At 45.4% G+C, this 50,185-nt stretch carries 64 protein-coding genes, 2 tRNA genes and 1 other RNA gene; 20 read left to right on the top strand and 47 right to left on the bottom strand.

The window, feature by feature from the left end:
• Window positions 1-56 precede the first annotated feature (56 nt).
• A tRNA-Asp gene (locus ACRC53_RS00335) sits at window positions 57-133 on the top strand.
• Between the two features lie 7 nt (window positions 134-140).
• Window positions 141-216 (top strand) — tRNA-Trp (locus ACRC53_RS00330).
• A gap of 547 nt (window positions 217-763) precedes the next feature.
• Here the strand turns inward: ACRC53_RS00330 and ACRC53_RS00325 are convergent.
• Both ACRC53_RS00325 and ACRC53_RS00320 read right to left on the bottom strand, forming a co-directional pair.
• A complete protein-coding gene (locus ACRC53_RS00325) occupies window positions 764-1,054 on the bottom strand; it encodes an RnfH family protein (RefSeq protein WP_438641597.1) in 291 nt (96 codons plus the stop codon).
• Window positions 1,047-1,481 carry a type II toxin-antitoxin system RatA family toxin gene (locus tag ACRC53_RS00320; protein WP_438621723.1) on the bottom strand — a complete coding sequence of 145 codons (435 nt, stop codon included), beginning with the start codon at window positions 1,479-1,481 and terminating at the stop codon, window positions 1,047-1,049. Before ACRC53_RS00320 ends, ACRC53_RS00325 begins: the two co-directional genes overlap by 8 nt.
• Window positions 1,482-1,627: 146 nt before the next feature.
• Between ACRC53_RS00320 and smpB the strand changes: the two genes are divergently transcribed.
• The 3 genes from smpB to ACRC53_RS00305 all read left to right on the top strand — a co-directional run bounded on the left by smpB (window position 1,628) and on the right by ACRC53_RS00305 (window position 3,165).
• Window positions 1,628-2,113 (top strand): SsrA-binding protein SmpB, encoded by a 486-nt coding sequence (gene smpB / locus ACRC53_RS00315; RefSeq protein ID WP_438621722.1) that lies wholly within the window; start codon window positions 1,628-1,630, stop codon window positions 2,111-2,113.
• 81 nt (window positions 2,114-2,194) lie between these two features.
• Window positions 2,195-2,558, top strand: a transfer-messenger RNA (tmRNA) gene (ssrA, locus tag ACRC53_RS00310).
• 124 nt (window positions 2,559-2,682) lie between these two features.
• Window positions 2,683-3,165 (top strand): hypothetical protein, encoded by a 483-nt coding sequence (locus tag ACRC53_RS00305; protein ID WP_438641596.1) that lies wholly within the window; start codon window positions 2,683-2,685, stop codon window positions 3,163-3,165.
• Window positions 3,166-3,186: 21 nt separating this feature from the next.
• Here the strand turns inward: ACRC53_RS00305 and ACRC53_RS00300 are convergent, their stop codons facing one another.
• The 12 genes from ACRC53_RS00300 to ACRC53_RS00245 form a co-directional block, all read right to left on the bottom strand.
• Window positions 3,187-3,405 (bottom strand): ogr/Delta-like zinc finger family protein, encoded by a 219-nt coding sequence (locus ACRC53_RS00300; protein WP_438641595.1) that lies wholly within the window; start codon window positions 3,403-3,405, stop codon window positions 3,187-3,189.
• Between the two features lie 66 nt (window positions 3,406-3,471).
• Window positions 3,472-4,557 carry a phage late control D family protein gene (locus tag ACRC53_RS00295; RefSeq protein ID WP_438641594.1) on the bottom strand — a complete coding sequence of 362 codons (1,086 nt, stop codon included), beginning with the start codon at window positions 4,555-4,557 and terminating at the stop codon, window positions 3,472-3,474.
• The gene (locus tag ACRC53_RS00290; protein ID WP_438641593.1) at window positions 4,554-4,997 is read right to left on the bottom strand and encodes a phage tail protein; all 444 of its coding nucleotides are present in this window, start codon (window positions 4,995-4,997) and stop codon (window positions 4,554-4,556) included. Before ACRC53_RS00290 ends, ACRC53_RS00295 begins: the two co-directional genes overlap by 4 nt.
• A 2-nt stretch (window positions 4,998-4,999) precedes the next feature.
• Window positions 5,000-7,678, bottom strand: coding sequence for a phage tail tape measure protein (locus ACRC53_RS00285; protein WP_438641592.1), 2,679 nt, complete (start codon window positions 7,676-7,678; stop codon window positions 5,000-5,002).
• Window positions 7,671-7,805 carry a GpE family phage tail protein gene (locus tag ACRC53_RS00280; RefSeq protein WP_438621716.1) on the bottom strand — a complete coding sequence of 45 codons (135 nt, stop codon included), beginning with the start codon at window positions 7,803-7,805 and terminating at the stop codon, window positions 7,671-7,673. Before ACRC53_RS00280 ends, ACRC53_RS00285 begins: the two co-directional genes overlap by 8 nt.
• Window positions 7,805-8,155 (bottom strand): phage tail assembly protein, encoded by a 351-nt coding sequence (locus ACRC53_RS00275; RefSeq protein ID WP_438641591.1) that lies wholly within the window; start codon window positions 8,153-8,155, stop codon window positions 7,805-7,807. The genes ACRC53_RS00280 and ACRC53_RS00275 overlap by 1 nt, the downstream gene beginning before the upstream one ends.
• 57 nt (window positions 8,156-8,212) lie before the next feature.
• Entirely contained in the window at window positions 8,213-8,728 is a 516-nt protein-coding gene (locus tag ACRC53_RS00270) for a phage major tail tube protein (protein ID WP_438641590.1), read from the bottom strand.
• Window positions 8,729-8,740: 12 nt separating this feature from the next.
• Window positions 8,741-9,913, bottom strand: coding sequence for a phage tail sheath protein (locus ACRC53_RS00265; RefSeq protein ID WP_438641589.1), 1,173 nt, complete (start codon window positions 9,911-9,913; stop codon window positions 8,741-8,743).
• 171 nt (window positions 9,914-10,084) lie between these two features.
• Complete coding sequence (locus ACRC53_RS00260) at window positions 10,085-10,600, bottom strand: hypothetical protein (protein ID WP_438641588.1); 516 nt, start codon at window positions 10,598-10,600, stop codon at window positions 10,085-10,087.
• Window positions 10,581-10,943, bottom strand: coding sequence for an Aca2/YdiL-like domain-containing protein (locus tag ACRC53_RS00255; protein ID WP_438641587.1), 363 nt, complete (start codon window positions 10,941-10,943; stop codon window positions 10,581-10,583). The genes ACRC53_RS00260 and ACRC53_RS00255 overlap by 20 nt, the downstream gene beginning before the upstream one ends.
• 44 nt (window positions 10,944-10,987) lie before the next feature.
• Window positions 10,988-11,281, bottom strand: coding sequence for an AcrF10 family anti-CRISPR protein (locus tag ACRC53_RS00250; RefSeq protein WP_438641586.1), 294 nt, complete (start codon window positions 11,279-11,281; stop codon window positions 10,988-10,990).
• Window positions 11,282-11,370: 89 nt separating this feature from the next.
• Complete coding sequence (locus tag ACRC53_RS00245; RefSeq protein ID WP_438641585.1) at window positions 11,371-11,724, bottom strand: hypothetical protein; 354 nt, start codon at window positions 11,722-11,724, stop codon at window positions 11,371-11,373.
• 162 nt (window positions 11,725-11,886) lie between these two features.
• Here ACRC53_RS00245 and ACRC53_RS00240 point away from each other — a divergent pair, with 162 nt between their 5' ends.
• Together ACRC53_RS00240 and ACRC53_RS00235 are read left to right on the top strand one after the other, a co-directional pair.
• Complete coding sequence (locus tag ACRC53_RS00240; RefSeq protein WP_438641584.1) at window positions 11,887-12,432, top strand: phage tail protein; 546 nt, start codon at window positions 11,887-11,889, stop codon at window positions 12,430-12,432.
• Window positions 12,432-13,028: a tail fiber assembly protein gene (locus tag ACRC53_RS00235; RefSeq protein WP_438641583.1), complete on the top strand. Its 597-nt coding sequence runs from the start codon at window positions 12,432-12,434 to the stop codon at window positions 13,026-13,028. Before ACRC53_RS00240 ends, ACRC53_RS00235 begins: the two co-directional genes overlap by 1 nt.
• On the opposite strand, the gene ACRC53_RS00230 is transcribed toward ACRC53_RS00235, so the two are convergent.
• The 17 genes from ACRC53_RS00230 to ACRC53_RS00150 form a co-directional block, all read right to left on the bottom strand.
• Window positions 13,000-13,410 (bottom strand): tail fiber assembly protein, encoded by a 411-nt coding sequence (locus ACRC53_RS00230; protein WP_438641582.1) that lies wholly within the window; start codon window positions 13,408-13,410, stop codon window positions 13,000-13,002. The genes ACRC53_RS00235 and ACRC53_RS00230 overlap by 29 nt on opposite strands.
• Window position 13,411: 1 nt before the next feature.
• A complete protein-coding gene (locus ACRC53_RS00225; RefSeq protein ID WP_438641581.1) occupies window positions 13,412-14,668 on the bottom strand; it encodes a phage tail protein in 1,257 nt (418 codons plus the stop codon).
• Complete coding sequence (locus ACRC53_RS00220) at window positions 14,658-15,275, bottom strand: phage tail protein I (protein ID WP_438641580.1); 618 nt, start codon at window positions 15,273-15,275, stop codon at window positions 14,658-14,660. The genes ACRC53_RS00225 and ACRC53_RS00220 overlap by 11 nt, the downstream gene beginning before the upstream one ends.
• A complete protein-coding gene (locus tag ACRC53_RS00215; protein WP_438641579.1) occupies window positions 15,268-16,176 on the bottom strand; it encodes a baseplate assembly protein in 909 nt (302 codons plus the stop codon). The genes ACRC53_RS00220 and ACRC53_RS00215 overlap by 8 nt, the downstream gene beginning before the upstream one ends.
• 2 nt (window positions 16,177-16,178) lie before the next feature.
• Window positions 16,179-16,520: a GPW/gp25 family protein gene (locus ACRC53_RS00210; RefSeq protein WP_438630357.1), complete on the bottom strand. Its 342-nt coding sequence runs from the start codon at window positions 16,518-16,520 to the stop codon at window positions 16,179-16,181.
• Complete coding sequence (locus tag ACRC53_RS00205; protein WP_438630359.1) at window positions 16,517-17,110, bottom strand: phage baseplate assembly protein V; 594 nt, start codon at window positions 17,108-17,110, stop codon at window positions 16,517-16,519. The genes ACRC53_RS00210 and ACRC53_RS00205 overlap by 4 nt, the downstream gene beginning before the upstream one ends.
• Before the next feature lie 74 nt (window positions 17,111-17,184).
• On the bottom strand, window positions 17,185-17,631 hold the full coding sequence (locus tag ACRC53_RS00200; protein ID WP_438623877.1) for a phage virion morphogenesis protein: 447 nt from the start codon (window positions 17,629-17,631) through the stop codon (window positions 17,185-17,187).
• Complete coding sequence (locus tag ACRC53_RS00195) at window positions 17,631-18,059, bottom strand: phage tail protein (RefSeq protein WP_438623878.1); 429 nt, start codon at window positions 18,057-18,059, stop codon at window positions 17,631-17,633. The genes ACRC53_RS00200 and ACRC53_RS00195 overlap by 1 nt, the downstream gene beginning before the upstream one ends.
• Complete coding sequence (gene lysC / locus ACRC53_RS00190; protein WP_438641599.1) at window positions 18,022-18,267, bottom strand: Rz1-like lysis system protein LysC; 246 nt, start codon at window positions 18,265-18,267, stop codon at window positions 18,022-18,024. The genes ACRC53_RS00195 and lysC overlap by 38 nt, the downstream gene beginning before the upstream one ends.
• Window positions 18,149-18,583: an Rz-like lysis system protein LysB gene (gene lysB / locus ACRC53_RS00185; RefSeq protein WP_438641578.1), complete on the bottom strand. Its 435-nt coding sequence runs from the start codon at window positions 18,581-18,583 to the stop codon at window positions 18,149-18,151. The genes lysC and lysB overlap by 119 nt, the downstream gene beginning before the upstream one ends.
• Complete coding sequence (locus tag ACRC53_RS00180; RefSeq protein WP_438641577.1) at window positions 18,583-19,095, bottom strand: lysozyme; 513 nt, start codon at window positions 19,093-19,095, stop codon at window positions 18,583-18,585. The genes lysB and ACRC53_RS00180 overlap by 1 nt, the downstream gene beginning before the upstream one ends.
• Window positions 19,076-19,291: an HP1 family phage holin gene (locus ACRC53_RS00175; protein ID WP_438623881.1), complete on the bottom strand. Its 216-nt coding sequence runs from the start codon at window positions 19,289-19,291 to the stop codon at window positions 19,076-19,078. Before ACRC53_RS00175 ends, ACRC53_RS00180 begins: the two co-directional genes overlap by 20 nt.
• 7 nt (window positions 19,292-19,298) lie before the next feature.
• Window positions 19,299-19,502: a tail protein X gene (locus ACRC53_RS00170; RefSeq protein ID WP_438623882.1), complete on the bottom strand. Its 204-nt coding sequence runs from the start codon at window positions 19,500-19,502 to the stop codon at window positions 19,299-19,301.
• Window positions 19,502-19,966 carry a head completion/stabilization protein gene (locus ACRC53_RS00165; RefSeq protein ID WP_438641576.1) on the bottom strand — a complete coding sequence of 155 codons (465 nt, stop codon included), beginning with the start codon at window positions 19,964-19,966 and terminating at the stop codon, window positions 19,502-19,504. Before ACRC53_RS00165 ends, ACRC53_RS00170 begins: the two co-directional genes overlap by 1 nt.
• Window positions 19,967-20,058: 92 nt before the next feature.
• Window positions 20,059-20,718 (bottom strand): phage terminase small subunit, encoded by a 660-nt coding sequence (gpM, locus tag ACRC53_RS00160; protein WP_438641575.1) that lies wholly within the window; start codon window positions 20,716-20,718, stop codon window positions 20,059-20,061.
• Window positions 20,719-20,720: 2 nt separating this feature from the next.
• A complete protein-coding gene (locus tag ACRC53_RS00155; RefSeq protein ID WP_438623885.1) occupies window positions 20,721-21,773 on the bottom strand; it encodes a phage major capsid protein, P2 family in 1,053 nt (350 codons plus the stop codon).
• Window positions 21,774-21,785: 12 nt separating this feature from the next.
• Window positions 21,786-22,625 carry a GPO family capsid scaffolding protein gene (locus ACRC53_RS00150; protein WP_438641574.1) on the bottom strand — a complete coding sequence of 280 codons (840 nt, stop codon included), beginning with the start codon at window positions 22,623-22,625 and terminating at the stop codon, window positions 21,786-21,788.
• Between the two features lie 136 nt (window positions 22,626-22,761).
• On the opposite strand from ACRC53_RS00150, the gene ACRC53_RS00145 reads away from it, so the two are divergent.
• Window positions 22,762-24,528: a terminase ATPase subunit family protein gene (locus ACRC53_RS00145; protein ID WP_438641573.1), complete on the top strand. Its 1,767-nt coding sequence runs from the start codon at window positions 22,762-22,764 to the stop codon at window positions 24,526-24,528.
• 3 nt (window positions 24,529-24,531) lie between these two features.
• The gene (locus ACRC53_RS00140) at window positions 24,532-25,575 is read left to right on the top strand and encodes a phage portal protein (protein ID WP_438641572.1); all 1,044 of its coding nucleotides are present in this window, start codon (window positions 24,532-24,534) and stop codon (window positions 25,573-25,575) included.
• 29 nt (window positions 25,576-25,604) lie between these two features.
• On the opposite strand, the gene ACRC53_RS00135 is transcribed toward ACRC53_RS00140, so the two are convergent.
• The 13 genes from ACRC53_RS00135 to ACRC53_RS00075 form a co-directional block, all read right to left on the bottom strand.
• Window positions 25,605-26,261, bottom strand: coding sequence for a hypothetical protein (locus tag ACRC53_RS00135; RefSeq protein ID WP_438641571.1), 657 nt, complete (start codon window positions 26,259-26,261; stop codon window positions 25,605-25,607).
• A complete protein-coding gene (locus tag ACRC53_RS00130) occupies window positions 26,261-26,680 on the bottom strand; it encodes a hypothetical protein (protein WP_438641570.1) in 420 nt (139 codons plus the stop codon). The genes ACRC53_RS00135 and ACRC53_RS00130 overlap by 1 nt, the downstream gene beginning before the upstream one ends.
• A gap of 27 nt (window positions 26,681-26,707) precedes the next feature.
• Window positions 26,708-27,814, bottom strand: coding sequence for a hypothetical protein (locus tag ACRC53_RS00125; RefSeq protein ID WP_438641569.1), 1,107 nt, complete (start codon window positions 27,812-27,814; stop codon window positions 26,708-26,710).
• A gap of 413 nt (window positions 27,815-28,227) precedes the next feature.
• Entirely contained in the window at window positions 28,228-28,464 is a 237-nt protein-coding gene (locus ACRC53_RS00120; RefSeq protein ID WP_438641568.1) for a hypothetical protein, read from the bottom strand.
• A gap of 120 nt (window positions 28,465-28,584) precedes the next feature.
• Window positions 28,585-30,954, bottom strand: a complete 2,370-nt coding sequence (locus ACRC53_RS00115) for a replication endonuclease (protein ID WP_438641567.1) — start codon at window positions 30,952-30,954, stop codon at window positions 28,585-28,587.
• Window positions 30,954-31,088, bottom strand: a complete 135-nt coding sequence (locus tag ACRC53_RS00110) for a hypothetical protein (RefSeq protein ID WP_438641566.1) — start codon at window positions 31,086-31,088, stop codon at window positions 30,954-30,956. Before ACRC53_RS00110 ends, ACRC53_RS00115 begins: the two co-directional genes overlap by 1 nt.
• A gap of 524 nt (window positions 31,089-31,612) precedes the next feature.
• Window positions 31,613-31,933, bottom strand: a complete 321-nt coding sequence (locus ACRC53_RS00105; RefSeq protein ID WP_438641565.1) for a hypothetical protein — start codon at window positions 31,931-31,933, stop codon at window positions 31,613-31,615.
• Entirely contained in the window at window positions 31,920-32,183 is a 264-nt protein-coding gene (locus ACRC53_RS00100; protein WP_438641564.1) for a hypothetical protein, read from the bottom strand. Before ACRC53_RS00100 ends, ACRC53_RS00105 begins: the two co-directional genes overlap by 14 nt.
• Window positions 32,180-32,443, bottom strand: coding sequence for a hypothetical protein (locus tag ACRC53_RS00095; RefSeq protein WP_438623894.1), 264 nt, complete (start codon window positions 32,441-32,443; stop codon window positions 32,180-32,182). The genes ACRC53_RS00100 and ACRC53_RS00095 overlap by 4 nt, the downstream gene beginning before the upstream one ends.
• A gap of 70 nt (window positions 32,444-32,513) precedes the next feature.
• Complete coding sequence (locus tag ACRC53_RS00090; RefSeq protein ID WP_438623895.1) at window positions 32,514-32,855, bottom strand: DUF5347 family protein; 342 nt, start codon at window positions 32,853-32,855, stop codon at window positions 32,514-32,516.
• A 10-nt stretch (window positions 32,856-32,865) separates the two neighbouring features.
• Window positions 32,866-33,366: a phage regulatory CII family protein gene (locus tag ACRC53_RS00085; RefSeq protein ID WP_438641563.1), complete on the bottom strand. Its 501-nt coding sequence runs from the start codon at window positions 33,364-33,366 to the stop codon at window positions 32,866-32,868.
• 32 nt (window positions 33,367-33,398) lie between these two features.
• Window positions 33,399-33,641, bottom strand: coding sequence for a helix-turn-helix domain-containing protein (locus tag ACRC53_RS00080; protein WP_438641562.1), 243 nt, complete (start codon window positions 33,639-33,641; stop codon window positions 33,399-33,401).
• Between the two features lie 36 nt (window positions 33,642-33,677).
• Entirely contained in the window at window positions 33,678-33,914 is a 237-nt protein-coding gene (locus ACRC53_RS00075) for a regulator (protein ID WP_438623898.1), read from the bottom strand.
• A gap of 111 nt (window positions 33,915-34,025) precedes the next feature.
• On the opposite strand from ACRC53_RS00075, the gene ACRC53_RS00070 reads away from it, so the two are divergent.
• The 4 genes from ACRC53_RS00070 (at window position 34,026) to ACRC53_RS00055 (ending at window position 37,212) form a co-directional block, all read left to right on the top strand.
• Window positions 34,026-34,622 carry a phage repressor protein CI gene (locus ACRC53_RS00070; RefSeq protein ID WP_438641598.1) on the top strand — a complete coding sequence of 199 codons (597 nt, stop codon included), beginning with the start codon at window positions 34,026-34,028 and terminating at the stop codon, window positions 34,620-34,622.
• 13 nt (window positions 34,623-34,635) lie between these two features.
• Window positions 34,636-35,187: a hypothetical protein gene (locus tag ACRC53_RS00065; RefSeq protein ID WP_438641561.1), complete on the top strand. Its 552-nt coding sequence runs from the start codon at window positions 34,636-34,638 to the stop codon at window positions 35,185-35,187.
• Window positions 35,188-35,253: 66 nt separating this feature from the next.
• Window positions 35,254-36,153, top strand: coding sequence for a BRCT domain-containing protein (locus ACRC53_RS00060; RefSeq protein WP_438641560.1), 900 nt, complete (start codon window positions 35,254-35,256; stop codon window positions 36,151-36,153).
• A gap of 30 nt (window positions 36,154-36,183) precedes the next feature.
• A complete protein-coding gene (locus ACRC53_RS00055) occupies window positions 36,184-37,212 on the top strand; it encodes a site-specific integrase (RefSeq protein WP_438641559.1) in 1,029 nt (342 codons plus the stop codon).
• A gap of 543 nt (window positions 37,213-37,755) precedes the next feature.
• Here the strand turns inward: ACRC53_RS00055 and bamE are convergent.
• From bamE to nadK, 3 genes are all read right to left on the bottom strand, one after another.
• The gene (gene bamE / locus ACRC53_RS00050; RefSeq protein ID WP_438641558.1) at window positions 37,756-38,112 is read right to left on the bottom strand and encodes an outer membrane protein assembly factor BamE; all 357 of its coding nucleotides are present in this window, start codon (window positions 38,110-38,112) and stop codon (window positions 37,756-37,758) included.
• Window positions 38,113-38,203: 91 nt separating this feature from the next.
• Window positions 38,204-39,865, bottom strand: coding sequence for a DNA repair protein RecN (recN, locus tag ACRC53_RS00045; RefSeq protein ID WP_438641557.1), 1,662 nt, complete (start codon window positions 39,863-39,865; stop codon window positions 38,204-38,206).
• A 100-nt stretch (window positions 39,866-39,965) separates the two neighbouring features.
• Window positions 39,966-40,847, bottom strand: a complete 882-nt coding sequence (nadK, locus tag ACRC53_RS00040; RefSeq protein ID WP_438641556.1) for an NAD(+) kinase — start codon at window positions 40,845-40,847, stop codon at window positions 39,966-39,968.
• Between the two features lie 126 nt (window positions 40,848-40,973).
• On the opposite strand from nadK, the gene grpE reads away from it, so the two are divergent.
• From grpE to glyA, 7 genes are all read left to right on the top strand, one after another.
• Complete coding sequence (grpE, locus tag ACRC53_RS00035; protein ID WP_438641555.1) at window positions 40,974-41,558, top strand: nucleotide exchange factor GrpE; 585 nt, start codon at window positions 40,974-40,976, stop codon at window positions 41,556-41,558.
• 1,002 nt (window positions 41,559-42,560) lie between these two features.
• Entirely contained in the window at window positions 42,561-43,979 is a 1,419-nt protein-coding gene (locus ACRC53_RS00030) for a sensor histidine kinase (RefSeq protein WP_438641554.1), read from the top strand.
• Window positions 43,972-44,790, top strand: a complete 819-nt coding sequence (locus ACRC53_RS00025) for a hypothetical protein (RefSeq protein ID WP_438641553.1) — start codon at window positions 43,972-43,974, stop codon at window positions 44,788-44,790. The genes ACRC53_RS00030 and ACRC53_RS00025 overlap by 8 nt, the downstream gene beginning before the upstream one ends.
• The gene (gene glrR / locus ACRC53_RS00020) at window positions 44,750-46,093 is read left to right on the top strand and encodes a two-component system response regulator GlrR (protein WP_438641552.1); all 1,344 of its coding nucleotides are present in this window, start codon (window positions 44,750-44,752) and stop codon (window positions 46,091-46,093) included. Before ACRC53_RS00025 ends, glrR begins: the two co-directional genes overlap by 41 nt.
• A gap of 141 nt (window positions 46,094-46,234) precedes the next feature.
• Entirely contained in the window at window positions 46,235-47,872 is a 1,638-nt protein-coding gene (locus ACRC53_RS00015; protein WP_438641551.1) for an NAD+ synthase, read from the top strand.
• A 9-nt stretch (window positions 47,873-47,881) separates the two neighbouring features.
• On the top strand, window positions 47,882-48,220 hold the full coding sequence (gene glnB, locus ACRC53_RS00010) for a nitrogen regulatory protein P-II (protein WP_438623911.1): 339 nt from the start codon (window positions 47,882-47,884) through the stop codon (window positions 48,218-48,220).
• A gap of 233 nt (window positions 48,221-48,453) precedes the next feature.
• Entirely contained in the window at window positions 48,454-49,707 is a 1,254-nt protein-coding gene (gene glyA / locus ACRC53_RS00005; protein ID WP_438641550.1) for a serine hydroxymethyltransferase, read from the top strand.
• Window positions 49,708-50,185 lie beyond the last annotated feature (478 nt).

The following is a 50,185-nucleotide window of genomic DNA, read 5'->3' as shown; positions in this document are numbered from 1 at the left end:
AACTGCCAGGCATCAAATTTAGTCATCTGCGCAAGCGGGTGAGCAACAGAATCGGTGGTGTGGTAGTTCAGTTGGTTAGAATACCGGCCTGTCACGCCGGGGGTCGCGGGTTCGAGTCCCGTCCACACCGCCACTGATTTAGGGGCGTAGTTCAATTGGTAGAGCGTCGGTCTCCAAAACCGAATGTTGGGAGTTCGAGTCTCTCCGCCCCTGCCAAAACAAAAAATCCAGCAGAGATGCTGGATTTTTTGCATTTAGCCTTTAACTCAAATAGAATATGTTTTTATTTTTAATTATCAATAAATATAGAGTTAAATAGGTAAAGCATTCGGTGTTTTAGCTATTTTCTTTTTTAATAGTTCTTATCAAATTACTGCGTCTCTATTCTCTATTCTCTATTCTCTATTCTCTATTCTCTATTCTCTATTCTCTATTCTCTATTCTCTATTCTCTATTCTCTATTCTCTATTCTCTATTCTCTATTCTCTATTCTCTATTCTCTATTCTCTATTCTCTTATCGTAAAAAATCAGTATCCAAGAATAATGTAGATTTCATTCCTTGAATGTTAGTGTGATATGTAGCCTTTGCTAGGATATTTGTTTATACAATGATATATGTAGGTCGGTATTTGAGATGAGGTGTGATTGGTTTAAGTAACAAAACAAATAAAAAAAGCAGGTTAAGTAAAGAGAGCGAATCATACTGTAAATTATTTGTTTTGTTAGTTATTAAAAGTGATGCAGATTATTTTAGGGTACGATTTATTTTTTATCTTTGACTTGTTCTGCTCGTTGTCTACGCATTTCCTTGGGATCAGCTAACAGCGGGCGGTAGATCTCTATACGATCACCATCACTGGCGTGGTCAGATAATTTGGCCATTCGACTGTAAATGCCGATACGATTTTTACGTAAATCAATATCTGGGCATAATTGTAAAATGCCAGAGCGTAAAATAATCTCTTCAAGTGTAGTTATGGCAGATACGGTCACAGATAACACGCGTTGTTTGTGAGGCAGAGCATAAACAACTTCAACTTGAATATCAGCCACTGTAGACCTCTTTTGCTCTTAGCGTAAATGATTGCACCATATTACTGGCCAGTTCTTTAAATACACGCCCGAATGCCATTTCAATCAACGTACTGGTAAACTCGAAATCAAGATGCAGTTCTACTTTACACGCTTGTTCACCGAGCGGGGTAAAGTGCCAGCCTCCGGTTAATTTACGAAATGGGCCGTCTACAAGATTCATTTGAATACGTTGGTTGATCAATAGGGTGTTTTTTGTAATAAATGTTTTGCTGATCCCTACTTTTGAAACATCAACGGCAGCTGTCATACTGTTTTGCTCTTGTGACAAAATGCGGCTGCCTGTACATCCCGGTAAGAAGTGGGGATATGCAGCCACGTCATTGACCAGTGTGTACATCTGCTCAGCACTGAATGGAACGAGCGCAGATCGACTGATCTGTGGCATGGTAGTACCTCATAACACTAAAAACGGCCTGATCATAACACTCAATTTCACACTCCTAAAGGCAGAGATGGCTCATTTCCCTTAAAAGGCGGTAGAATACAGATAGATGATAATGCCTTAGGCACATAAAGATTTAGGGTGCGCGAATGACAAAGAAAAATGCGAACAAGAAAGCAGGTTCAGCGACTATTGCACTAAATAAACGTGCTCGCCATGAGTTCTTTATCGAAAATGAAGTAGAAGCGGGTTTGTCTTTGCAGGGATGGGAAGTAAAGTCTCTGCGATCCGGAAAAGCGAATATTAGTGAAAGTTATGTGCTGTTAAAAGATGGTGAGGCTTATCTGTTTGGTGCAACGTTTAATCCATTATCTGTTGCATCGAGCCATGTTGTCTGTGATCCGACACGTACGCGTAAGTTATTACTCAAACAACGTGAGCTCGATACCCTGTATGGCAGTGTAAACCGAGAGGGTTATACTGTGATGGCATTAAGCCTGTATTGGAAAGGGCCATGGGTTAAGGTGAAGATTGGCCTAGCAAAAGGTAAAAAGCTGCATGACAAACGTGCAGATATTAAAGATCGTGAATGGAAGGTGGCAAAAGAGCGAATTATGAAACATGCTGGCCGCTAATTGATGATTAAATGCCTGAATTTAGCCAATAATAGTTGATGCGAGTAGTGATTTCTCTGGTATACTGGTTCTGTAAAACTTGGGGCTGATTTTGGATTCGACGGGATTGGCGAAACCCAAGGTGCATGCCGAGGTGCGGTAGGCCTCGTAAAAAAGCCGCAAAACATAGTCGCAAACGACGAAAACTACGCACTAGCAGCTTAATAACCTGCTTAGAGCCCTCTCTCCCTAGCCTCCTCTCGTAGGACCGGGATCAAGAGAGGTCAAACCAAAACGAGATCGCGTGGAAGTCTTGCCTGGGGCGGAAGCGTTAAATTTAATCAGGATAGTCGTTCAGTGGCGTGTCTGTCCGCAGCTGCTCGGTGAATGTAAAGACTAGACTAAGCATGTAGTACCGACGGTGTAGTAATTTCGGACGCGGGTTCAACTCCCGCCAGCTCCACCAAATAAAACAAAGGGTTACGTGAAAACGTAACCCTTTTGTTATATAAGTGGCGGCAAATTGGCGACAGGCAGCAAGCTGTAAATGCCGCCTACTACATACTTAAATCACTCATTGGGGCTGCTACATGGATGATATGCACTTTGTTTACATTAACGCACAGGGGTGTATTGCTGCCCATTCGATAGAAAATGTCAGTCACAGTGAAAGCTATACACAGGGCATATGTAAAAAAACACATAGTATAAAAACCTTCCGCAATGACCGCGTGCTCAAGCAATACAGCTCATCAGAGCAAGCCACTCAAGAATGTAATAAATTCCATCCTGAAAACTATTCTCATCTTATAAAAAAATCCGAGTCTAAACCGAAAACATTTGATGTTTGTTTTACTGGCTTTAAAAAAGCAGATAAAGATAGGCTGATAGGAATCGGTATTGCACGAGGTTTGACTATAAGAAGCTCTGTAACCCAGAACCTTCAAATGCTTTGTTGTGGGTACAACGCAGGGCCATCAAAAGTGACAGCCGCCAGAATGAATGGAGTCATAATCATTAATGAACTTGGCTTTATTCACTTTATTGATACTGGCGAGATTCCAGATGAATAAAACCATTTAAGATTTCCTAGCTTAAAAGTTCATGTGACCTTGGCCACTCTGGGTTGGGTGTGGTGGCACATTATTAACTAATACAGGTGTAACGATGAAACGTACTACGGTTTCATGAGTGACAAAAGTACTACCACAATGAACGCTCTGGCATTGGCAGTAACGTTCCTTCGTACTCTCTGTTACTTGAAAGCTACTTCTTGTGTGAGCCACATGCCCACATTTAGGGCAATTCATCATAGCTATCTCTCCAATATAATCTCATTTGGGTTTTATGTTATCTCATAATTCCCAAATGAGGTAGCTTTACTCCATACCTAAATCATCAATCATGACTTCTAGCTCTAATGCGTTTGTGTACCCGCTATCAGTGACTGAGTGCGCTACGGTTGTGAGTAACCACTTTGCTGTATCAATTTGTGTTTTAAACCCTGCAGTGATGACGGGCATTTCTGGGTAAATATCTGCACGCCCCTGTGCTAGTTGAATGCTGAGTGTTGCGACTCCGCGCTGTAACTTCTGCCACGCATTTTTTGCAGCTCGTGCCGCGTTCTCTTTGCTTGCATAGGTATGGCCCAGCACTAATACATTGTCTTCTGTGCCTACTAGGTAATCGCCTTGTTTTTCAGTTGTTTTTTTTGGTTTTGAGCTGGCCTTACGTTTTACTTTTACCTGCTCTTTTTTTTGCGGATCACGGGTGTTGAGCCAGTGGGCAATAACACCGGTATACGCATCTCTGTCAGCAATACTAAACCGGTGTGTATCCCCTTTTTTGCGGGTGAGCATCAGCGTTTGGAGTGGTTTTCCGCTGGCTGTTTGCCCTTGGCCTTGGCGTATAAAAAGCAGCTTACCACCTTTAACTGATGCTATAGCCCCTTCCTGTTTTGCCAGACGGGTTAAAAAGCTGCCATCTGATTCGTTGGTTTGATCAATGTGGGTGATGTGTATCTCGGCCATGATGCTATCTAGTGCAACATCGAGTTTGTTGCGTTTGGCGATGGTGGTGACAATATCGCCTAGCTTTATATTGTGATAAGAGGCATCACGTTTTAGATTTAATGTATCTCGAAAGTCTGCACTACTGGCGCGTATTATTAGCTTGTCTGGTGCGCCTGAGTGTTCAACTGCATCTACTGTAAAGCTGCCCTTTGGTGTGAGTGCTTGACCCTTCCACCCAAGGGCAAGGGTGATACTGACTCCACGGTTGGGTAGTTCTAGCATGCCGTCTGCATCGTCTAGCTCTATGTCTAGCATGTCGGCTTCAAAGCCTCTGTTATCTGTGAGTGTTAGTGATATCAGACGGCTTTCTATGTTGGTTGTTATGTCTTTTCCAGCTAGCGTTAAGCGGTATGCGGGGGTGTTGGAGTCATACAGCCAGTTTTGCCCGATCATAGTGTAACGCCCCCCGCTATTTGTGTTAGCTGTTCGGTTAGATTTCCGTACATGTCTGACAGTGATGCATCGGCCTGTTTTAATACGATTGTGAACTCAATTTGCCGCGCTGAACCATCTCTAAAAAACACTTTTTTTGTCTGGCTGATGCTATCAATTAAAAACATTCCGTAGATTGTTCCAGCGCCATCAAGCAACGACCATGCTTTACCTGTGTCGGCCATTTGCTCTAACGTCAGCATAGAGAAACGGCCACCGGTGAGTGCGGGGAACAGCGTGCCTGTTAGGGTGATAGTGTCATTGTCTGGCCCTAAAAACTGGGAAGATGGGCGGAGGCCAATTCGCCCATTGGTTGGATGTCGCCATGCTTTTTGTAACTGTAATTCTTGGTATGGCACAGTTTTTAGCATGAAGACGAATAGCCCGAGTGACAGCATCATAATTAAAACACCTCTCGATCACTGAACTGCCGACGCGCACGGGCTTGCTGTTTACGATCACGCTCGTCCATCGCCTGCATAACAATGCGTGCAATGTCTTGCGGTGACTGATTTGGCGCTGCATGAATGTGAATTTCTGTTTTTCCGGCACTGACTATCGGAGCATTGCGTTGAGCGGCTGGTGCTGCTGACTGTGTTTTGTATTCAGCTGCAGGCAAGCTAAATGGGTGCAGTGGTGCGGTAGCCGCAGGCACTGCGGCACTGAGACCGAGAGATGCAACGGCAGCCATGATTGCAGTTTGTTTTCGGCTGGTTATCCGCGCAGGGCCATTCACAAACTCTGGACCATATTCACCGGCAATGCCAAATTTACCGGATGGGATATAGCCACCGGAGTCGAATAGCCCAGCAAAGCCTGACTTTTTCGCCGTACTTTTTGGTATGGCTTGAGCGGTAGCAGCGGCAGGAATTGTGGGATTTGATTTCATCCAATCTGGTAGATAGCTAGAGAGTGACGCTAACTTTGCTTTCAGTGTTTCCCACTTTTCATTAATCCCTGACAATAGACTGTCAATCATTCCCCGCCCAGCCTCTACAAATTGAGCAGGCAATGCCTTTGCTCCTGCTACAATTTCAGTCCACTTGGTTGAAATTAGTTGTGTAATTGCGTTCCATGTTTGATGTGTCCACTGAGTGATACTTGCCCAGAGTGCTTTTATCTTAGGGCCTAACGTTTCCCAATTCTGCCAGATGTAAACGGCTGCAATTGCAATGGCAGTCAGCACCCCCAGTATAGGGTTAGCCAACATAACGCGGCCTAACCACATTATCGCTGTGCCGATAAACTGAATACCCTTCGCTAACCCACCGAGCATACTGATGATCCCTGGCAACTTTATACCTATCATAGCGAATGCCATCCGCATTATTGCCATAGGGCCAAATGCTGCGGCGACTGCTATAGCCATTGCACCAAAACCTGTTAATAGTACTGATATTGCTGCTGCCGTTTTTACCAACGTTGTGGCCAGCCGTGGGTTTTCATCAATGAATTGCCGAAATGATCCTGTTGCTCGTTTAGCCAACTCAATAACTTCGAGCAATGGGATACGCAGAGATTCCCCTAGAGAAGAAGAGGTGTTTTCAATACCTGTTTTTAGCAGGCGGGTTTGTGACGATAGTGAGTCTTTGTCTATATCTGACTCACGTTGCATAGAGCCTTTTGCGCCAGCTTTCTGTGTTAAGTCTAACTGACGGATAAATTCATCAATGTTCAGCGCCAGTTTTTGTGCATCATCACCGAACTCTTTACCAAATATTTGAGTCATTACCCCTAGTTGTCTTTCTTTTGATAGCCCTTTGATTCTCCCTAATACATCTTTGATGGTATCAACCGCATTATAGGCAATGCCTTTTTCTAGCTTTACAGCATCTAGACCAAGTGATTTTATTCCCTCTTTAAAACTCTTACTTTGTTGTGATGCGATACCTAGCTGACGCATCATTGCTTTGCTCGCCGTTGCTGCTACTTCAGGTGCTGCACCAAGTGATAAGAAAGTAGAGCCTAGTGCTGCCGCTTGTTTGTAGTCCATTTTGTCGGCAACATCGCCCATGCGCTGCATGACATTGATAATGTCCGCACCTTTAGACTGAGCGTTGTCATCTAAGTAGTTGAGCGTATCGCCTAAGTCCTCGATGTTTTTAATGGGAATTTTGTAGAGGAATGCGATTTTTCCGAGGTCTTCGGCCAACTGGTCTGCTGGCATTTCAAATGCTTTTGATGCTTTGGCTGAGACGGCAGCAAAGCTCAGAAGGTCTTTTTTCTGTTTTTCCCATGGGTCACTGTCTTTAGTGACGCCCATACGAGCACCACCTTCCACCAGTGATGCGATATCCATTGCACCATTTTGCATGGGTAGAATTTCACTTAACCGCTGAATTCCTTCTCGCATTTCATAATATTTTGTAGTTCGACCGCCTTTATCATTGAGCAGGCCATTAACTTGTTTAGCTACACCTTTCATTGAGTCTTCAATTGCACTGTTACTTTTTACTGCATTGAACGCTGGCATACCGACTGCAATACCTGCACCCATTGATGATGCACCGGCACCCGCAATACGATCCCGTACTTCTAGTGTTTTTCTATATTGGGATTTTATTGCCGACATCTTCCGCTGCATTTCTCCCGTTCGCTTTAGTTGGTCTTCTTGTCGTTCGAGGGCAGACGTGGAGGAGGTGACGCGTTCTTTTAGTTGCTTTTGTGCATCATTGAGTTTGCGTGTGTTGATTCCGGCATTAGATAAACCTTCCCGCTGTTTTTGCACCGAGATGCGCAGGCCGTTATAGGCTTGCTGTAAATCATTGGCACGGTCTTTTGCGTGTTGCAACAGCTTGGCTTGCTGGGCTGTTGGGTTGGCTGTTTGCTTAAACTGTATGGCGAGGGCAGAGGCTTCCTCTTTGGCTTTTTTTAAGTTCTGCGCAGTGACTGCAGCTTTGGCGCTGGTATCTCGAAATGCATCAATGAGTTTGCTTTGGTCATTGAGTTGTTTGAGTTGGTTTTTACTTTCTTTCACGACCGAAGCCAGCGACTTAACGCTGGATTGGGCCAGTTTCAATGGGCGGGTTATTTTGTCGACAGCGTTGAGCACGACTTGTAACCGTAAATTTCTATCACTCATTATTCGCTCCGCTGCGCAAAATGGCTTTGTGCCGCCACTCTAGTAATTCAGGCAATGACATATCGTTGGTGACATCGGGTGACCAGTGAAAGATGGTGGCGATGTCTGCCACCAAGTCTTCCACCATTAGGCTGTCTGGATATCTGATTTCACCCGATTCGGCAGCAAAAAAAAGACCACCTCCGCGCTTAACGTCATTAAATCGGCGGGGTCGAGTGTCATGACTTCTGCACGAGTCAGGGATGGGGTGGTTACGCGTGGTAGCACTAGCGTGAGGTTGTCGACATCCATTTCCATGAGTGCTTGCAAGCGGCAGCCACGCAGTGCGCCTGATTTTGGTTTACGCACTACAATTTGTGTGATGGTGGTGTTACCACGTTGGATCGGGGTTTCGAGTGTGACGGTTTTTTCAGTGATTTCACCGGAGGCAATATCCATTGTGATGTTGTCGTTTTGTGGTGTTGTCGGCTGAGTCATGTTTAATCCTGTTGTTTTGGTGATGCGCAGCAGTGACTGCGCATAAATAGGTTAGGGTTATAGGCCGATGGCGCTGCGGTGTGCTTCGAGTAAATCAACACCGTTGGCACGCTCAATCATGTTGATGGTGTCGATTTCGATCAGTTCTTCACCGTTAATGGTGAGTTTGTAGTAGGTGGGTGAAAAGCTGATTTTGGTGGTTGAGCTGTCGCCTTGTTTGGTATCACCGCCGTCAATTTCTTTGTGACGACCCAGAACGACAACTTCAACGGCTTGTACTTCTGCGGTGTCATCACGCTGAATTGAGCCGGTAAAGCGCAGTTGCACGGCGTTGGCTTTTGCTGCACCCCATTGTTTGAACACGAGGGCTTCTGTACCGCCGAGGGTAAATTCACATTCGAGTGCGCCGTCATCCAGACCCAGATCAATGTCTGTTGCGCCGTTCATGCCACCACCACGGTATTTTTCAAATTTGCGGGTGAGTTTTGGCAGGGTGAATGACTCAACAATGCCCATCCAGTTGTTACCGGCGTTGAACAGGTTGAGGTATTTGAACTTGCGTGGTAATGCCATTTATTGTTCCTCTTAGCCTTTAACCTGTGATGCGAAATCCATCAGGTAGGTATCTGTAATGCGTTGGCGCAGCATCAGGTTTTCTAATGGCGGCACGGGGGTGTAGTCATAATCGAGTGTTAGCTTTCCTGCTTTTATTGTTTCTTTGGTGTTGGCATCAGGATTTAGCCAGCAACGACCACCGAGTAAGTACCCGCCTGAAACCATTTCACGCAGCTTGGCGTTGATACCTTCGATGATGTCTCGGGCCAGTGATGGGGTGAGGCTTTTATCAATTGCCCACATATGGGCTTCGGCCATGGTGTCGGCTAGCACTTGTGCTGTGCGGGTGTAGCATTCAAAGGCGAATAGTGGGTCATCAGAGCAGCAGCGTGAACCCCAGAAGCGAAAACCGTCTTTGCGGATCAGGGTGGTGATTTGGTTTTCGTTGAGAAGGCCTGCGTCTGTTGCTGGGTCTTGTAGATCCCAGAACACGTCAGCGGATAAACCTGTCACGCCATTTACGCCGACGTTTGACAGTGATTTGTGCCAGCCTGTTTCTTGGTCAATTTTGGCGCGTAAGCCGAGGGCGCGGGCAGTAGCAAATGCGGTAGTGTTGGCATTGGTGACGGTATCCCAACTAATAAAGTCGGGCCAGATGATCATCAGTTCACGCTGACTGAAGTTTTCGCGGTATGCGATCACGTCTTCAATGGTTTTACAGCCGTTGGCGTTGGCATAGACAAATGCGCGGAGTTGCTGTGCGATTGCGACCAGTTCTGTGGTGACAGCGAGTGTGTCGTGACCCGGCACGCCTAGAATGCGGGGTTTAACGCCAAGCTGTGCTTGAGCAGCAAGCAGGGCTTTCATGCCTGTCTTTTTGCCTTCGGCTGTGACGCTGCCGATGATGTTGGTGGTGGTTTCGGCTTCGGTTTCGCCTTGTTCTACGCGCACAACAACGGTGACGGGTTTGCACTGGTCTGCGATGGCATCCAGTGAGCTGGCCAGTGTTCCGGTTTTTCCGGCTTTGCCGATGGCGGTGAGTACGTCTGTGATCAGTACGGGGGTGTTGAGCGGGAATGCAGTTTTATCTGCGTCATCACCTGTGCAGACCATGCCGATAATGGCGGTACTGACGGTGGTGATGGTGCGCGTGCCTTCGTTAATTTCTTCGACACGCACACCGTGGTGGTAATCTTGGGCCATTTGCGGTTCTCCAATTAAGGTGTTCCGCTATGGTGAAAGGATATCGCGTGACGTGCATTTGGTTCGTATTGTGCGGTGAATGACACAATGAACTGACATGCTGAAATAGCGTTTCTACAAAACGTACAAAACGTTAATTTGGTAACTTTAAAGATCACAGTCAGCAAGTTTTCACTCACTTAACTTTCTTTTCCTGCCACAATTCTTTCTTTTTGAAAAATCAATATTGTCTATTGAATTACCGGTGGTTATACCTGCCTCTCTAATTCTAGCCAAAATAGTTTGTCTTGAAATATTCAGATTTAGTTTGCTTTCAATTTCTCTTAAAAAAACTGGCTCACCTTTATAAAAATATATTGATTTTCTAACTCTAATTCTTTTCTGTTTTGAAATTTGTTCATTAGTTACAGGATTTACTGATAACTTATCTATAGCATCTGTTACTCTAGAAATAGACTTAAGAATTAATCTCAATAAACTACGTGGCACTGGAATGTCTAGACGATTCATTAGCATGTATAGCTCATATATTGCTGAAAAATCAGGGTGCTCAACTGATTTTTCATCTATCCAAGCTTGTATTGTTTCCATGTCAACACAGTGTAGATTTCTTAATAGCTCAATTGGTAATTGACGCGAACCATCTAAATATGCTTTCTTATATTTTTCATTCATTGATTGTTTCATTATCACGCCATTTGTCTGCTTCTCTCTCGCACAGCAAGACAGCTGAAATAGACTGAGCTAGCCGCCACATCAGCTCATTACCAGAACCTCCGGCGTCTTTGTACTCCTCATACGTTTCAAAGTAGCGATAATTTACATCATCACTATCAAACTCTACCTGCAGACGTTCTATTCGCGTCAATGCCAGCATTTGCATTTTGTCAGCCACATCATTTGGTACGGAACGATCGCCTTTTTCCCATCGCTGCCACGTGCGCGGTTCACACTCTCCAATAAACTCAGCAGCTTCACTTACATCTATAAATAGCAAGCGTCTAAGTTGCTTTAATTCGTTGTTTCCCATAATTTCACTCCATAAAAAATGGGGCATTAAGCCCCACTTAATAATTATGCTTCTAACAAACTCTCAACTGCCTGGATGATTTCAAAAAACGGAACGTAGTCGATGCAAGGCATTAGTGAGGGCTTGCCACTCATATCGAATACTGAGCACAGCTCAGACTCAAGATTGCAACGAATATTGCTATCAGTTGACTCCACGGATTTAAAGTCACCATCAGAGTCATAATTGACATGTTCAGCTAGCTCAACATGACCAATGTCTGTCACAAGATCAAACTTCACCATGTCAAAATCAGTGATAGTTTCGATGCGAACGTTTTCAATGCGGAATGCATTCATGATATTTCTCACTTTCTTGAGTCGGTTCGAACCAGTTCCGAACCGTTGAATATATTATGGTCGCTATTGCGACCGATTGCAAGAGTTAATTAAAAATATTCGTAAGCCACGAAACCATCGATGTTCCCATCCAGCCAATTTTTTCCAACCTTTCCTGCTGCAAAAGCCTCATTATATTCAGCCAGCGTAGTGAATACGCGAACAACACGGCTATTTTCTTTGATGTATTGAGCAACTTTATTTGCAGAGAAAGTTACTGGGAGGTAAGTGCGCGGTGCAAATCGGTTTGCGCGGTCAGGCGGAGCTGGATGACCTTTACCATTTTTTAGTTCGTGATAAATCGCAGTCATAGCCAGCTTGATTGCTACCGCGTAGTTACCGACACACTTAACTGTACCGCGAGCCATTTCGTGTGCCGCTTTGAAGATTTCTGATTTAGTCATTTTTCATCTCACTTTATTGAGTTGGTTCGACCCGATGCCGAACCGTTGAATATATTATGGTCGCTATTGCGACCGATTGCAAGCGTTTTCACGTAACAACTGATAAAAAAATATCTTTGTTGATAGTTAAATTCCTCTTGCGCAGATCTTCTCGATAAAGCGTTGTTTCTACAAAACGTTCAAATCAAACAGTTAGTTATAGATATTATCGATATAGCTGTTCCGGTCGGAATTCCGTTCCCTTGGCCACTTGCTGAGTTACCGCCATCAAAATATGGCATCACATTTTTAAAATGGAATGGGGCTGCATTTAGTGCAGAGCAATATCCAAAACTAGCAAAAGTTTTACCAAATTTGCGCCTCAGTGACATACGTGGTGATTACATAATCGGATGGGATGATGGGCGAGGTGTTGACGCTGGCCGTCAATTACTCAGTCACCGCAATGGTTCTATTCCTGCTCACAGACATGGATTACGCACTGTCGAAGCATGGACATCTGAAGCGTGGAATTGGTTCGGAGTTGGTAATGACCATGGCGGTGATGGAATCGTTGCAACTGATAACATGGGAACTCTTAATGGCCCGAACAATGGGATATTAGGGATAATCAGAGATAGTCATTACGTTACTAACATGGACGGCGGTACTGGAGCTCGAGTTCATCCAGATAGTACCGCATTTTTAATGATAGTGAGGGCATCATAATGTCTCTGATTTTTGATGAGCAAGGGCTAGCTATATCTGCTGGAACTGTAACCGTATTCAACTATGATGCAGTAACATATGAGTATGTTTGTAGCAATCGAGAGTATTTACATGTCGGAGTTGGCATTCCGGCGTACTCTGCATTGGACAATCCTCTTCCCCCGAAACTAGGCTTTGCTGTTTGTCGTAAAGTTAATAACTCAGGCTGGGAATATTTACCAGATCATCGCGGTGAAGTTGTTTACAGTACAGAAACCGGTAAGCCAATTGAAATTACAATGCCGGGGGCTTACCCAGATAACACCACACCTCTAAAACCTAAAACGCCGCACGATTACTGGGACGACACACAGTGGGTCACAGATATTGATGCAGTTCATACCGCTGAGGTCGCAAATGCTGAGGCAGAAAAAATAAAACTTCTGTCCATTGCACAGCAGACAATCAGTATCTGGCAAACGCAACTACAGCTAGGCATGATATCTGACAGTAACAAACAAAAACTCATTGAGTGGATGAAATATATTGAGGCAGTACAGGCTGTAGATACCAATGCTGCCCCAAACATTACTTGGCCAGTTCGTCCGGAGGAGTAGGCCATTTGATATCAGGTGCTGTTGATGTATCTACTGCATTAATAGCATCTATATAATCAATCCATAAATTTAACTGATTTTTCTCATCATCAGTAATTCTATTTAATTGTAATTTAGTCTGCAGAAAACTGATTGCGCTCATTGCATATTGAATTAAGCGTGATTTTTTAATCTCCGCTAACTCTATATATTGCTGATGTGATAGTTTTAATTCATCAACCAGAATTGGTTCACAATTACTATTGGCCTGAATAAATTTTCCATTAGCCTGACCATTGATTAATTGAGTGTATAACTCATCAGTGATAGCTATTGCTTTTTCTGGAATCTCATTATTTTCTGCGTTATACAATCCTATCGGCTCAGATGTGAAATATTTCATATTAAAATCCTATTGCTATATATGCCCATGTGGATGGTGACACTGGTAATGATGGTGTTGATAACGTTTGCCCCATCCATTCGCATTGTGTACGTGTTGGAATGTTAAATCTCACATTAGAGTTATCAGCTGCTGCTGCTGCATAATCTACAGGTAAAATAATCATGCATTTATTATTAAAGGCTTCTGGGAAAACAATTAAACCACTGGTAGTAGAACTTACTAATTGTTGTATTTGAATAACATACTCACCTTTCGCCCCATTTATAAATGCGGGAATTCTGATTAATGAACTCGTTCCATTAGCGGCCTCTCGCAGATGAAGGTTTTGTAGAAAGCGTTCTTTGTCTGGAATATCTGCCCCGTTCTGGTCTTTCGATAGCTTCCCCGCGAGTGCATTAATCATCGTTGTTGAGAAGTTCGGATCATTACCTAATGCGGTCGCTAATTCATTTAACGTATCCAATGCTTCTGGTGATGAACCAACCAACGCAGCAATCGCTGATTTTACAAATGCTGCATTGGCAATAGAGGTATCATTTGCTGATGCGGCAGGGGTGGGGGTGGTTGGTTTTCCGGTGAGTGCTGGGCTATTTAACGGCGCGTAATCAGCAGTTACCGTTTTTACAAATGCGGTGGTCGCCAGTTTTGTGGTGTTGTCTGCTTTTACTGGGGTTGGTGCTACCGGTGTACCAGTGAACGTGGGCGAGGCTTTAGGCGCATATTGCGTATGCGGATCGCCGTTGATATGCGCAGCTAACAGATTGTCGGCATAGGCTTTCACTTCAATGATGTTGTCATCAACGTATTTACGTGTTGCGAGCACCACAGATGGGTCAATTTTTAGTGAAACTGATTCTGCATTGCTAACAATCAAGATAACTCTGACAACCTGTGTTCTGCCGCTGCCCTCTTGCAGTTGCGGTTTGTAGGTTTCTGGGCAGTTTGCAATGGCAACCAGTGTGCCGTCTTTATCAAATAGACCCGCTTCACGTATCCACCAACCGCCGACCGTTTCAGGGATCACCTGTTCGGTAATGATTTGGTTTTGGTTGAGAGGGTCGACTGTGAGCAAGTTAATTGCAGCACGGCGACGCTCACCTTTTAGTGCGGTTTGTGCGGGGTCAGGAATGGGCAGACTACCGCCGCCATCACCGACTGCCATGTGGGTAATTTCCAGTTGTGTACCCAATGCGGTTGCGTTTGCGAGCTTTGCTGCACCCAAGTTTGTGAGGATGGCAAAATACTTAGCTGCCATAGAAGATCTCCAGTGTGTCGATTAAGTGCACGGCACTGGCGGTACAAATGTCGCCGCCAACACTGATGCTTTCGGGTAAATAGGGGTAAATGGTTAACGTGTCGCCGACATAACAGGCAGCGCCCACGGTGGCCGTGCCCTGAACTTGCAGTTGAATTGACATGCTGAGCATGTGGCGGCTACAGGGTTTTGCATCAGCAATCAGCCGCTCTAATTCGTGGTACGTTTCTTCGGTGATACCACTTTCTTGTACGCCGATGTCTAATCGGAATGTTCCTGCGGGGTCGTTGGTTTTCCACCACTCAAGTACGCGGATGAGATAACCGAACGGCTCGACAACGCGGCGAACTGCGCTGATCGTGCCTTTGTATTTGTGGATATAAAACGCATCACGGACAACTTGCCGCTTTACTGCTTCTGTCCAGTTTTCATCCCAGCGGTCAACCGAGAATGACCACGCTAGATAGGGCAGAAATTTCAATGGGCAGGTATTCGGATTCCACAGGTCGCGCAGCGGTACGTGCAGATCGCTAATGCCTTTGCATGTTGTTGCAAGTCGCCGCTCTAATGCTGAAGAGCCGGAGGGCAGTAAACTAGGTTCACTCATCAGTGCCACCCAATGTCACTGCCCACTCTGTGCAATATGCGGCCTGTGTTTTATCCAGCACCATATCTTTTGTAGGTTCAGTCAGCGCAACCCGCTGAACGCCTTCGACATGCAGCGCGGCGTACAATGCAGATAATCGGATATCACGCCCGAGTCTGCGCTGGGCGCTGATATAGTTTTGCAGGCGTTCTTTTGCGGCGGCCAGAATGGGTTCAGCTTCTGGCCCTGGATAGACATATAACGCGGCAATGGTTTTGTACTGCACGATATTGGCTGATTGCACGGTGACACGATCAGCAACGGGTCTGACTCTCTCATCATTTAACGCGGCATCAACGATAGCTAGTAGTTGTGCATCGGCTGCACCATTTCCTACGCGAGCCAGCACGGTGACAGTGACTGATGCGGGGGATGGGCTGATAGCACTGGCATCAGCAACACGCCCATCTGCACTCAGTGCATGAAACTCATACGCTGCTGTTGGGCCTGCGACGGATAACCCCTCAAAGGCAGCCGGCACTCTGGCACGTAACGCGGAGTTATCTTCCATTACTGCTGGGATTGGCGGAACAGCGGTATTGTCTGCGGGGGTGATTTCTAACCGGCTGACATTGTTGTTGGCAGCCAGTTGATCAAGATCGCTGTCGATGGCATAGGCTACCATCACGGCTTGGGCCGCTTCATTGACGCGCTGGCGTAGCAACATTTCACGGTATGCATTTTCTTGCAGTAGTTTAACGATAGGTTCGGATTCGAGCTGCAATGTTCGGCGTACGGCATCCTGCTCATTGGCGGGATACAGCAATATCAACGTGCGTTTGCGCTCGTCAAGCAGCACTTCAAAATCAATTATTTCAACGACATTGGGAATGGGTAACTGTGATAAATCAACTACAGCCATGATCACACTCCCAGCGGAATAGATAGGTTGGCGGCGATACCATCGGAACGCATGCCGGAGAGTTCAACGCTCATTCCCCCGTTCATTGCTGTGGTGATCTGAATACTTTGCAACTGAATGCGGGATTCCCAGCGGCTAATGGCGGTATAACTGGCGGCCATGACTTGTAATTTCACCGCATCGTTTTGCGGCCAGTCGAGCAGTTCAGGTAATAGTGAACCGTATTCACGGCGTGCAATGCGCGAACCGACCGGCGTTAGTAAAATATCGCGCACTGATTGGCGGATATGTTCCAGTTCTGTAATGCGCAGGCCTGTGCATTGATTCATGCCGAGATATTTCATTTCACTGGGCCTCCAGAGTTATCAAAGCCTGATTTTACGAGGTTATGTTTATGATCATCGGATACCACCCCATTCGATGAGAGTTTCCCGCCGCTGTGCGTTACATCACCTTTAAGCGTTGCGCCTTTAGTGACGTTTAATCGCGGTGTTTCTAATAAGGTTGAGCAGCGCACTAGAGGTGTATCTAGCAGCACATCAACAGAGGCTGACAGCACTAACTGCTTGATGCCCTCAATCAACAGCCGCCCGTTTTTTGGTTCGTACTCAAAACGCGCACCGTCTGGGAATGTGACAACCAAGGCATCGTCTGATGATGATGGCGGTGGGTTGTCATTGGAGTAGATGGCAGGCAGTGCAAAAGCGGTGGTCAGTTCTCCGCCGATGGCCAACAACAACACCTGCTCACCGACCGATGGCTTCCACCACGTGCGGGATTTCCCCGCGCGCATGGTGAGCCACGGTATCCAGTTAGTTTGCAGTTCACCGCTGGCTACACGGCACAGCCATTTTTCTGCATCGACTTCAATAATGACTCCGGTGCGGATCAGGTTGCGCAGTAGTCGCAGTAATTCGGTTAATTGAGTATTCATGGATGTAGCGTGCCACTGGGCGGCAGCACGCGCATTAATGCGGGGTTGTGTGGTTGGCTACACAATAGCAGGGGTTACTGTTGTAAATGTTCTAGCAGTTGATCACCAAGGTGGGCAATGTCAGCGTCGGTGACACCGAGCAGTTGCCGCTGCGGGTACGTAACCGGTTTACGTTTACCTAATTTTTCACGTAAGCCGTAATGGTGCACGGCAGCAATATATTTTGCTTTACTCTGCCCGAAGTTGATTTCAACAAAATCAGCGGTTGATTTAGTTTGCATGTAACGAGCCAGCCGTATTTTTCGGAACATTTTTTTCCGGTTAATGCGTTTTTTCTTATCGCGCTTTTGTGGTTTTCTTGCTTCATAGGTCGAACCGTCAGGGTTCTTTTGCAAGTCGATACGTAGCTGTTGTGATTGACGTAAATCTCGGGCCCATTCTTTTGTGAGCTTCATACGCTGTGTTGGCGTAAGTTTCCCCAGTAAATTAATAATCCAGTCATCAACTTGGGCAAATTCCATTAGTTCCACCCCCATTCATCTGGGTCGGCAGGTGATGGCTCGTCAACGGCTTCTACAACCAACTTTCCGCCTTTTTCACTCACGATGACCCGTTCTGTCAGCATCAGATCAATACTGATGTCGCAGGTTTTATTGTTGAGAATATCAGCCTCAAATGTGAGTGCGCGTTCTCGCTTCTCTGGGTTATTCAATACGTCAGGTTGGTTTACTCTTAGCCATGCAATTATCGGCGCAATGAGTAAGTTTTGGTTACCTGAAAAATTCATCACTATCACATTGAGTGTATAGCTGTACTCAAATGACAGGGACGTGGCCAACGTAGAAACAACGCTGCCTTTATCGATAAACAAGCTCAGGTTCTCGGGGTTATCTTCAAGCGCAGGGACTTTTTCACAAAGAAATGTCCGTAATGATTCCGGCTTTTTCATGTTGCTTTTCCTGACAGTCAACGATCATATCTATTTTTGCGGCACAGGCTGCCCATGCTGCGATGATTGCATCCCCATCATCACGCAGTTCACCGTTGGTTTTCGGGTTGGCTGCGGGGAGTTGGCAGCGGGTTACTGCTGGACAGGTGCGCACGATAACTTGCAGCGCCGGTGATGGTGGGGCGCTGCTGCATGCGGATAATGTCAGCAGGCAAAGGGGTATTAGCCCAGCGTTTAAGTGCCGCATTTTCATTGATTAAGTCCTTTATCCGTTGGTTTTTTTCCGTTTCGCTTTGGCTCAGTGCATCAAGCTGCTGCTGCATGGATGCTTGATAGATATCGTTCTCTTTTGCGATAGCACTGATGGCGATGAGCTGTTTATTTTTTTCTGCAATATATGCCTGTGCGGTTGCAAGACTCTCTGTGAGTTCGGCGTTTGTTCGTTGCTCGGTGTGTAGTCTGAATGTTTGAAACAGTGACGATGCAATAAGCACTGCAATGGCAATACCGATGACGATTCGCATTAACGTGCTCCCAGCATGCAGTGTTCGAGTTCTCGGCTTCGGCGATTAGCAAGGCCGGCACTTTTAACCCCGTTGACATACACCCAGCGGCTCAACTGCTGGCAGGCTTTCACCCACTCTTTTTTGTTGATGAAGTGTGCCAGTGTTGAACGACAGGCGGCAGTTGGGCCGATATTAAACCCCCAACTGATCACAGCATCATAAACCTGTGGTGGCATATCGACAGGCATGCAGTGGTCAATGTATTTTTCGGTTTTTAAGACATCAGCAACCAGATATTCAGCCGCTTTTTTTTCGGTGATCACACTCTTGGGTGTTACGCCTGCGGTGTGCCCGACTCCGTTCGTCCAGACATTTGCGCTGCATTGGTAGGGGGTTAATCGGCAACCTTCAAAGTCAGCCAGTAACTGCAACCCGTCATCAGAGATTTTCAAATGCTGATAGCCGGTAACGAGCGCGGCCAGTGCAAGCACGGTAGCAATGGCACAGCGTTTAACGATTGAGTTGTTCATAGATGTCCTTACTCAAGGTGTCGCTCTTATCTTTAAATAGCTGGAATGTTTTGCGACGGTAGTACCAATTCACAAAGAACGTGCCAAAGCCGAGTACTGTGCCGGATAAAAACGCGACTTCTTGTACATTCAGCCCGCCCAGCCATGCAAGAAAGAGCGCGAGTGTGTAGGACATGGCGGTGGTGATTTTCTCCATAAGCTAATCAATCCCATAGCTGCACGGTCTGGGTCGTGGGTGCGGATATCATGTCCGGCAATTCGATCTCCATGCCGTGGGGTAAAAACGGGCCAACCTCCGCCAATTTGGGGTTGGCCGCTAACACGTGTTCGGTCATGCCTTGCGTGCGCCCGTAATAGCGCCAGCACAGGGCATCAACCGTGTCATATTGCATTGCTCTGACTCGCACTAAATCAGCTCCACGGTGATGTGTGAACGGCCTTGTAACCGTTGCACGGCCCATTGCGCATCACGCCACAAATCATCAACGGCTTGCAGCATGTCGTCGGCACGTTTGCTGCCCGATTTTGTGGTGTCTATATCGGGGTAGCGTTCGGTCAGATTGGCTTTTGTGCGGCAATACACGGCGCGGCGATACCAGTACGTTAGCTCGCTAAATCCCCCGATGGTTGCCGCAGGAATTTCGGCCAGATTGTTAAACCCCCGTTGCCGCTGTTGCTCTTTGTACAGTGCCAGTTCAGCGTTGGTTTCACATATTGCTGATAGGGCGGCTTCTTTCAGGCGTTCATTGGTTACCGTGCCATCGTTACGCATGGCCTGACGGTAGTGTTCCAGATCAACATCCGGCCAAAACGGGGTATTGGTGATAATCCCGGCATTGTCATCGGGTTGCTCCGGTGCAACAAAATCCATTCTGCTATCCTCAAGTGGTAGGCGGTGGACGGGATTTTGATGCGGCGTAGCCTGTCGCTATCCCGTGCCGCCTCGCGCGTGGGCACGTTCTGTTATCCGGCGTTGGCGGCGCGGGCAATCCGCTCCAGTTGTTCCATATCTTTTTTCACACCACAGTTCTTATCGAACATGAAGGCTTGGTTGATATGGTGATAGGCCAACACCGGCTGATTGTTATCGCGCAGACCATAGGCCAACACTTTGTGCAGTTTGGCTCTGACTTGATCGGGCATGTCGTGTTCTTCGGTCACGGCTAATGCGCGTTGCATCAGTGCAACGTCAATGGGCTGCTTGGTGACATAGGCCTGAGCGGTTGCATCGGCGATCTCTTCGGCGACGGCACAGGCGGTTTGGCGGTTATAGCGTTTTGGCATCACAAGGCCATGTGCCAGTGCGTATTCGGCAATATCCAGTGCACCGCCAAAATCACTAGCATCGACACGCCAGATCATGATGTTCATCAGCACGTCATCTTGTGACCCGTTTCCGGTCGTCAGTGCGCCTGTGACCCACGGTTGGTAATACGGCAGCAGTTCGCGTTTCAGCTCTGCTTTGCGCATCGTTGACTGCACCCGTTTTAGCCGTCGTTGGTCTTCTTCGAGCTTGAGCAACATTTGGTTGTATGCAGACAGATTGCGCAGTGTAGAGCCGCCCATCTGGGCGGACTCCTCAGCCTGAACACGCATTAAGTGTCTGCGGGCAGGACTTGGCATGATTACGCCTCCGCTGGGGGTGCGGTAAATGTCCCGATTTTGATATTTTCAATCAGTGCGGTGCATCGGTAGTCTTCGACCACATAGGCTTCGTTGACTGATTCGAGGTTTTCAATACGGTCACGCTTCGGGTTATCAATGATTGAACGGCGGCGGGTGTCTTCTTGCCAGTAAATAGACAGGTTATCCAAGCGGGTGATCAGCAGTGCATTGGCAGGGAAGTATGGCGCACGTACTGCCTGCAACCCGCCCATGCGTTTCTGACTGATGATCATCTCAGCGGCCAGAGATTCGCTGTTATCTTGCTCTTTGTTGACCAGCGGAAAATATTTGTCAGCAAGTAGTGCACGGCCGCAAATAACAACCAGCCCGTCATCATCTTGATAGACCGGATCAATCAACTCGTTTACGGCATCCATCACCAGTGCATCAAGGTTTGCGTAATCGCCGCCTGCGCCGACGTTAATCACTTTTACTGTTGCGCCGCCTTCATCGGTGATGCCATCCATCACATGGGTTGGGGCATCATTGCGCACTTTTTGCAGCCAGCCGATGTTCACATCTTGCAGCAGGGTATTTGCTGCGGGGTCTGAGGTCTTTTGGCGTGCAACGCCGTTAAAGCCGATCATGATGCGGTCAAGCGCCTGACGCTTGATGATGGCGTTGCGAATGCGTAGTTGAAAATCTTGGAACTTGGCCCACATATCCAGTTTTGAGTAGGTCAGTGCGGTATCAAAGTTGGTCTGCTCGCATTTGTACTCAATATCGCTGAATGCAGTAGGGTCTGTGGGTTCGCGTTCTTTATCTGCGGTATTGGTTGTGCGGGCAATTGTCGTACCGACACCAAGGCCCAATAGCTGGCCGGATTGCTCAGGCACGGGTACGACGTTGACCAGCGTCAGAAATGCGGCTGACTGCTGGATAGTCTCTTCCAGCGTTTGGTTGACTGATGGCTCAATCGTGAATTTTGCTGCCAAGTCGTCAATGCCGACTTCGTTGAGTTCGGCAAGACGGGTCAAAAATGCGTTAAAGGCAAAGCGGGTATTTTTTTTCATGTAGATGCTCCGTTAGCAGTTGGTTTGTTCTGATTGTGAATGACTGCCACCGGTGGAAAATGGTCGGCGTTTTTTGCTGCTGTCTTCGTTGTTCAGGCGGGTGGTCAGGTCGTCCAATTTTTGGTTGTAGGCTGTTAGCTGGCTTTCTAATTCATTCATTTTTGCGGCTGATGCTGCTGCGTTCGCAGAGAGGGTGGTCACTTGCTCGGTCGCGCTCTGGACTTCGGTGGCACACAGCTCAACGGCCTGATGCACATCGTCAAAGCGTGCGTCATCACCAGTCTGCTTTTTCGCAAACAGCTCTTTTACGCGGCTGAATAGGTTGGGTTTTGGATCATCAATGTGCTCAAACTCAATGACAGTTTCTTCTGCCACGGTGAACAGGTTGTGTGCATGGGTTTTGCGTTTTGCGAGGGTACTTTCACCGCTGGCGCTGAAACTTAGGCGCTGTGTGCCGAGGCTGGCGGGGTCATCCGTAACGGCAAGGCCGATCAGGTAGGCAAAACCCAAATCAGAGAATTTAGGGTCAACTTCCATCGACGTATAAATTTTCTGTCCTTTTTTATTCAGTGCGATCAGCTCTGCGGTCGGCTCAATTTCGGCATACAGCGCCATTCGACCGGTCAGTGCACCGTCTTTAATCTCTTCGGCGGATAAGCTGATCACATCACCGTAGCGGCCAAATGCGCTGTCGGGTGAATACGATTTAATGTGTTCAACATTGACCCGTGCGCCGTACACATCAGGGTCATAATTTTCGGCCATTTGCGTTAGCCATTCGCGTTGGATTTCGCGGCCATCGGTGGTTGCACCTTCTACGCCAATGCGAAAACGCTTTGATTTTGTTGCCATCTGTCAGGCTCCGGTTGTCTTTAGAGCCTCTATGTTTGCGGGGATAGGGGGATTGAGACAATGTGCGGGAATTGTGCGGTGACTGACACAATAGGGTGTGGCGGTATGGGGCTGCGCGGGGCGGTAATCTGGCCGCATGAATACGACAACGATAAATACGGATCTCGACCCACGTAGACAGGCTATGTTCCTGTACTTTCAGGGGTTACGCATCGCCCGCATTGCTGAAATGCTGGGGGAGAAGCCTGCAACCGTACACAGTTGGAAAAAGCGTGACAAGTGGGGCGACATCGGCCCGCTCGATCAAATGCAGCTCACCACTGCCGCCCGCTATTGCCAGCTCATCATGAAAGAGCAAAAAGAAGGTAAGGATTTCAAAGAGATTGATCTGCTTGCTCGACAGTCGGAACGGCACGCACGAATAGGCAAATTCAACAATGGCGGCAATGAAGCCGATCTGAACCCTAAAATTCGCAGTCGAAATACCGGTGATCGCAAACAGCCTGAAAAAAACATGTTTAGCGAGGAACAGCTCGAGAAGTTACAGCAGGTTTTTCACGACAATTTGTTTGCCTATCAAAAGGTATGGTTTAACGCCGGAGCACATCACCGCATTCGTAACTTGCTGAAATCACGTCAAATTGGTGCGACATGGTACTTTGCACGTGAGGCGTTGATTGATGCGATCACCACGGGGCGAAATCAGATATTTTTGTCGGCCAGTAAAGCGCAGGCGCATGTGTTCAAGCAGTACATCATTGAGTTTGCCCGTGAGGTTGATGTTGATCTCAAGGGCGACCCGATGACGCTCGGCAATGGCGCGTGCTTGTACTTTTTAGGCACGAATGCTCGAACCGCCCAGAGTTACCACGGGAATTTATATCTTGATGAGTATTTTTGGATCCCGCGATTCCAAGAGCTGCGCAAAGTAGCTTCTGGCATGGCGCTACATAAAAAGTGGCGACAGACCTACTTCTCGACTCCTTCCAGCTTAACCCACAGTGCATACCCGTTCTGGTCGGGGGCGCTGTATAACCGTGGCCGTGCGAAATCCGACAAAGTTGACATTGACCTGAGCCACAGCAATTTGGCCGATGGTGTGCTGTGTCGTGATGGCCAGTACAGGCAGATTGTCACCGTAGAAGATGCGGTGAAGGGCGGTTGTAATCTGTTCGACCTCGACCAGTTGAGACTTGAGTACAGCCCGCCAGAATATCAAAACCTGTTGATGTGTGACTTCATTGATGACTTGGCCTCGGTGTTCCCACTGACTGATCTGCAAAAGTGCATGGTCGATAGTTGGGAGGTATGGGATGACGTGCAGCCGTTGGCTGTTCGGCCATTTGGTTATCACCCTGTCTGGATTGGTTATGACCCAGCGAAAGGCACAGCAAACGGTGACAGTGCCGGTTGCGTGGTGATCGCACCGCCTCCTGTGGCTGGAGGTAAATTCCGTATTCTTGAACGTTTTCAGTGGCGGGGTATGGATTTTCGCGCACAAGCGGAGTCTATCCGCAAACTAACTGAAACTTACAACGTGGCCTACATCGGTATCGATTCGACCGGTATTGGACACGGGGTATATGAAAACGTGAAAGCATTTTTTCCTGCGGTACGGGAATTTGTTTACAACCCGAAAGTAAAAAATGAGTTGGTGATCAAGGCGTATGACGTGATTAGCCACCGCCGTTTAGAGTTCGATGCCGGATGTACTGACATTGCTCAATCATTTATGGCTATCCGCAAATCTGTTACTGCCAGCGGCAGCCGACCAACGTATGAAGCCAGCCGCAGCGAAGAGGCCAGTCATGCAGACTTGGCGTGGGCAACGATGCACGCACTGCACAATGAACCACTGGAAGGTATGACTACCTCAAACACTAATATTGTGGAGATTTACTAAACCATGGCGCGCAAACGAAAATTTAATAAAGCCAGTCCAGTGATGGCAACAACCCAACCCCATCAAGCGCCGGCAGCAGAGGCTTTTACTTTTGGTGACCCGATCCCTGTACTCGACCGCCGCGAACTGCTGGATTATCTGGAGTGTTCCCGTGTTGAGCAGTGGTATGAGCCGCCGATTAGCATGGACGGGCTGGCGCGTACGTTTCGATCAGCAACGCATCACAGTTCGGCTATTTACGTGAAGCGTAATATTTTGACCAGCACATTCATTCCCCACAAGCTACTTAGCCAGCAGGCGTTTAGCCGTTTTGCACTGGATTATCTGGTTTTTGGTAATGCGTATCTGGAAAAACGTACCAACCGGCTGGGGAAAACATTAGCACTTGAACCGGCACTGGCGAAGTTTATGCGCCGCGGCGTTGATTTAGAAACATACTGGTTCGCCCAATATGGGCATAACACTGAGCCTTACAAGTTTGAAACCGGCAGTGTGTTCCATCTGTTTGAACCCGATCTGAATCAAGAGTTGTACGGCTTGCCTGAATATCTGGCAGCGATCCCATCAGCCTTGCTCAATGAGTCAGCCACCCTTTTTCGCCGTAAGTATTATCTGAACGGCAGCCATGCGGGTTTTATCATGTATATGAGTGACCCTGCTCAAAACCAGTCTGACGTAGACAATATTCGTACCGCACTTAAACAGGCCAAAGGCCCTGGCAATTTCCGGAACATGTTTATGTACTCACCGGCAGGGAAGAAAGACGGGATTCAGATAATCCCACTCAGCGAAGTCGCGGCCAAAGATGAGTTCCTGAACATCAAGAACGTCAGCCGTGATGACATGCTGGCCGCACATCGCGTACCCCCGCAGATGATGGGTATCATCCCTAACAATACAGGCGGGTTTGGTGATGTGGAAAAGGCTAGTAAAGTATTTGTCCGTAATGAATTGATGCCATTACAACGCCAAATACTAGAACTAAACACATGGGTCGGTGAAGAAGTAATTCGATTTGACTGCTACGATCTCGAATCTAAAATATAAACACTAGAGGGTGATTTACAATCACCCTCTTATAAGTCTGGATCAACTGGTTTGTGATGTAACATTACAGGATAATGCATAACCTTATAATCTAACCCACTAATAGTATGAGTATGGATGCTATAGAAAACTAATGGGTTTTTAGTACACAGCGAAACTGAAACATTGATATTATTGTAATGTATTCTAGGCGCATTCTTACATAAAAAATTACGCCATGCTCTCATCATGTCTCTACAAGATTTATTTTTCGTATAAATTATAACAGCGCCAGATGAGTCATTAGAGGCCCCAGTACTATAACGTTCAGTTAATTGGGCATAGCCTTTAAAAACATAACTGTAAGAAGAGTGTTTTTTTGCTTCCCCATGCCACACATAGCCTCCAAAACGAATAGAGATATCACAATGCCCTCTGCTATTAGTTTCGTGGTTCGCATCCAATCCAACTAAATCGCCTCTAGCTTTTATTGGACCCAGTAAATATAACGTCAACTGATCCTCTGACAATGAAAATGTTATTTTATTTGCATTCTGTTGTAATGAAGCAACAGCATAGTCAATCTCCGTTCTCACATACTCACAGAAGTTATCATAAGACTTTAAAGCAAATTGAGCACGAGTAATATTATGATTAATAACTGACAATTTCTGATGCATATCAAGATCAGCCAAACTCATCGGCATTATTCACATTCCCTGGTAAATTTATCATTGAGTGTGAAATATGGGAAAACATATTGCTTATAGTCATTAACTAACTCGCCAGTTAGAGGGTGCTCTAAAACTCCACTATCTTCAGCTTCCATCACATCTGAAATGCTAATATTAATCGGCTCATGAAAATCATCAATAAACTGATAGCTCAATGACAAAACATTAACCTTTGGATTACAAAGTACCTGTATTGCTATACCTAAATCAGTTAAATTTAGGTCTATATGGCTCTCGCTATTAGCTGACTTTGCAATATCAATTAACTGACGGTAATAAATAAAGATGTTTGGAGTTCGGCACGCTAACTTACTAACCTCATCATAAATTAGGCAAGCCAGAGCACCTGCAGATGGATGCTCTGAACAAATATCAAGTATGATAGTAGTCACGTTAACGTCCTTCATCACCATATCCAACTATAATATCAATTTTGTCAGGGCTTCAAAATCTTTACGAGATATGCATTTGCTTAGTATAGCATAGTTTACAGCATCACCACTGCTTCCTGCATTATAACGACGTAAACTTCCAGGGATAACCAACTCAACATTGTCATCAAGATTCAAACTTGCATCTTCACGTTCAACTCTAATACCAATACGATATAAACCTATGTTACCTACAGCTTTAATCCCTTCTTTATTAAAAATATCATTTCTTAAATCCATTGAGGGATCGTTTTTCTTCTCCTTATGTGTCGTTCCTTCAGGTGTTACAAACGAAAGGTCAAACACTTTATAACTTGCTGTCGTAAACGGAGGCTTATTCTGTTCAAAAATAGGTTCTATAAGATTAAAAAAGTCTTTTTCTTTTACACTAAACTGATTTCCGTAAAAATCATAAAGCTCTCTAATGACAGAGCTTTTTGTAAAGAGAACATTTTCACTAACAATACCATTAATAGCATCTACTAGTAGATGTATTCTTGCATTAGTTTTATCAAAAATACAAACATCAAAACACTGACGCTTTTCTTTTTTAGTAGCAACGATTTCATCATAATCACTATAGCCTGGTACAGAGCTAGGCAATAATTTCTCTCTTATTTTTTGCTCTCTAACCGAACTGAATATGACTAAGCACTGGTTAGAATCATCAGCACAATAAGATAGGGTAAGATTATTTTTCTTGGCAGCATCAACTTCTTTATCTGTCATGATAATTTGTGATATTACAGTCGGTTTTGTAGTCGCCGCCCATTTATTCAAAATTGAATTAAGCGTTTTATTTATTATCGCAGCATCTACAGAAAAACTAAATAATGCTTTATCACCATATATAATCTGTCCAAGAATCAAGTCGTTAATTTTACTAACATTAGTATCAAACTTTGTCTTATTAATTGCTTTTAGTTTAACTAGCCCTTCAACTATTTTTTCTTGTGTAGCCTCTTTTCCTTTTCCTCCCTGAAAACCTAATGCTGAAATGATAGGTCTTGCTACATTCCATGGAAACCGAGAAACCAGAGTTGAAACTGATTTCATTTCCATTTCACTGAGTTTTGTTGAAGCATTACCTGTCATTATGTATTCCCTGTTTGGCTCATAACTAGCGTTCAGTTTGACTATTATTTGAACTGCGAAAAATATCTCGGCCTACAGGATATCTCATGATCTCAAAAAAACTCAAGACGCTGTGTTTGATTTGTATAATATCTTGGATAAGTGCACAAATTCGAGCAACAGCGCGCAATCGTAGCCCCGCCCCGCCTGCGCGCTTGATCTATGGATTTTCATGCATCTGCATGAGTTAGCTCAAAGTGCGCCAGTACTGGGGCTACGCGCTGTTTTTGATCCTTTTTAGATCATGCGAATTAGTGCACAAAACACCCTGCATTCATGCACGTGGTTTGAATGCGTGTCTAGTATGTGTTGTTAGGCATAATTTGATGGGAATGAAATGATTAAAGGCCACTGTGGGCCTTAATTATCGTGAGCTAACTCTGATAATTTGCAGTGATGTTTTGTTGCGTTGGGCCATATGAAAATTGGCACGTGGTAGCAACAACCTGCTTTTTATCATTGCCAAGTTGCTCTAACAGTTGATCGGTCAGTTCACTAATCCAAACCAATGCCAGTGTTTTATCATCCCCATTGCATACGTCCATCGACACTACTCGTGTGATGAGTTGGATACGCTGCAATGCCAGGGACTCAATGAAAAGATCAGTCACATCCTCTCCTTTCTCCATACTGTACATATATACAGTACATCAATACGGTTTAAACATGAAGTTGTTTTTGTTTAAAAGCATAGGGTTATTGCTTTTATGTATAATTTTACGATGTTCGATCTAGTACCATTGCTGCCATTTATCATCTTCACGTAACCGCTGATCTCGATAGAACAACCGCATTCCTCCGCCAGATGGAATACTTCCACCCCGAAGTAGTAAATCAATCTCGTTCTCACTTCCATCAAAGCCCTTTGCCCTTAGCTCTGCTTCCAGTTGCAATTGCAATTTATCCGATATTTCTTGCTTGTAGCTGCTGCGGCTTTTTGGTTTTCGTTTGTTTGCTGTTTTTAGTCGGGTGTAAAGTGCCTGCCGTTCTTTACTTGGCATGTTTTTAAAATCAGGCATTGAGTGTGGCTCGCTGTCAAAACTGTCTACTTTTTCTACAAGGGGACAGTTATTGCCACGAGTCCAAGGGGCGCTAGCGCCCTTGTCGGCTACCGCCTCCTGAAGATCAAGAGCTTTGCGAACCTTTTTCCACTTGATTGTGTGTGTGCAAATACGCCCTTCTGCAATAGGTGACCAAATACCATAGATACGAATGCTATGATCGCCGTAGTCGCTTGGCTCGTCATTCATCTCATATGCGGTTCTAACAAGATGATATTTGCGGGGGATGAGCACGCCGCCCTGTTTTACTATGTATGTTGCAAAACAGCCTGCGTCAGCAGCAGCAAGCACGGCATCTAGGCGGGGGTTGTCCAGTACCGGCGTGCCTGCTTTTTTGTCGTTCTGTATTCTTGCGGCTTGGCCAGCCAGTAAACGCAGTTCTCGGTATGCCTGACGACCCGGAATACCGAAAAAACGGAATTGCTGTACGCGGTGCAGTGATGCCCACGCATTGACATGTTCGGCATTGTCGCGCAGAGATTTACCGGTCTCTTTGCTGATCTCTTTTGCCAACCCACGACCGTCAATGTTCTTGCTGATGTATTTGGCAATATAGCTGGTCGGTGTGCCTTTACGCGGGTTGATAAGCTCAGATTGGAATCGTGGCCCAGTGTTGTTGCCCAGCTCTTCACGGTCTTCGCGAATGGCAAATTTACGCAGTAGTGCGGTGATGAATCGGCGGTCTTTTTTGCGCATGAAGCACAGCAAATGCCAGTGCACTGTGCCGTCATGATGCGGCTCTGCAACGCGGACACCGTACCAGCGCAACCCTGCCTTGTGCATGGCTTTGCGAAATGCGGCAAAGGTATCAACCAGATAATCGCTGCTTTGTCTCACGGTGGCGCTTGTCCATTTCGGATTTGGCCTGCCGTTGCTCAGGGTTGAATGAAAACGTGATGGGGTAGTGATCGTGTAGAATACACAGCAGTCTTTGCGCATTTCGGCAATAAGCTCTAGCCCTTTCACACATGCCATCATTTCGTTGCGGCGGTGTGCGGGGTTGCTGTTGCTGGCGTTGACAACTTCTTCCATATCCAGCTTGTCGCCGTTCTCATTGACCAGCTCATGCGCACGGAAAAACTCTAACGCTTTTCTGCGCTGTTCACGTTTGCGGATTACTGCGTCATTGCTGACATACGGTGATGCCTTTTTATTGACCAGACAGACTGCACGTAACTGCTCTTCACGCCATACACAGCGCATTTGCCACAGTTTTCGATACCACCAGTTGGCACAGCACATGCGCGCCAATGAACCTGGGATCAGGTCATAGGGAATTTCTTTGCGGCGGTGCTTTTTGCTTTTCAGTCTATCAAATGCGGGTGGGGTGACATCGAGTCTCATTGCCTCTGTTGCGACACGCTCCCACACCTGATGCACTTCATCTGCGGTTACGTCATCACGCTGCATGAGTGATTCGCTGGCATCGTTCATGCACATATTCATGTGTGCTGCCAGTGAAGTGGCAATCTTTTTTACTTGATTTTGTGTTTTAACGGCCAAGTCGAGCAGACCGTCAAGCCCTTCTTTGCTGGCCATAAAACGTAAAGAGGTGGAGACTTGGCTTGCTCTTACGTACTCAAGGCGGTCAATGCATGGCTGGATAGTTTCATTGAGATAGCGGGATAACGCTTTGGGTCTATCTAAATTCTGAAAAAACTCTATTCGCTGTAAGAGTGGTTTGCTGATAAATGCGTGTTCAGTGCGAACGCTATCCAGAATGAGTAGGTCAGGGTTGTTGCGTTGTTCTTCATGGGCTTTTTTTGCCCGATGAATCAATTGCTCTTGAAGCGTATCACGCAGAAATGGATCTCTGGAGTCATTGTAAAAGTAATGATTCCAAACATCATTTTTTAGTGCTTCCCGTTGCTGCTTTTCATGGTTATGTTCAGCGGCATAGCTCTCTATCAGTTTTGACAGTTCAGAGGGCGGCGGGGTTTCCTGTGCATCAGCATAAGGGTCGCAGGCCGTCTTTGGCGCATTCCACCAGTAAGCCCATTCAGTATTTTCACTTTTCTTTGTTGCTTCGTTAATACTCATTATCGGCCACCACTCTGCAACCGTGCCAATGCGTTCTCAAATAAAAAGACATTGGCTCGATAGCTATAAAAGACATTCGCCGCAACAACCAAGGTTGTAACGGCGAGAGAAAAGACCCATTTCCAAAAACTCACTCGGATAACTCACGTTGTTCATGTGTCATTGATAAAATCATGGTTAACTCCGTTTTAGTCTTTTGATTTCAGTGCGGCAGTCAGATGCCATGTTTAGGTTCAGTGCGCGCAGTGCCTTGGTTGGTGATGAACGGGCTAGCTGCATTGAAATTATGAAATACCTTCTCCAGCGGCTTACTCTTAGCGAACTCATAAAACACCCCACTCCCACTTGGCACTTGCTAGCTCCCGTCTCAAACTCGCCGCATAATTCATTAATCCAGCAACGTGCCGAGTCGAACCACGATCCCCTGCGGTTCTAAACTTCCTAGCCGCTTGCATCGCCCAGGCGTGATTAGCCTTGCAATTAGCGACCTGCTGACTTCTAATCTGTCGCCATTTAATCGCGGCGTTTAGGAACTGGATGGCGAGCTGTTTGTTGATATGGCGCGCTTGCTTTGCCGTGCATATCAAATTAGCGTGATATTGGTTATTCATTCGTTACCTTCTCTATTTGGCTGGTGCTTGTGTGGCGGTGGTTATGTTCATGCGTAGCTCCGAGGTGCTGGCACGCCAAAGATTGCAAGCCGCCACAGTTCTTTTTGTGATGCCTGCGATTTGCGAACGGTGTATGTTGTGGTGACTTTTCTTCCAAGGGTGTTTTCTGAGCGGTGAATAGACAGTGCTTCGGAATTTCCCAGCATTCTTAAACAGCCGATCACGGCGGGTTTGGTAAGCCCTGTTTCTGCTGCAATATCGTCTAAATTGAACGTCACCAGTTTTAGTGCTGCACACTCAACGGCTTCCATGTTCGTCATTACTTTTTTTTCTTCTGTTTTTTTCGGTTTGTGCTTAAGCGGCAGCATGGGTGACTCCTTGCATTTCTTTGTGTGATGCCATCAGTAAATCGAGCGTTGGGCGTGCTGCGACAACTTCGTAAACAATGCGTGCTGTACGTGCATTGAGCAGAAATGCGCGGGCGGTAGATGGGTAACCCTTTTGACGGCTTTTCTTTGCAACTTGTAGCCAGTAGGTGTGCTGTGACACTGCACCTGCCATGATTTTCTTTTCAACGGAGGTAAATTCTCTGCGGTTTCTCTGCTGCATATTTTTCATTGTGACGTTCCTTGTTGGCCGAACTGTTGGTCGGCGATGATTAATCTGCGCTCTAATTTCTCGTTGCCTGAATCAATGGCTGCCAGTGCAATGATGGCGATGGCTACGTTTTGAAAAATCACATTGGCACTGTCAAAGCGGATCATTATTTCGTTTACTGAATCGGTGATTGATTGCGATTCAAGCGGGAATGGCTCTGGTGTTTCGAGTGGTTGCCCGCCGTGGGTGAACCATGTGGCCCACATGTTTTTTTCTGTCATTTTGTTTTCCATTCGCTTATTTTTGGCAAAGCAATGCCCGGCGGGTTTACGCCAATATTTGTTTTTTTGATTAATTAGGCAGACTTAGTTTTCGAGGAAATAAACTCACGACTGCTCGAAAATGGTTCATTGCACTGATAAGCGCGGTTTTTTCATCAGTCGTCAGTTCACTAAACTCAACGTTATGGCGTTCTGATTTAATATTGGCTAAATAAAAAATGGCGCTTAATGCACGTTTATTTTTTTGATGCTGTGGGTCTCTTTCATCATTCATGTTTGCAATAAAACGGCTGAGTTCTTGTGCGCAGTCATCACCAAAAAACTGAGCGCGCAGAACAGAGATATGATTTAACCCGTTCAATCTTTCACCGGCACTCATTTCAATTGCGGCCGCGTCGCATTCAATTGCCATGTTATCCCCCTTAGATCAGGCCAAACGTTGCGCCCATTCCGCCGATAGTTTCTAAAACTGCGGGGTTAGCTTGCAGGCGTGCTTGCATGGTGAGTGCTGTCAGAGATAGGTAGCGAATACCTGAGTTGACGCTATCGACGATTGAATGCTTGTGCGCTTGTGTCATTCGTTCACCTGAAATTGCGCCTGCTGCAATTTGCCCGATTTCAGCCGTAGCTTTCATCACATAGACAGGTAATTTTTCGGTAGAGACTTCATTGGTGGGTATGCACGGTAAGCAATGCAGTTGTGCAAGGAATCCATCAACGAGTGCTGAGTCTTCTGTTATGTCGGTTAACACGAGTATTTCAATCCATGTGAGCTGGTGCGGTTGCTCTGGGTTGAGCTTATTACGCAGTGTTTGTGCACGCATGCCTGCTTCTTTAGCCAGCCATTCCAGATTGTGTGTTAATGCAAATTTACGACATGCGTTATCAAAGTGGGGATGGTTGGAAATCTTAAAATCAAACATAGTGTTCACTTCCTCTGTGTCTCAAAATGAAATCAATCGCCAATTAGAACATCAAAATTAGAGTGCCCTAGTGATTCAGACATTTGATTCAGTTTGTACTTTGCGTAGTAAATTTGTGTACGGGAACGACCATTTACCTTTGGTTGCATGTACTTCGCCAGCTTTCCGCGGCAGCACCAAGCGTAGACAGTGTTACGAGAAATCCCTTCTAGCTTTGCAAACTCAGATGGGGAAACGAGTGCACTAGGTATACGAACTGAAATTTTAGTGGTCATGGTGTTCACTTCCTTTGTATCTCAAAATGGAATTTATCAAGCTTGCATTTCCACTACGTAACCAGATGCTGCTTCTATGGTTAGGGCAAACATGTTTACTTCAACCAGACTATTAACTCCGGCTTTCTTTCGGATTGGCAGGCGATTCTCTCGAATCATTTGGCGGGCATAGGATGGCTTGTAACCGGTTCTACGGCAGAACTCATCTAGAGTGACAAAGGGTTCAGAGACCACAAGATTGATGCTTGGGCGCATTGAAAAATTACGGTTCATGATGCACTATTCCTCAGTTTAGGTAATTAACTCGCTATTAATCACCATACAACAATATTACACGCTTAACTTACGATACGTAAATATTAAGGAACTCAATTGGAACAGTCAATGGTTAATTTTACTAATCGTAAACCAGTGCGACTTCCTGAAGGAGGGAAAGAGCCTATAGATCGCATCATGGCAGCCTATGGTTTTACCTCAAGACTTACATTATGTAATCACCTCAGCGTGTCCCAGAGCACTATGGCAAACCGTATTGCGCGTGGAAACTTCCCTGCTGACTGGGTTCTTATTTGTGCAATGGAAACAAATGCAGCGTTGGAGTGGCTTACTTTTGGTCAAGGCCCTATCTTTGCAAACAAAGGGGATATGAATAACCTCAGATTGGAACATAAAGTAATCTCAAATGGGAATGTGTCATCTGCAGATTGGGTTCATGTTGACGTAAGTCTATTGCCACAAAATCTCAAATCACCGTTCTTCATTACATTTGAAAAGCAGCGATACGTGGTTGAGCATTTTGATGGTGAGATTAACGATGGATTGTGGCTCATAGAGTTTGATGGGTTAGTTAGTGTTCGCGAGCTATATCGTTTCCCTGGTGGGCGCGTTCGTATTGAGAATGGTAAAGCATCTTTTGAGTGCGCAGTTGCTGAGATAAAGCTACTTGGCAAAGTTATTAGCAAAACAGAATTTATGGAATAACAGGAAATTATTCATGAATAAGAAAATACAGCTAGTAGCATGTGCAATGTTGTTTATAACATCGTTTTTTGCATCAGCAGCTACAGTTCAGTATAAGCACATATCAAAACTCATTGACGAGTACAACGATTACCCTACTTACAACGTTGACGGCGTTGATTACCCATCGTTTAAGGTATTATCTGAGAACCCCCTTCATATCCAGATTTCACCTCGGACTATGACTGGTTACGGTTTAAAATACGATTCAGAAAAAGCAGCGGTATATGCTGCCTATCGAACGTTGTATCAGACTCCTGCACAAAGTGTAACCGTTACAGTTTTACCATTACTTATCAACACTAAAACTCGTAGCATGGAGTATTTACCCTCTGATCAATTTGAATTTTCCATCACTAAAACACAGGCTGCTAACTTACTACTGAAGTATGGAAATATTCACAACATAGAGCAACTGATGACATCCAGCGGTGCTTGGAGTGAGCAGTTTGATAAGTGTTGCTATCGTGATGGTGATAATTCCGGTTTATCTAAATTCACTCAAGCTTTAGTTTCACAGAAGTAATAAACAAACGGTATGCTTTTCTCTATTCAAAATTCAAATAACATGGATAAAGTAAGGGTTTTTGAAATGGATAAATTTAGTGCTTTTAATTACTCAAACAATAGAAATAAAGCCATTGCTAATTTAATCAATATTATTGAAGGCATAGTTTGCGATGGAAAAATAATCGCAACAGAAATGATTTTTCTTGATACGTGGTTAATGGAGTCTGATATTCTTTCAGAAAATTACTTTGTCAATTGTATTAGAGCAAAAATCGCTGATATTCTTGCAGATGGTGTTGTTGAAAAAAATGAATTAACTGAATTAAAAGTTCTATTGCATGAAATGCAACGAGGCTTGATGGATGTTCCGAATATTGATTTGTATTCGATTGATTCAGATAAGCACTTGTTAGAGGGGCTTTGCAAAGGGATGGCCTCTGACTATCATTTGAATAATGATGAAATTAAATATTTAAACTGGTTTTTGTCTACCAATGCAGCTTTAAAAAGTAATTATCCTGGCAAGAGTTTATACATGTTGGTGAAGTCTATACTTAGCGATGGAGTCATTACTGATGAAGAAAGATTTCTCTTATTACAAGAAATCACTGCTTTTACTGGCTCTAACATTTCAGAGGGGGTAGTAGATGGGTATTCAACAACATCACCAGTCGACTTTATTGACGAGTTTAATGCGGAAAATAGTAAAGTATGCTTAACAGGTAAGTTTTTATATGGCTCTCGTAAACAATGCGAAAGTGAGCTTATAAAGTGTGGTTGTCAGATTGTTGATAATATTACACAAGATCTAGACTACTTAATTATTGGCGCATTCAGTTCTAGAGATTGGAAGTTTCAGAGCTTTGGCAGAAAGATAGAACAGGCTATTGATTATCGTGACAACAAAGGCATTGATCTAAAAATTATTAGTGAAGAGCATTGGCAAAGCCTAATGAGTTCCAATTACTCTGTAACTCGGTAGGTTTTTATAATGACAGGGAATTAATCATCTATGTCGGTAAGGAAAACAGCTGCGGGTAAATGGATCTGTGAGTGTTACCCAAATGGGCGTGATGGCAAAAGAGTTAGAAAACAATTTGCAACGAAAGGGGAAGCGTTAGCATTTGAAAGCTTCACAATGGAAGAAGCTGACAATAAACCGTGGATGGGTGAAAAAGCAGATCGACGTAAACTGTCTGATCTCATCAAAACGTGGGACTCCCTTTACGGCCAAACGTTAGCAGATCCTAAGCGGATGAATGCTAAATTAAAAATCATCTGTGATGGATTAAACAATCCATTGGCTGTTCAGTTTTCTGCCGCTGACTTTTCGAAGTACAGAGAAAAAAGACTCAATGGGGAGTTAAAGACAGAAGAAGGGGTATTACTTGGGAAAGTTAAACCACGTACAGTCAATCTTGAGCAGTTAAATCTATCGGCAGTGTTTGGAACGTTAAAAAAGCTTGGGCATTGGTCTCCTCCAAATCCACTCAGTGGTTTACCGTTATTCAAAATTCATGAAAGCGAATTAACTTTTTTAGAGAACTTAGAAATAAAACGCCTTCTAGATTCTTGTGCTGAGTCTACTAATCCTCATTTACTTATGGTCGCTAAGATTTGCCTATCAACTGGTGCTCGATGGAGTGAAGCTGAAACATTGGAAGGGCAACAGGTATCTAAATATCGGATCACTTATATAAAAACAAAAGGGAAAAAAAATCGGACTGTCCCAATAACAAGTGAACTATACGATGAAATGCCACACAACAGAGGCAAATTGTTTACTCCATGCCGAAAGGCGTTTGAACGAGCAGTAAAACGCGCAGGTATTGTATTGCCTGAAGGTCAGTGCACTCATGTTTTACGCCATACATTTGCAAGTCACTTCATGATGAACGGCGGAAATATATTAGTATTACGTGACATTTTAGGTCATGCGGACATAAAAATGACAATGGTTTACGCACATTTTGCGCCTGAACATTTAGAGGATGCGACTACAAAAAACCCATTAGCAAACCTCAATTGGCAACGTAAGTAATGGCGGCAAATATGGCGACGCAACATATAAACCTGTATAAACAAACAGTGATGCGATATTAACCAAGGCATTGATTAATAATGATAATTTCAGTGTATCCTGTGTTGTTTAAACTGTGTAGTAATTTCGGACGCGGGTTCAACTCCCGCCAGCTCCACCAAATTCGTATACGAAAACGTTCGATAACGTTATCTGAAAGCCCCGAGGCCATTGGTCTCGGGGCTTTTTGTTTGGTTTATACGAGATATTGAGAGACCAAATCAACAACAGGTTGTAGTTCTGCGCGAGCGGTTGTGAGCAAATAAAATAGGAAACAACAAAATCGTTATTCACTATTGAAGATCCGTGGGATCTTACTCGATCTTGAGTATCTGGGAATGCAAAGTCAGGGAGGATAGTGTGTAAGAGTGCACAATCGGTAAAAACAGATAATTAAATCAGTCATGCAGCGTGAAAAAAGGAAAAAAACTTAATAATGCCTTTGCGAATACGCAGAGTAGCGTGGTGACAAAGGCATTGAAAATGTACTGTTGATAGCTGAAGTTAACCCGCTTGTTGAGCTAACTCTTCTGGCAACTTCTCTTGATTTTTAATGCTGCCCAGTTGCCCTTGACCATCAAAGGTTAACACTAACGTTTGCTGAGTTGGGTTTTCATGCCCTTTTTGCTGGCGGAAAACATAATACCAAGTATCACTGCCAAAAGGATCGGTCAATAATGGTGTACCGAGTAGGTACAGTACTTGATCTTTAGTCATTCCCTGCCGAAGCTGAGAGACATTTTTTTGCTCTAAGTAGTTTCCTTGATCTACATTGATTCGATAAACCACTTTATCTACCGTAGAGCATCCGGCGGTGAGCATCACCAGTAAACATGCCGCAGTGAGTGTTTTACAGCGCATAGTCAGTCTGTGTTCCTGTAAACGAATTATTACTGATAATAATCAACACTCGCGCCAAAGTAAAAACAGATATGTAATCTGTATGTCTAGATCACGCTGCTAATAGCTCACGCGCGTTGGCAAGCGTGTTCTCTGTGATTTGGCTGCCACCAAGCAAACGGGCAAGCTCGTTTACTCGATCGTCTTGATTTAGCAGTGCCATATGGGTTTCTGTCATTTGCCCATCAGTGTATTTACTCACAAAATAGTGGTTATGTCCGCAACCTGCAACTTGTGGTAGATGTGTGACACATAAAACTTGGGTTGATTCCCCTAATTGTCGTAATAATTTGCCAACGACTGTCGCGGTTGGTCCACTGATACCAACATCGACCTCATCAAAAATAAGGCTTGGCGTATCCACTTTTTTTGCAGTGATCACTTGAACTGCCAGTGAAATACGCGATAACTCCCCTCCAGAAGCGACTTTGCCGAGCGGTTGTGCTGGCTGGCCGGGGTTAGTGGTCACTGTAAAATCAATCTGATCAAAACCAAGTGGTGTTAGACGTTGCTCATTGCTGTGGATCTCAATGAAAAAACGGCCATTCTCCATGGATAATTCAGCCATGCTTTGGGTAATTAAACGTGCTAGATCATTGGCATACCGTTGGCGACTTTGGCTGAGTTTCTCTGCCGATTCGAGCATAAGTGCCCAATATTGGCGTTCACGCTGTTCAACATGATCACCATCAACCTCTTGTTCTAATAATAGGGCGAGTTCATTGTGGTATTCAAGGTGTAATGTTGGCAGTTCTGCAGGGGGAATATGGTGCTTACGGGCCAGTTGCATGGCTTTAGCGATACGTTGTTCTAGATAAAGTAGGCGCTCTGGCTCTAGGTCGAGGCGATCAAGGTATTGGCGCAACTCTCCACACACTTCTTGAATCTGAATTGTAGCCTCATCAAGCATGTATGTTAGTGGTGCAATGTTTCTATCAAGCTCTGCGCACTCACTGACGCGTAGTTGAGCGCGGCGAAGTAGACTTAAGACATTGCCTTCATCGGCTTCATCAAGCACTTGTAAGGACTCTTGAGTGCGTTGAATCAACTCTCCGCTATTTGATAATCGTTTATACTCTTCATCAATTTGGGCAAATTCACCTTCTACTAGGCTAAAATCATCAAGTTCTTTGACGTGATATTGCAGCAGTTGTAAACGAGCCTCACGTTCGAGTTTGTTTTTTTCAAACGCCTTAAGGGCATTTTTTTGCTCGCGCCATAATTGGTAAGCATTACGCATATCATCTAACAGGCTGTGGTGGCCTGCGTAAGCATCGAGTAGGGCAAGTTGATATTCTGATTTAAGCAACCGTTGGTGGGCATGCTGGCCGTGGATATGGATAAGTTGCTGACCGAGCTCACGCAGTTGTGAGGCCGGTACAGGCGTGCCATTAATAAAGGCTTTTGAACGCCCATCAGCACTGATCACGCGCCGTAAAATACACTCATCGCTTTCATCAAGCTGGTTGTCTTCTAGCCAACGGCGAGCACTTGGGTTGCCTTGCAACAAAAAAGTTGCAGAGACTTCGGCACGTTTAGCATCAGTACGCACCATTGCAGCTTCTGCGCGATCACCTAAACACAGGCCAAGAGCATCAATTGCAATTGATTTACCGGCACCGGTTTCACCGGTAACGGTGGTCATGCCATGATGAAAGTCGATTGCGAGTTCACGAACAATGGCAAAATTGGTGATTGTTAAGTGTGCCAGCATCAGTAAGCCTCTGTGTAAATATCCATGACTGTATATGTGAACAGTATATACTGCTTTTACATACAGTAAAGGTACAGAGACAGTACTGCGTTATTTCGATTTAAAATAATTTTTTTGACCAGCCAAGTTTGTTACTTAAGATATTAAAATAATTATAATCTTGTGGATGAATCAGTCGCAATTTATGTGGGCTTTTACTGATTACGACTTCGTCACCGTGTTGGATAGGCAATGCAATCTGACTGTCACAACTTACTTCAAGTGGGCTATGTGTGTTTTGTGAGAAGCGTAAGCGAATATGGCTGTTGCTGTCGATGACCAGTGGCCGTGCCGAAAGAGTGTGAGGAAACATTGGTACGAGTGTAATAGCATCAAGATTGGGGGTTAAAATAGGGCCTCCGGCTGACAGTGAGTATGCCGTTGATCCCGTAGGGGTTGAGATAATAAGACCGTCAGAACGCTGGGCAAATGCAAAGCGGTTATCAATATAGACTTCAAACTCTATCATGTGTGCGACTTTGCCAGGATGGATCACTGCTTCATTGATGGCACTACTGGCATGCTTAGCGCGATCGCCGTGAAAAACTTGCGCCTCAAGTAAGAAACGATCTTCTATGATATAACGGCCTGCCAGTACATCACCGAGTTGTGTTTTTACGGTGTCAGGATCAAGATCAGTTAAAAACCCTAAATTGCCACGGTTAACACCGATCATCGCAATATCAAAGCGGGCCAGAATGCGTGCAGCACCGAGCATATTGCCATCTCCGCCAATGACAATGGCTAAATCTGCTTGCTGTCCGATATCTGCAAGACTTGCGCCGGTGATATTCGGAAGCTGTAGTGCTTGTACGATTTGATGCTCAAGTAAGACGTTATAGCCTTGGGCAGTAAGCCAGTGATACAAGGTTGCATGTGTACTAAGCCCTGTCTGATGACGTGGCCGACCAACGAGACCGATACAATTAAATCCTTGATTCATGGCGTTGCCTTTATCATGCTGTAATGATGCGATGTGATGGATAGAACGGATTTTACTCTTGAATCACCCGCTTTAGCCCCCATAATAAGCTAACTAGCGACCTGAATGCTAAATCGCGGAGATATTATGAACCAGCAAGATAATCACACCCAAACTGAAAACACCGAAAATCCACAGGTTGATCTGCCTGAGCAAGAGGTAGAGCAGGTGGTAGATGCACGTGATGCGCGGATTGCCGAGCTAGAATCGGCATTAGAGGTGGCAAAAACAAACGAGCGTGATGCAATGCTGCGTGCCCGTGCCGAAGTGGATAACATTCGTCGCCGTACTGAGCAGGATGTAGAAAAAGCGCATAAATTTGCATTAGAGAAGTTTGCTAATGAGTTACTGCCAGTAATTGATAGCCTTGAGCGTGCTGTTGAGCTGGCTGATAAGCAAAACCCAGAGCTGACAGCGATGATGGAGGGTGTTGAATTGACACTAAAATCATTGTACAGCGCAATGAATAAGTTTGGTGTTGAAGCTGTAGGTGAAATTGGAACTGCATTTAACCCTGATGTACATCAAGCAATGGGAATGGTCGAGTCTGCAGATTATCCGGCTAATCATCTGGTGATGGTGATGCAAAAAGGTTACACCTTAAATGGCCGCTTAATTCGTCCAGCCATGGTGATGATATCGCGTGGTAATGCGGTAGATACACAGGCATAAAATCGGGTCATCCGACGGTTATATGAGTGATAACGCCTGATAGCTATTATTGGGCGTTTATTTTACTCATTAGGTTTGCTCTGCTTATTTTCCCCGCCTCTCTTTCTTGTCACGTCGGTATATTTTTTTACTGTCTTTTTCTCTTTAATCCACGTAATAGGTCGATGAGATATCGTTTTATCGTATCAGTAATAATACCTGCACCGATTTTTTCCTATTGATTAATAAGAGATTTTTAATTTTGTCGTAAAATACAGACAAACTCAGGTAAGAGTGTCGTCAAAAGATGACTTTTAATCTATTGATTTAAAACAAAAAAATAAATATCGCGAAATAGTGTCGCTATATGGAGACGGTTTTGATGGGGTCATCGAAGGGTCTTGCTGAAAAAGAAGGGATTAAATGAGATAAAAAAGAAATTTAAAATAAAAAACAATTATAAAACAATTACTTATTTATTTTTTGATTATGTTGGCACAGCAAGTGCAATAGGTATTGTGTAAACGCTCATCCGCCTTCTTATGACAGCTTCAGCTTCATAAACTTTAGGATGATGCAGTTACAAGAGTAATGGTGTCTAACGTCCACTTTTTGATGAGAGTATTAACTTCATCTAGCATCGGACGAAACGTTGAGTGAGACACCACCCAACGTACCACTGCGATAAACAAAGATTTATCATCAGGTACGTAATGCGAAGCCGGATACCAGTCGCCTAATGACGATGAACATCAGTTTTCATCACCCTGTAGGCGTAGAAATGATGGTCTGGTATCCCAAGTGCCGAGGATCTCGGTCAGGGAATACCCGGGGGAAACCCCGGTAGTCCTGTGTTTATTGTGTTATTTTATCTTTACGATATACCGTATTTTGCACCATAACCCCCCTCTTTTTGTCACTCTTGCCAAGAATCTAGCTTTGTTTCTTTCTTATCCTCTGGCTCTCAGGTAGCATTTGGTTATCTTAATATAGTGTTTTTTTGATACTGATTGCCCTGAATTTATGCGATTTTCCCCGCGTTCGTTACGACAACTGGTTTTGCTGGCTTTTTTGTTAGTACTGCTGCCATTGCTGCTGCTTGCATATCAAGCATACCGAGGCTTAGATCATTTGAGTACGCAAGCTGAATGGTTGAATCGGTCAACCTTGGTTGATGCACGCCGTTCTGAAGTGATGAGTAATATTGCATTAGAGATGGAACGGAGTTATCGCCAGTACTGTGTTTTAGGGAATAAAACATTCGCGAAATTATACCAAAATCAGCGTGATCAGTATTTGCGTCAACTGACGTTGCATGCACGTGCTCTGCCAGAAAAAGATAATTACGCATCATTACGTGCTAATTTGAGTCAACTTGCCACACCTCTGTGCAACAATGAGGGGCTGATGCCAAATGCGTTGGTGTTGTTAGAGCAATTTGCGCACAACAACAGCGTCATGCTAGAGGCTACTCGCAGTGTGATTTATTCACGTGGAGAGAAACTACAGCACGCCATTGCCGAGCGCGGACGCTATTTTGGCTGGCAAGCGTTGAGTGTCTTTGTCGTCAGCTTGGTATTAGTACTGTTGTTTACGGGCATGATTATTGGGCCTGTTAAGGCTATTCAGCAGATGATTAATCGTTTAGGTGAGGGCCAAAAGCTCTCGGATATCTCGACACTGCGTGGCCCACGTGAGCTAAAATCCATTGCACAGCAAATTGTGTGGCTCAGTGAGCGATTAGCATGGCTAGAGTCACAGCGGCATGAGTTTTTGCGGCATATCTCGCATGAGTTAAAAACGCCGTTGGCCAGTATGCGTGAGGGTACTGATCTATTAGCGGATGAAATTGCTGGCCCATTGAGCCCCTCTCAGCGTGAAATTGTCGGCATTCTGGATACCAGTAGCCGCCACTTACAACGTTTGATTGAGCAGTTACTTGATTATAATCGTCAAATTGCAACAACACCGGTGCAGAGTCGTCATGTTTTATTGCCGGTATTATTTGATACTGTTATTCAAGCAAATAGCCTGCCAGCTAAAGCAAAAAATATGCATACCTACTGTGATTGGCAAGCAGAGGGTTGTGTAGCAGAGCCTATACTGCTTGCACGAGTGTTGGATAACCTTTACTCCAATGCGGTATTTTATGGTGGGGAGTCCGGTACTATTTGGGTAAAAAGCCGTCAAAAAGATCATCGTATTCAAATTGATATTGCCAATACAGGCACTTCGATACCTAAAGCAGAACGAGAAATGATTTTCGAACCGTTCTATCAAGGAAGCCGGCAGCGTAAAGGGGCGGTAAAGGGAAGCGGTTTAGGATTAAGCATTGCCCGTGATTGCATTCGACGAATGCAGGGTGAGTTGGATTTGGTGCACGTTGATTACGCACCAGTATGTTTTCGTATTGAATTACCATTAAGCCCTGATCATGTCTGACACAATAAAAAAATGGATGTTACGTTTTGTCTTTGTTTCTGCGCTACCACTGTTGAGTGCATGTGCAGGGAGACCGACAGAGGCACTTGTTCGCGTGATGCAACCTATCACCTCATCAACAGAGATTGATGATTTTTATCGTCAATCTTGTCAGACTATTTGGTTGACCAAAAACAGTGTGCCAACTCAGCAAGCGGCTTATTGGCTGCGAGTGGCGGAGTGTGCAGATCAAATTCCACCAAAATCGCGCCGGGAATTTGCAGCACATTTTTCCCATGCTACGTGGCATTCAACACTAAAACAGACATTATTAGTATTGCACGCTTCGCCAACATTAATCGAACGTCGTCAATCACTCGATACCTTAAGCCAATTGCGTGAGCAAGTTCCGTACTCCGTATTACCGTTGGTGCGTATTTGGCGTGAACAACAAGCCATGCTGATAAACTCTGCTGATGAGCGAATACGTTTTCGGCGTGAGCAAAAGCAGTATGAAAATAGCCAGCAACAATCTGCGCGTCAGTTGCGTGAGCTCAATCAGAAATTGCAGGATACAGAGCAAAAACTCTCTCGATTAATGGATATTGAGCGTCAACTCTCTACACGAAAACAGTTACCTGTGAAGCCCGTACTCTCAGAGATAAATAGCTCACTTAAACAACCTATCTCTGTTGAGGATAATGGGTCAGAGAAGAGTGCTATTGAAGATAAGATCATCGAAGATAAACCGGTTGAAAAAATACCGGCTGATGTAAAGGAGTTATTGCCCAATGACACAGAGAAAGCCGGCCAACCTGCTGCTGGTGGATGACGATCCCAGCTTACTGCGTCTACTTGGGATGCGTTTGAGCAGTGAAGGCTTTCAAGTTAGCACCGCGATTAATGGGCAAGAAGCCTTGCGTGTACTTGAACGCGATAAAATTGAACTGGTGATCAGTGATTTGCGAATGGATGAGATGGACGGCATGGCGCTGTTCGGTGAAATCCAAAAACGCATTCCCGGTATGCCGGTGATCTTGCTTACCGCACATGGCTCTATCCCTGATGCCGTGGCCGCAACCCGCCAAGGGGTATTTAGCTTTCTGACCAAGCCTGTTGATAAAGAAGCCCTGTATAAAGCCATTGATGAGGCGCTTGCCCTGCATGCGCCAGCCAGTAGCGATGAACGCTGGCGTGAAAATGTCATCACCCGTAATGCCGGCATGCTGCGCCTGCTGGAACAGGCAAAAATGGTGGCACAATCGGATGTCAGTATTTTAATCAATGGTGCAAGTGGTACCGGTAAAGAGGTTCTCGCCCAAGCTATCCATAAAGCCAGCCCGCGCGCACTGCAACCGTTTATTGCCATCAACTGTGGCGCACTGCCAGAACAACTGCTGGAGTCTGAACTGTTCGGCCATGCTAAAGGCGCGTTTACTGGCGCAGTCAGTCAGCGTGAAGGGCTGTTTCAGGCAGCAGAAGGCGGCACACTGTTTTTAGATGAAATCGGCGATATGCCACTCTCATTGCAAGTCAAATTACTGCGGGTGCTGCAAGAGCGTCGGATCAGACCGCTCGGCAGTAACCGCGATATTGAAATTAATGTACGTATCCTCTCGGCGACACACCGTGATTTGCAAAAAGAGATGGAAAAGGGCGAGTTTCGTGAAGATCTCTACTATCGCCTGAATGTAGTTAACCTCAAATTACCCGCACTCAATGAACGGGCTGATGATATTCCGCAGTTGGCCGCTCATATTTTGCGTCATGCGGCCGAGCGTAATAAACCGTTTGTTCGCGCGTTTTCCAAAGAGGCCATGAAACTGCTGATGGCTGCCGGTTGGCCAGGAAATGTGCGTCAACTGGTCAACGTTATTGAGCAGTGTGTTGCGCTGACCACCGCGCCGGTGATAAATGAAGCGTTAGTGGAGCAAGCACTTGAGGGGGAAAATACCGCCTTACCAACGTTTGCTGATGCCCGCAGCCATTTTGAACTGCATTACTTGCGTAAATTGTTGCATATCGCTAAAGGTAACGTTACACAAGCCGCACGCATGGCCGGACGAAACCGTACCGAGTTTTATAAACTGTTGGGCCGACATGAACTCGACCCTAATGACTTTAAAGACAATTAAGTCATTTTTATAACCTGATCTGTCGCCCTGTTAAGTGCATTACGCACCCTATCTTTAACGGGGAAGACAACCTAAACGCATACCACACGGGGCAATCCCCGAAGTATGCCTGACCTTTGTTTTTGATTAGCTGGATATGCCATGAATTTAGGGCCTGTCACCAAACAACTGAATATCGCCATCGCACAACTGAATATGCTGGTGGGGGATATTGAAGGCAACGCAGACAAAATCATCCACACTGCCACTGAACATGCCAATACCGGCGCGGATATGGTGGTTTTTCCTGAGCTTGCGCTAACCGGTTATCCACCGGAAGACCTGCTGTTACGGCCTGATCTGATGCTACGAGTACAAACTGAACTCCAGCGTATTCAACAAGCATGTGCCCAAACCACCGTACTGGTAGGCCACCCATGGCGTGATGCCGATGCCCTGTATAACGCGCTATCGGTCTACTCCAACGGCCAACTGCTGACCCGCTATTACAAACAGCAACTGCCAAACTATGGTGTGTTTGATGAACAACGCTACTTCCGTGCCGGTCATCAGCCCGCCATTATTGATTTTTCCGGTTACCGTATCGGGTTGTTGATTTGTGAAGACCTCTGGTTTGATCAGCCGATTAATACGCTGCACGCTGCAGGCGCAGAGCTGATTATCTCTATTAATGCCTCACCGTACGATCAAGAAAAACCACAGACTCGCCAGCGTTTACTCGAAGGCCACTGCCGCCGTACCAGATTACCTCTGATTTATGTTAATCAGGTGGGTGGGCAAGATGAATTGGTGTTTGATGGCTGCTCAAAAGTCTTTAACCAGCAGGGGGAAGTGACCCACCATCTGGCTGCGTTTGCAGAAGACTGCGCACACATTATCATTACTGATAATCACATTCAGCCGATGCCTACTCTGCCACAACCAAGCAGCCTATTGGCTCAGACCTATCAGGCACTGGTGCTGGCTGTGCGAGATTATGTCACTAAAAATGCCTTTCACGGCGCAGTACTGGGGTTGTCCGGCGGAATTGACTCTGCGCTGACCTTGGCAATTGCCGCTGATGCATTGGGCGCTGAAAATGTCCAAGCCGTGATGATGCCGTTTCGGTATACAGCCGATATCAGCGTAGCCGATGCCAAAGAAGAGGCTGAAATTCTCGGTGTTGAGTTTGATATCATCTCGATCGAACCGATGTTTGATGCCTTTATGAACCAACTGGCCCCGTTATTTGCTGGAACAGCCCGTGATACCACCGAAGAGAACCTGCAAGCTCGCTGTCGTGGTGTCATGCTGATGGCTATCTCCAATAAGCGCCGCCGTTTGGTACTGACGACCGGTAACAAAAGTGAAATGGCCGTAGGGTATGCCACCTTATATGGCGATATGGCAGGTGGATTTGATGTCCTCAAAGACGTGCCGAAAACACTGGTCTTTGCACTGTCAGCCTATCGCAATACCCTATCATATGTGATCCCGCAACGCGTGATTGATCGCCCACCATCTGCTGAGTTAGCACCCGATCAGGTTGATCAAGACAGCTTGCCGCCTTATGACGTGCTCGATGTCATCTTGCAAGCCTATGTAGAACACGATAAATCCGTTGCAGAGTTAATCGCAATGGGGTTTGATGAAACCATTGTGCGAAAAGTATTGCGCTTGGTTGATATCAACGAATACAAACGTCGGCAATCGGCAGTCGGTCCGCGCATAACCACACGGAACTTTGGCAAAGATCGACGTTATCCAATAACGTCAGGTTTTGGACGCAAAAACGGGTAAGGAATCACCATGAAAAAAATAGATGCAATCATCAAACCGTTTAAACTCGATGATGTTCGTGAAGCACTGGCTGATGTCGGTATCACTGGAATGACCGTCACCGAAGTCAAAGGCTTTGGCCGTCAGAAAGGGCACACCGAACTGTATCGGGGGGCTGAGTACATGGTCGATTTCCTGCCGAAAGTCAAAATTGAAATGGTGGTGGCTGACGATATTGTTGATACCTGTGTGGATACCATCATGAAAACTGCCCAAACCGGTAAAATTGGTGATGGAAAAATCTTTGTCTATGATGTTGCGCGTGTTATCCGCATTCGTACGGGTGAACAAGACGAAGAAGCCATCTAAAAAACAGCACCTAATCTCTTTTGTAAACGGCGTAGTCAGACGCCGTTTTCTTCTCTACCCCAGCACCATCATCAAAAATTTTAGCACAACAAAAATGTAGCAAACGATTGCCTTTAAATTACTAACAGGGCTATCGATTACCGTTTAAAAACATTAAACTGAGCACAGATTAACGGGTATGCCGTCATTTTCAGCCTATCCCTCGACTTAGCTCAAGTTATCAGGAGATGCAGATGTTAAAACGAGACATGAACATTGCCGACTACGATGCTGACTTATGGCACGCTATGCAGCAGGAAGTTGTACGTCAGGAAGAGCACATTGAGCTGATTGCGTCAGAGAACTACACCAGCCCGCGCGTCATGCAGGCACAAGGCTCTCAATTGACCAATAAATATGCTGAAGGCTACCCGGGTAAACGTTATTACGGCGGCTGCGAATACGTAGATATCGTTGAACAATTGGCAATTGACCGTGCTAAGGCACTGTTTGGGGCTGATTATGCTAACGTACAGCCTCATTCAGGCTCACAAGCTAACTCAGCCGTTTATATGGCACTGCTTAATCCGGGCGATACCGTACTTGGCATGAGCTTGGCACATGGTGGGCACTTAACGCACGGTTCGCCCGTGAACTTCTCAGGTAAACTGTATAACATCGTCCCGTATGGCATTGATGAAAATGGTCGTATTGATTACGATGATGTTGCCCGTCAAGCGCAAGAGCATAAACCAAAAATGATTATTGGTGGATTCTCTGCCTATTCGCGGCTGGTTGATTGGGCGCGTTTACGTGAGATTGCCGACAGCATTGGCGCATACCTGTTTGTCGACATGGCGCATGTTGCCGGTCTGATTGCCGCAGGTGCTTATCCAAACCCAGTGCCTCACGCACATGTTGTTACTACCACTACCCATAAAACACTGGCTGGCCCGCGTGGTGGGCTGATCCTCTCTGCTGCTGCAGACGAAGAGCTATATAAAAAGCTTAACTCTGCTGTATTCCCAGGTGGTCAGGGCGGCCCACTGATGCATGTGATTGCCGCAAAAGCCGTCGCCTTTAAAGAAGCGATGGAGCCTGAGTTTAAAACATTGCAATTTCAAATCGTACGCAATGCACAAGCCATGGTGAGTGTATTCCAGCAACGTGGCTATAGCGTGGTATCAAACGGCACTGAAAATCACCTTTTCTTGCTGGATCTGATCAACAAAGACATTACCGGTAAAGAGGCAGATGCTGCACTGGGCCGAGCCAACATTACCGTTAACAAAAATAGCGTACCTAATGATCCACGCAGCCCGTTTGTGACCTCCGGTATTCGCATCGGCTCACCGGCTATCTCACGTCGGGGCTTCAAAGAAGAAGAAGCCGCACAACTGGCTGGTTGGATGTGCGATGTGCTTGATGACATCCACAACGAAGCGACCATTGAGCGCATTAAAGGTCAGGTGCTCGATATCTGCGCTCGCTTCCCAGTATATGCATAACTAACCATTATCGGCAGATATCGCCTATTACTATTATAGAAAGCGAAAAAAACTCTCTATCTATATAAAAGCGTTATCTATATAGAAGCACTCGCACAATCAAAGTGCTTCTTTGATGATGAAAATCGCGGATAGATGATGTCAGCAAAGGTAACGTAACGAAAAGCCACCCTATAAACGTAATATAGAGGTGGTTTTTTTTATTAGTAAAAACAGAGTTATCCACAGAGATCTTTGTGAATCCTGTGGGTTAATTGTTGGTATCAAGTGCTTAACTTAAGCATTGATTATTTATCATTATTTTTGCATTTTTTTGTCGAAAACTCCTTGCGCCAAAACCAAAACCCCCTATAATGCGACCCCACTGACACGGCAACCGTGATGCAAATCACTGAATGCTAACAGTAAAGAATAAAACGCTTTTAAGGGATGTGAAAAACAAACCTTGACAGCTAAAGGGAAATGCGGAATAATGCGC

Origin of the sequence: Plesiomonas sp. (genome assembly GCF_051652165.1) — a bacterium.
In the GTDB taxonomy this organism is placed as follows: Bacteria; Pseudomonadota; Gammaproteobacteria; order Enterobacterales; family CAMTGL01; genus Plesiomonas.
The sequence above is the reverse complement of the archived record's forward strand: the minus strand, read 5'-3'. Positions and strand labels throughout refer to the sequence as shown.

Coding starts and splice junctions, on each gene's coding strand:
- ACRC53_RS00320 (WP_438621723.1), bottom strand. CDS start 1,481: ATGCCACAGATCAGTCGATCTGCGCTCGTTCCATTCAGTGCTGAGCAG.
- smpB (WP_438621722.1), top strand. CDS start 1,628: ATGACAAAGAAAAATGCGAACAAGAAAGCAGGTTCAGCGACTATTGCA.
- ACRC53_RS00305 (WP_438641596.1), top strand. CDS start 2,683: ATGGATGATATGCACTTTGTTTACATTAACGCACAGGGGTGTATTGCT.
- ACRC53_RS00300 (WP_438641595.1), bottom strand. CDS start 3,405: ATGATGAATTGCCCTAAATGTGGGCATGTGGCTCACACAAGAAGTAGC.
- ACRC53_RS00295 (WP_438641594.1), bottom strand. CDS start 4,557: ATGATCGGGCAAAACTGGCTGTATGACTCCAACACCCCCGCATACCGC.
- ACRC53_RS00290 (WP_438641593.1), bottom strand. CDS start 4,997: ATGATGCTGTCACTCGGGCTATTCGTCTTCATGCTAAAAACTGTGCCA.
- ACRC53_RS00285 (WP_438641592.1), bottom strand. CDS start 7,678: ATGAGTGATAGAAATTTACGGTTACAAGTCGTGCTCAACGCTGTCGAC.
- ACRC53_RS00280 (WP_438621716.1), bottom strand. CDS start 7,805: ATGGTGGAAGACTTGGTGGCAGACATCGCCACCATCTTTCACTGGTCA.
- ACRC53_RS00275 (WP_438641591.1), bottom strand. CDS start 8,155: ATGACTCAGCCGACAACACCACAAAACGACAACATCACAATGGATATT.
- ACRC53_RS00270 (WP_438641590.1), bottom strand. CDS start 8,728: ATGGCATTACCACGCAAGTTCAAATACCTCAACCTGTTCAACGCCGGT.
- ACRC53_RS00265 (WP_438641589.1), bottom strand. CDS start 9,913: ATGGCCCAAGATTACCACCACGGTGTGCGTGTCGAAGAAATTAACGAA.
- ACRC53_RS00260 (WP_438641588.1), bottom strand. CDS start 10,600: ATGAAACAATCAATGAATGAAAAATATAAGAAAGCATATTTAGATGGT.
- ACRC53_RS00255 (WP_438641587.1), bottom strand. CDS start 10,943: ATGGGAAACAACGAATTAAAGCAACTTAGACGCTTGCTATTTATAGAT.
- ACRC53_RS00250 (WP_438641586.1), bottom strand. CDS start 11,281: ATGAATGCATTCCGCATTGAAAACGTTCGCATCGAAACTATCACTGAT.
- ACRC53_RS00245 (WP_438641585.1), bottom strand. CDS start 11,724: ATGACTAAATCAGAAATCTTCAAAGCGGCACACGAAATGGCTCGCGGT.
- ACRC53_RS00235 (WP_438641583.1), top strand. CDS start 12,432: ATGTCTCTGATTTTTGATGAGCAAGGGCTAGCTATATCTGCTGGAACT.
- ACRC53_RS00230 (WP_438641582.1), bottom strand. CDS start 13,410: ATGAAATATTTCACATCTGAGCCGATAGGATTGTATAACGCAGAAAAT.
- ACRC53_RS00225 (WP_438641581.1), bottom strand. CDS start 14,668: ATGGCAGCTAAGTATTTTGCCATCCTCACAAACTTGGGTGCAGCAAAG.
- ACRC53_RS00220 (WP_438641580.1), bottom strand. CDS start 15,275: ATGAGTGAACCTAGTTTACTGCCCTCCGGCTCTTCAGCATTAGAGCGG.
- ACRC53_RS00215 (WP_438641579.1), bottom strand. CDS start 16,176: ATGGCTGTAGTTGATTTATCACAGTTACCCATTCCCAATGTCGTTGAA.
- ACRC53_RS00210 (WP_438630357.1), bottom strand. CDS start 16,520: ATGAAATATCTCGGCATGAATCAATGCACAGGCCTGCGCATTACAGAA.
- ACRC53_RS00205 (WP_438630359.1), bottom strand. CDS start 17,110: ATGAATACTCAATTAACCGAATTACTGCGACTACTGCGCAACCTGATC.
- ACRC53_RS00200 (WP_438623877.1), bottom strand. CDS start 17,631: ATGGAATTTGCCCAAGTTGATGACTGGATTATTAATTTACTGGGGAAA.
- ACRC53_RS00195 (WP_438623878.1), bottom strand. CDS start 18,059: ATGAAAAAGCCGGAATCATTACGGACATTTCTTTGTGAAAAAGTCCCT.
- lysB (WP_438641578.1), bottom strand. CDS start 18,583: ATGCGAATCGTCATCGGTATTGCCATTGCAGTGCTTATTGCATCGTCA.
- ACRC53_RS00180 (WP_438641577.1), bottom strand. CDS start 19,095: ATGAACAACTCAATCGTTAAACGCTGTGCCATTGCTACCGTGCTTGCA.
- ACRC53_RS00175 (WP_438623881.1), bottom strand. CDS start 19,291: ATGGAGAAAATCACCACCGCCATGTCCTACACACTCGCGCTCTTTCTT.
- ACRC53_RS00165 (WP_438641576.1), bottom strand. CDS start 19,966: ATGGATTTTGTTGCACCGGAGCAACCCGATGACAATGCCGGGATTATC.
- gpM (WP_438641575.1), bottom strand. CDS start 20,718: ATGCCAAGTCCTGCCCGCAGACACTTAATGCGTGTTCAGGCTGAGGAG.
- ACRC53_RS00155 (WP_438623885.1), bottom strand. CDS start 21,773: ATGAAAAAAAATACCCGCTTTGCCTTTAACGCATTTTTGACCCGTCTT.
- ACRC53_RS00150 (WP_438641574.1), bottom strand. CDS start 22,625: ATGGCAACAAAATCAAAGCGTTTTCGCATTGGCGTAGAAGGTGCAACC.
- ACRC53_RS00145 (WP_438641573.1), top strand. CDS start 22,762: ATGAATACGACAACGATAAATACGGATCTCGACCCACGTAGACAGGCT.
- ACRC53_RS00140 (WP_438641572.1), top strand. CDS start 24,532: ATGGCGCGCAAACGAAAATTTAATAAAGCCAGTCCAGTGATGGCAACA.
- ACRC53_RS00135 (WP_438641571.1), bottom strand. CDS start 26,261: ATGCCGATGAGTTTGGCTGATCTTGATATGCATCAGAAATTGTCAGTT.
- ACRC53_RS00125 (WP_438641569.1), bottom strand. CDS start 27,814: ATGACAGGTAATGCTTCAACAAAACTCAGTGAAATGGAAATGAAATCA.
- ACRC53_RS00115 (WP_438641567.1), bottom strand. CDS start 30,954: ATGAGTATTAACGAAGCAACAAAGAAAAGTGAAAATACTGAATGGGCT.
- ACRC53_RS00105 (WP_438641565.1), bottom strand. CDS start 31,933: ATGCTGCCGCTTAAGCACAAACCGAAAAAAACAGAAGAAAAAAAAGTA.
- ACRC53_RS00100 (WP_438641564.1), bottom strand. CDS start 32,183: ATGAAAAATATGCAGCAGAGAAACCGCAGAGAATTTACCTCCGTTGAA.
- ACRC53_RS00095 (WP_438623894.1), bottom strand. CDS start 32,443: ATGACAGAAAAAAACATGTGGGCCACATGGTTCACCCACGGCGGGCAA.
- ACRC53_RS00090 (WP_438623895.1), bottom strand. CDS start 32,855: ATGGCAATTGAATGCGACGCGGCCGCAATTGAAATGAGTGCCGGTGAA.
- ACRC53_RS00085 (WP_438641563.1), bottom strand. CDS start 33,366: ATGTTTGATTTTAAGATTTCCAACCATCCCCACTTTGATAACGCATGT.
- ACRC53_RS00080 (WP_438641562.1), bottom strand. CDS start 33,641: ATGACCACTAAAATTTCAGTTCGTATACCTAGTGCACTCGTTTCCCCA.
- ACRC53_RS00075 (WP_438623898.1), bottom strand. CDS start 33,914: ATGAACCGTAATTTTTCAATGCGCCCAAGCATCAATCTTGTGGTCTCT.
- ACRC53_RS00070 (WP_438641598.1), top strand. CDS start 34,026: ATGGTTAATTTTACTAATCGTAAACCAGTGCGACTTCCTGAAGGAGGG.
- ACRC53_RS00065 (WP_438641561.1), top strand. CDS start 34,636: ATGAATAAGAAAATACAGCTAGTAGCATGTGCAATGTTGTTTATAACA.
- ACRC53_RS00060 (WP_438641560.1), top strand. CDS start 35,254: ATGGATAAATTTAGTGCTTTTAATTACTCAAACAATAGAAATAAAGCC.
- ACRC53_RS00055 (WP_438641559.1), top strand. CDS start 36,184: ATGTCGGTAAGGAAAACAGCTGCGGGTAAATGGATCTGTGAGTGTTAC.
- bamE (WP_438641558.1), bottom strand. CDS start 38,112: ATGCGCTGTAAAACACTCACTGCGGCATGTTTACTGGTGATGCTCACC.
- recN (WP_438641557.1), bottom strand. CDS start 39,865: ATGCTGGCACACTTAACAATCACCAATTTTGCCATTGTTCGTGAACTC.
- nadK (WP_438641556.1), bottom strand. CDS start 40,847: ATGAATCAAGGATTTAATTGTATCGGTCTCGTTGGTCGGCCACGTCAT.
- grpE (WP_438641555.1), top strand. CDS start 40,974: ATGAACCAGCAAGATAATCACACCCAAACTGAAAACACCGAAAATCCA.
- ACRC53_RS00030 (WP_438641554.1), top strand. CDS start 42,561: ATGCGATTTTCCCCGCGTTCGTTACGACAACTGGTTTTGCTGGCTTTT.
- ACRC53_RS00025 (WP_438641553.1), top strand. CDS start 43,972: ATGTCTGACACAATAAAAAAATGGATGTTACGTTTTGTCTTTGTTTCT.
- glrR (WP_438641552.1), top strand. CDS start 44,750: ATGACACAGAGAAAGCCGGCCAACCTGCTGCTGGTGGATGACGATCCC.
- ACRC53_RS00015 (WP_438641551.1), top strand. CDS start 46,235: ATGAATTTAGGGCCTGTCACCAAACAACTGAATATCGCCATCGCACAA.
- glnB (WP_438623911.1), top strand. CDS start 47,882: ATGAAAAAAATAGATGCAATCATCAAACCGTTTAAACTCGATGATGTT.
- glyA (WP_438641550.1), top strand. CDS start 48,454: ATGTTAAAACGAGACATGAACATTGCCGACTACGATGCTGACTTATGG.